The 57,671-nt window shown below is 53.5% G+C and carries 46 protein-coding genes and 1 tRNA gene (2 of these 47 cut by a window edge); 40 read left to right on the plus strand and 7 right to left on the minus strand.

Going from position 1 to position 57,671, the window contains the following annotated elements; translation table 11 throughout:
- From HMPREF1508_RS03180 to pulA, 3 genes are all read left to right on the plus strand, one after another.
- On the plus strand, positions 1–1,334 hold the 3' portion of the coding sequence (locus HMPREF1508_RS03180) for a replication-associated recombination protein A (RefSeq protein WP_044959336.1). The gene continues 10 nt to the left of window position 1, outside the view; the window shows 1,334 of its 1,344 coding nt (coding positions 11–1,344); the start codon falls outside the window, past its left edge; it ends in the stop codon at positions 1,332–1,334.
- A gap of 184 nt (positions 1,335–1,518) precedes the next feature.
- The gene (proC, locus tag HMPREF1508_RS03185) at positions 1,519–2,328 is read left to right on the plus strand and encodes a pyrroline-5-carboxylate reductase (protein ID WP_044959337.1); all 810 of its coding nucleotides are present in this window, start codon (positions 1,519–1,521) and stop codon (positions 2,326–2,328) included.
- A gap of 57 nt (positions 2,329–2,385) precedes the next feature.
- Entirely contained in the window at positions 2,386–4,581 is a 2,196-nt protein-coding gene (gene pulA, locus HMPREF1508_RS03190; protein ID WP_084640223.1) for a type I pullulanase, read from the plus strand.
- A 117-nt stretch (positions 4,582–4,698) separates the two neighbouring features.
- Here the strand turns inward: pulA and HMPREF1508_RS03195 are convergent, their stop codons facing one another.
- The gene (locus tag HMPREF1508_RS03195; RefSeq protein WP_044959338.1) at positions 4,699–5,457 is read right to left on the minus strand and encodes an alpha/beta fold hydrolase; all 759 of its coding nucleotides are present in this window, start codon (positions 5,455–5,457) and stop codon (positions 4,699–4,701) included.
- A gap of 244 nt (positions 5,458–5,701) precedes the next feature.
- On the opposite strand from HMPREF1508_RS03195, the gene glgB reads away from it, so the two are divergent.
- The 13 genes from glgB to nagA all read left to right on the plus strand — a co-directional run bounded on the left by glgB (position 5,702) and on the right by nagA (position 21,218).
- On the plus strand, positions 5,702–7,597 hold the full coding sequence (gene glgB / locus HMPREF1508_RS03200) for a 1,4-alpha-glucan branching protein GlgB (protein WP_044959339.1): 1,896 nt from the start codon (positions 5,702–5,704) through the stop codon (positions 7,595–7,597).
- A gap of 55 nt (positions 7,598–7,652) precedes the next feature.
- Positions 7,653–8,792, plus strand: coding sequence for a glucose-1-phosphate adenylyltransferase (locus tag HMPREF1508_RS03205; protein WP_044959341.1), 1,140 nt, complete (start codon positions 7,653–7,655; stop codon positions 8,790–8,792).
- A complete protein-coding gene (gene glgD / locus HMPREF1508_RS03210) occupies positions 8,782–9,918 on the plus strand; it encodes a glucose-1-phosphate adenylyltransferase subunit GlgD (RefSeq protein ID WP_044959343.1) in 1,137 nt (378 codons plus the stop codon). The genes HMPREF1508_RS03205 and glgD overlap by 11 nt, the downstream gene beginning before the upstream one ends.
- On the plus strand, positions 9,915–11,351 hold the full coding sequence (glgA, locus tag HMPREF1508_RS03215) for a glycogen synthase GlgA (protein ID WP_044959345.1): 1,437 nt from the start codon (positions 9,915–9,917) through the stop codon (positions 11,349–11,351). Before glgD ends, glgA begins: the two co-directional genes overlap by 4 nt.
- Before the next feature lie 537 nt (positions 11,352–11,888).
- Complete coding sequence (locus HMPREF1508_RS03220; RefSeq protein ID WP_006905799.1) at positions 11,889–12,731, plus strand: MurR/RpiR family transcriptional regulator; 843 nt, start codon at positions 11,889–11,891, stop codon at positions 12,729–12,731.
- Between the two features lie 87 nt (positions 12,732–12,818).
- A complete protein-coding gene (gene nagB / locus HMPREF1508_RS03225) occupies positions 12,819–13,565 on the plus strand; it encodes a glucosamine-6-phosphate deaminase (protein ID WP_044959347.1) in 747 nt (248 codons plus the stop codon).
- 131 nt (positions 13,566–13,696) lie between these two features.
- The gene (locus tag HMPREF1508_RS03230) at positions 13,697–14,383 is read left to right on the plus strand and encodes an N-acetylmannosamine-6-phosphate 2-epimerase (protein WP_044959349.1); all 687 of its coding nucleotides are present in this window, start codon (positions 13,697–13,699) and stop codon (positions 14,381–14,383) included.
- Between the two features lie 57 nt (positions 14,384–14,440).
- The gene (locus HMPREF1508_RS03235) at positions 14,441–15,775 is read left to right on the plus strand and encodes an ABC transporter substrate-binding protein (protein ID WP_044959351.1); all 1,335 of its coding nucleotides are present in this window, start codon (positions 14,441–14,443) and stop codon (positions 15,773–15,775) included.
- A 132-nt stretch (positions 15,776–15,907) separates the two neighbouring features.
- The gene (locus HMPREF1508_RS03240) at positions 15,908–16,819 is read left to right on the plus strand and encodes a carbohydrate ABC transporter permease (RefSeq protein ID WP_044959352.1); all 912 of its coding nucleotides are present in this window, start codon (positions 15,908–15,910) and stop codon (positions 16,817–16,819) included.
- 8 nt (positions 16,820–16,827) lie between these two features.
- Positions 16,828–17,751 carry a carbohydrate ABC transporter permease gene (locus HMPREF1508_RS03245; protein WP_044959354.1) on the plus strand — a complete coding sequence of 308 codons (924 nt, stop codon included), beginning with the start codon at positions 16,828–16,830 and terminating at the stop codon, positions 17,749–17,751.
- 67 nt (positions 17,752–17,818) lie between these two features.
- Complete coding sequence (locus HMPREF1508_RS03250; RefSeq protein WP_044959414.1) at positions 17,819–18,739, plus strand: dihydrodipicolinate synthase family protein; 921 nt, start codon at positions 17,819–17,821, stop codon at positions 18,737–18,739.
- A gap of 75 nt (positions 18,740–18,814) precedes the next feature.
- Positions 18,815–19,819, plus strand: a complete 1,005-nt coding sequence (locus HMPREF1508_RS03255; protein WP_156923167.1) for an ROK family protein — start codon at positions 18,815–18,817, stop codon at positions 19,817–19,819.
- 127 nt (positions 19,820–19,946) lie between these two features.
- Complete coding sequence (gene nagA / locus HMPREF1508_RS03260; RefSeq protein WP_044959356.1) at positions 19,947–21,218, plus strand: N-acetylglucosamine-6-phosphate deacetylase; 1,272 nt, start codon at positions 19,947–19,949, stop codon at positions 21,216–21,218.
- A 111-nt stretch (positions 21,219–21,329) separates the two neighbouring features.
- On the opposite strand, the gene HMPREF1508_RS03265 is transcribed toward nagA, so the two are convergent.
- Complete coding sequence (locus tag HMPREF1508_RS03265) at positions 21,330–22,148, minus strand: enoyl-CoA hydratase-related protein (RefSeq protein ID WP_044959358.1); 819 nt, start codon at positions 22,146–22,148, stop codon at positions 21,330–21,332.
- Positions 22,149–22,338: 190 nt separating this feature from the next.
- Between HMPREF1508_RS03265 and HMPREF1508_RS03270 the strand changes: the two genes are divergently transcribed.
- From HMPREF1508_RS03270 to HMPREF1508_RS03320, 10 genes are all read left to right on the plus strand, one after another.
- On the plus strand, positions 22,339–22,848 hold the full coding sequence (locus HMPREF1508_RS03270; protein ID WP_330365246.1) for a transcription repressor NadR: 510 nt from the start codon (positions 22,339–22,341) through the stop codon (positions 22,846–22,848).
- Between the two features lie 230 nt (positions 22,849–23,078).
- Complete coding sequence (locus HMPREF1508_RS03275; protein ID WP_044959360.1) at positions 23,079–24,167, plus strand: PTS transporter subunit IIC; 1,089 nt, start codon at positions 23,079–23,081, stop codon at positions 24,165–24,167.
- 577 nt (positions 24,168–24,744) lie between these two features.
- Positions 24,745–25,869, plus strand: a complete 1,125-nt coding sequence (gene mutY / locus HMPREF1508_RS03280; protein ID WP_044959362.1) for an A/G-specific adenine glycosylase — start codon at positions 24,745–24,747, stop codon at positions 25,867–25,869.
- Between the two features lie 286 nt (positions 25,870–26,155).
- Positions 26,156–27,172: a glycosyltransferase family 2 protein gene (locus tag HMPREF1508_RS03290; RefSeq protein ID WP_044959366.1), complete on the plus strand. Its 1,017-nt coding sequence runs from the start codon at positions 26,156–26,158 to the stop codon at positions 27,170–27,172.
- Between the two features lie 34 nt (positions 27,173–27,206).
- The gene (locus HMPREF1508_RS03295) at positions 27,207–27,713 is read left to right on the plus strand and encodes a DUF308 domain-containing protein (RefSeq protein ID WP_044959367.1); all 507 of its coding nucleotides are present in this window, start codon (positions 27,207–27,209) and stop codon (positions 27,711–27,713) included.
- Between the two features lie 510 nt (positions 27,714–28,223).
- Positions 28,224–31,421, plus strand: coding sequence for an isoleucine--tRNA ligase (gene ileS, locus HMPREF1508_RS03300; protein ID WP_044959368.1), 3,198 nt, complete (start codon positions 28,224–28,226; stop codon positions 31,419–31,421).
- A gap of 213 nt (positions 31,422–31,634) precedes the next feature.
- Positions 31,635–31,880 (plus strand): type II toxin-antitoxin system Phd/YefM family antitoxin, encoded by a 246-nt coding sequence (locus HMPREF1508_RS03305; protein WP_044959369.1) that lies wholly within the window; start codon positions 31,635–31,637, stop codon positions 31,878–31,880.
- A gap of 312 nt (positions 31,881–32,192) precedes the next feature.
- Positions 32,193–33,095: a 4-(cytidine 5'-diphospho)-2-C-methyl-D-erythritol kinase gene (gene ispE, locus HMPREF1508_RS03310; RefSeq protein WP_049906869.1), complete on the plus strand. Its 903-nt coding sequence runs from the start codon at positions 32,193–32,195 to the stop codon at positions 33,093–33,095.
- 70 nt (positions 33,096–33,165) lie between these two features.
- Complete coding sequence (locus tag HMPREF1508_RS03315) at positions 33,166–33,858, plus strand: GntR family transcriptional regulator (protein WP_044959422.1); 693 nt, start codon at positions 33,166–33,168, stop codon at positions 33,856–33,858.
- Entirely contained in the window at positions 33,858–34,286 is a 429-nt protein-coding gene (locus HMPREF1508_RS03320; RefSeq protein ID WP_044959370.1) for a DUF1934 domain-containing protein, read from the plus strand. The genes HMPREF1508_RS03315 and HMPREF1508_RS03320 overlap by 1 nt, the downstream gene beginning before the upstream one ends.
- A gap of 236 nt (positions 34,287–34,522) precedes the next feature.
- Here the strand turns inward: HMPREF1508_RS03320 and HMPREF1508_RS03325 are convergent, their stop codons facing one another.
- Complete coding sequence (locus HMPREF1508_RS03325; protein ID WP_044959424.1) at positions 34,523–35,395, minus strand: LysR family transcriptional regulator; 873 nt, start codon at positions 35,393–35,395, stop codon at positions 34,523–34,525.
- A 411-nt stretch (positions 35,396–35,806) separates the two neighbouring features.
- On the opposite strand from HMPREF1508_RS03325, the gene HMPREF1508_RS03335 reads away from it, so the two are divergent.
- Genes HMPREF1508_RS03335 through sdaAA form a run of 3 tightly spaced genes read left to right on the plus strand, consistent with a single transcriptional unit; the run spans position 35,807 to position 38,627 of the window.
- Entirely contained in the window at positions 35,807–37,036 is a 1,230-nt protein-coding gene (locus HMPREF1508_RS03335; protein ID WP_006905770.1) for a dicarboxylate/amino acid:cation symporter, read from the plus strand.
- A gap of 17 nt (positions 37,037–37,053) precedes the next feature.
- Positions 37,054–37,722 (plus strand): L-serine ammonia-lyase, iron-sulfur-dependent subunit beta, encoded by a 669-nt coding sequence (gene sdaAB / locus HMPREF1508_RS03340; RefSeq protein WP_044959374.1) that lies wholly within the window; start codon positions 37,054–37,056, stop codon positions 37,720–37,722.
- A gap of 11 nt (positions 37,723–37,733) precedes the next feature.
- Positions 37,734–38,627, plus strand: coding sequence for an L-serine ammonia-lyase, iron-sulfur-dependent, subunit alpha (gene sdaAA / locus HMPREF1508_RS03345; RefSeq protein WP_044959376.1), 894 nt, complete (start codon positions 37,734–37,736; stop codon positions 38,625–38,627).
- Between the two features lie 149 nt (positions 38,628–38,776).
- On the opposite strand, the gene HMPREF1508_RS03350 is transcribed toward sdaAA, so the two are convergent.
- Positions 38,777–39,247 (minus strand): hypothetical protein, encoded by a 471-nt coding sequence (locus HMPREF1508_RS03350; RefSeq protein WP_044959378.1) that lies wholly within the window; start codon positions 39,245–39,247, stop codon positions 38,777–38,779.
- 259 nt (positions 39,248–39,506) lie between these two features.
- Here HMPREF1508_RS03350 and HMPREF1508_RS09605 point away from each other — a divergent pair, with 259 nt between their 5' ends.
- The 4 genes from HMPREF1508_RS09605 to HMPREF1508_RS03370 all read left to right on the plus strand — a co-directional run bounded on the left by HMPREF1508_RS09605 (position 39,507) and on the right by HMPREF1508_RS03370 (position 48,187).
- Positions 39,507–43,481 carry a Cna B-type domain-containing protein gene (locus HMPREF1508_RS09605; RefSeq protein ID WP_049906870.1) on the plus strand — a complete coding sequence of 1,325 codons (3,975 nt, stop codon included), beginning with the start codon at positions 39,507–39,509 and terminating at the stop codon, positions 43,479–43,481.
- 251 nt (positions 43,482–43,732) lie between these two features.
- Positions 43,733–43,873 carry a six-cysteine ranthipeptide SCIFF gene (gene scfA, locus HMPREF1508_RS03360; protein WP_044959380.1) on the plus strand — a complete coding sequence of 47 codons (141 nt, stop codon included), beginning with the start codon at positions 43,733–43,735 and terminating at the stop codon, positions 43,871–43,873.
- Between the two features lie 353 nt (positions 43,874–44,226).
- Positions 44,227–45,657 carry a thioether cross-link-forming SCIFF peptide maturase gene (scfB, locus tag HMPREF1508_RS03365; RefSeq protein WP_044959382.1) on the plus strand — a complete coding sequence of 477 codons (1,431 nt, stop codon included), beginning with the start codon at positions 44,227–44,229 and terminating at the stop codon, positions 45,655–45,657.
- Positions 45,658–45,841: 184 nt separating this feature from the next.
- The gene (locus tag HMPREF1508_RS03370) at positions 45,842–48,187 is read left to right on the plus strand and encodes a protein translocase subunit SecDF (protein WP_044959429.1); all 2,346 of its coding nucleotides are present in this window, start codon (positions 45,842–45,844) and stop codon (positions 48,185–48,187) included.
- 149 nt (positions 48,188–48,336) lie between these two features.
- On the opposite strand, the gene HMPREF1508_RS03375 is transcribed toward HMPREF1508_RS03370, so the two are convergent.
- The 3 genes from HMPREF1508_RS03375 to HMPREF1508_RS03385 form a co-directional block, all read right to left on the minus strand.
- On the minus strand, positions 48,337–49,377 hold the full coding sequence (locus HMPREF1508_RS03375; protein ID WP_049906871.1) for a DUF5688 family protein: 1,041 nt from the start codon (positions 49,375–49,377) through the stop codon (positions 48,337–48,339).
- A 426-nt stretch (positions 49,378–49,803) separates the two neighbouring features.
- Complete coding sequence (locus HMPREF1508_RS03380; protein WP_044959384.1) at positions 49,804–50,250, minus strand: Hsp20/alpha crystallin family protein; 447 nt, start codon at positions 50,248–50,250, stop codon at positions 49,804–49,806.
- A gap of 407 nt (positions 50,251–50,657) precedes the next feature.
- Positions 50,658–50,730: transfer RNA gene (locus tag HMPREF1508_RS03385), tRNA-Thr, on the minus strand.
- An 81-nt stretch (positions 50,731–50,811) separates the two neighbouring features.
- Between HMPREF1508_RS03385 and HMPREF1508_RS03390 the strand changes: the two genes are divergently transcribed.
- The 7 genes from HMPREF1508_RS03390 to HMPREF1508_RS03420 all read left to right on the plus strand — a co-directional run.
- Positions 50,812–51,504 carry an epoxyqueuosine reductase QueH gene (locus HMPREF1508_RS03390; protein WP_044959385.1) on the plus strand — a complete coding sequence of 231 codons (693 nt, stop codon included), beginning with the start codon at positions 50,812–50,814 and terminating at the stop codon, positions 51,502–51,504.
- 124 nt (positions 51,505–51,628) lie between these two features.
- The gene (gene argH, locus HMPREF1508_RS03395) at positions 51,629–53,035 is read left to right on the plus strand and encodes an argininosuccinate lyase (RefSeq protein WP_044959386.1); all 1,407 of its coding nucleotides are present in this window, start codon (positions 51,629–51,631) and stop codon (positions 53,033–53,035) included.
- Positions 53,036–53,094: 59 nt separating this feature from the next.
- Positions 53,095–53,256 (plus strand): hypothetical protein, encoded by a 162-nt coding sequence (locus HMPREF1508_RS10350; RefSeq protein WP_198015555.1) that lies wholly within the window; start codon positions 53,095–53,097, stop codon positions 53,254–53,256.
- Between the two features lie 15 nt (positions 53,257–53,271).
- On the plus strand, positions 53,272–54,363 hold the full coding sequence (gene asd, locus HMPREF1508_RS03405) for an aspartate-semialdehyde dehydrogenase (RefSeq protein ID WP_044959388.1): 1,092 nt from the start codon (positions 53,272–53,274) through the stop codon (positions 54,361–54,363).
- Positions 54,364–54,555: 192 nt separating this feature from the next.
- Positions 54,556–55,803 carry a serine hydroxymethyltransferase gene (glyA, locus tag HMPREF1508_RS03410; protein ID WP_044959390.1) on the plus strand — a complete coding sequence of 416 codons (1,248 nt, stop codon included), beginning with the start codon at positions 54,556–54,558 and terminating at the stop codon, positions 55,801–55,803.
- A gap of 245 nt (positions 55,804–56,048) precedes the next feature.
- Positions 56,049–57,353, plus strand: a complete 1,305-nt coding sequence (serS, locus tag HMPREF1508_RS03415; RefSeq protein ID WP_044959392.1) for a serine--tRNA ligase — start codon at positions 56,049–56,051, stop codon at positions 57,351–57,353.
- A 155-nt stretch (positions 57,354–57,508) separates the two neighbouring features.
- Positions 57,509–57,671, plus strand: the 5' portion of a protein-coding gene (locus tag HMPREF1508_RS03420) for a glutaredoxin family protein (RefSeq protein WP_044959394.1). It continues 77 nt past the right edge of the window; the window shows 163 of its 240 coding nt (coding positions 1–163); its start codon is at positions 57,509–57,511; the stop codon falls past the right edge of the window.

The following is a 57,671-nucleotide window of genomic DNA, read 5'->3' on the forward strand; positions in this document are numbered from 1 at the left end:
TTGACTATGCCAGAAATAAAAATCAGGAGCATGAGTCTCCTCTGGCTTCCCGCCTGCGCCCGACCTGTCTGGAAGAGGTCGTTGGCCAGGAGCATATCATAGGCGAGGACAAGCTTCTCTACCGGGCCATCAAGGCGGATAAGCTGTCGTCAGTCATCTTCTATGGCCCGCCGGGGACAGGCAAGACGACTCTGGCCAGGGTGATCGCCAATACGACCTCCGCAGATTTCCGGCAGATCAATGCCACGACAGCGGGTAAAAAGGATATGCAGGAGGCCGTTGAGGCAGCCAAAGATACCCTTGGCATGTATGGGAAAAAGACCATCCTCTTTATTGATGAGATTCATCGCTTCAACAAGGGGCAGCAGGACTATCTCCTTCCCTATGTGGAGGACGGGACAGTCATCCTGATCGGGGCTACGACCGAGAATCCCTATTTTGAAGTCAATGGAGCCCTGCTCTCCCGGTCGGTGATCTTTGAGCTCAAGCCCCTCTCTCAGGAGAACATTCGCAAGCTCCTGCTTCGGGCGATCAGCGACAGGGAAAAGGGGATGGGCAGCTATGGAGCCGTAATCGCGGAGGACGCGCTGGATTTTCTGGCGGATATGGCCAATGGAGACGCCAGAAATGCTCTCACGGCCATAGAACTCGGGATCCTGACGACTCCCCGATCCGAGGACGGCAAGATTCACATTAGTCTGGAGGTGGCCAGCGAGTGCATCCAGAGGCGGGTGGTCAAGTACGACAAGAAGGGAGACGGCCACTACGACACCATCTCCGCCTTCATCAAGTCCATGCGGGGCAGCGACCCCGATGCGGCGATCTATTATCTTGCCCGCATGCTCTATGCGGGAGAGGACGTCAAATTCATCGCGAGGCGGATCTGTATCTGCGCCTCGGAGGATGTGGGGAATGCGGATCCCATGGCCATGGTGGTCGCCAGCAGCGCGGCGCAGGAGGTGGAGAGGATCGGCATGCCGGAGAGCCAGATTATCCTGGCCCAGGCAGCAGCCTATGTGGCCTGCGCTCCCAAATCGAATTCCGCGGTAAACGGAATCATGAAGGCGATGAAGACGGTCAAGACTACAATGACTGAGACCGTGCCGGGCCATCTGCGGGATGCCCATTACGGGGGGAGCGCCAGGCTCGGGCATGGGATCGGCTACAAATACGCCCATGACTGGCCCAACCACTATGTCAGACAGCAGTATCTGCCGGACTCCCTGGTAGGAGAGCGATTCTATGAGCTGTCAGACCAGGGCTATGAGAAGCAGATGAAAGACTGGATGGAGCAGATCCGCAGAGGAGCGGAGGAAGAGACGGAGGAAGTGTGAGGGAAAGAGCAGGAAGAACTGCGAGCCAAGCGACTTCATGATAGAATAGGGCTTATCCCGCTCAAGACGCGGAGATGGAATCAGTGACACAGGCGGGATGAGAATCTGATGTCGGAGTTAAGAGATCATAAGCTTTGCGGGATAGAATCGGCGGCGCAGGCGGGATGAGGAATCGGAGAGAAGTATGGAAGACAAAAGGATCGCTTTTATCGGGGCGGGCAATATGGCCTCCGCCATCATTCGAGGCATTATCAGTCAGGGGCTCTTTCTGGGGGATCAGATCATGGTCTCCGCCCCCAGCCAGTCCAGCCGAGACCGGATGGCGGCAGACTTCGGTGTGAAGACAACAGCGGACAATTGTCAGGCGGCGGCCTTCGGCCGGGTTTTAGTCCTGGCGGTCAAGCCCAAGGTCTTAGATGAGGTCATTTTGCAGATCCGCGACGCGCTTGCAGAAGACACGCTGATCATCAGCATTGTCGCCGGGAAGAGCCTGAAGACCTTAGAGGGCGCTTTTGGACGCCCGGTCCGCCTGGTTCGCGTCATGCCCAATACGCCGGCCATGGTCGGGGAGGCCATGTCGGCGCTGACCCCAAATAGGGAACTGTCAAAAGAAGATATGGCCCTTGCTGTCAGGCTCTTTGAGGCCCTGGGAAGGGCGGAGGTGGTTCCGGAGAACCTGATGGACGCGGTGACCGGCCTGAGCGGATCTTCCCCGGCCTATATCTATATGCTGATTGAGGCTATGGCCGATGCAGGGGTCGCGTCAGGCCTGCCCAGGTCTCAGGCCTACACCTTCGCGGCGCAGGCAGTTCTGGGATCCGCCAAAATGGTCTTGGAGACCGGCCTTGTGCCGGGACAGCTCAAGGACCAGGTGACCTCTCCGGGAGGGACGACGATAGCCGGACTCAAGGCCTTGGAAGAGGGCGGTTTTCGCGGCCTCGTCATGGACGGCATTCTGGCTGCGGTGAAGAAGTCAGAAGAGATGAAGGGCTGAGGAAAGGATCTCTGCCGGGCGGAGTGTTACTGAGAAAATGTTTGAAAGAGAGAGAGAATGGATAACCAACTGATGGTTCATTTCCACAGCAAGGATGGAGATGGGCGTCATTATAGCATGTGGAAATGGCTGGACGGATACTGGGGGCAGGACGCCTCTTTCTCCGGTAGAGACGACTTCGGTCTCTATGGACAGATCAGCTTTCCCGCCAGCCGCTTTATGACCCTGGTGAATCTGCTGGTCAAGACGGACGACTGGTCGAAACAGACGAATGACTATAAGGTCAGGCGCTTTGTCGGGGATGCTCCCAACGAGATCTGGCTGGTGGAAGGAGACGGACAGGTGTATTACTCCAAGCAGGCGGCCCTGACCAGTCCTCATCTGAAGGATCCGGATCAGACGGCCTTTGATATGGCGGTTCACATTCAGGATTTTGATCGCCGCTGGGGCTTTCAGGGCTGGCTGGGATACCGTTACGATCCGTCTGAGACCTGCTTTCGCCTCTGGTCTCCGCTGGCGCACCGGGTTGAACTGGTCTTATATGCCGCCGGAGAAGAGCGGGCCCGCGTCTATGACATGAAGCGTGGGGAGAGGGTTCATTTCACTGATCACAGGAAGAATACGCGAGGAGTCTGGTCTCTGACGATCGAGGAGGATTTAAGGGGAGCATCCTATGTCTACCGGGTCTACCACGAGGACGATTTCTACCAGGAGACGAGAGATCCATACAGCATTGCCCTGACCCTGGGCAATCAGAGGAGCCTGATTGCGGCGCCCCAGGACCTGGTTCCGGAGAATTTCAAGGTGGAGCATGGGGCAAATGCCGTCTGGCGGGTGAAAAATCCCTGCTCTGCGGTAATTGTGGAGCTTCATCTGAGGGATTTCACCAAGTCCGCCAGCTCCGGACTGGAGGCCGGGTTAAGAGGGACTTTTCTGGGAGCCTGTCAGCCGGGTACGCGAAACGCCTGTGGAGACGTGACTGCCTTCGATTATATCAGGCAGATGGGCTATTCCTATGTCCAGCTGCAGCCCGTTTTTGACCACCACAAGACCTACGACGCGGACGGAAATCTCAATTATAACTGGGGGTACGACCCGGAGAACTACAATGTGCCGGACAGGCAGTTCGCCGCGGATCAGAAGGACCCGCTGGCACCGATTCTGGAGATGAAGCGGATGATACAGGCCTATCACGAGGCCGGGATCGGGGTCATCATGGACGTGGTCTACAACCACACCTATTCTTCCTTCCGATCTCCCTTCCAGCTTTCGGTGCCGAATTACTACTACCGCATGAACTATGACGGCTCTTTCCAGGACGGGTCGGGATGCGGCAATGAGACGGCCAGTGAGAAGGAGATGTACCGGAAGTACATGATAGATTCCCTCAGCTATTGGGCCGGGGAATTTGGAGTTGACGGTTTCCGCTTTGACCTGATGGGACTTCACGATATCGATACCATGAATGCCATTCGGTCCGCCATGGATCGGATCGATCCCCGCATCCTCATCTATGGAGAGGGCTGGGATATGGGCCGCGGCCTGCCGGGTCAGTACAAGGCCACCAAGGGCAATGCCCACTTCATGCCCCGGATCGCCTTCTTTAATGACGATGAGCGAGACGCGGTCAAGGGGGCTGAGGTCTATGACCAGATCAAGAAGGGCTTTGTCTCGGGGCAGGCAGAGGAAGACAGGATCGGCAAGGCCCTGCTCGGCAGCCTGGCCTTCGTATCCTATGTCGCTCCCAACCAGGTCTTGAACTACATTGAGGCACATGACAATTACAATCTGAACGATCTTTTGACCCTCCTGCACCCGGGGGAGTCCGAGGAGGAGCTGGAAAAGCGGGTCTACCTGGCCAATGCCCTGAATCTGCTCATGCAGGGCCTCTGTTTCATGCAGCTGGGGCAGGAGTTTCAGCGGACCAAGCTTGTGGCGACGGGTCAGAACGGGGAGTACACGGACAGCGATTACGCCAGGGCCAGGAACAGTTATAATGCTCCGGACGCGGTCAATGCCATTGACTGGAACCGGATTACGCGCAAGGCGGACCTGATCGCGGCGGTCAGGGATCTGATCCGCCTGAAGAAGACAGCGCCGGAGTTCTCCTGCAAGAGCTACGAGGAGATTGGAAATCAGATGCTGATCAAGAGCAGTCAGGGGGGATCCGGACTTGTGGCCCTGGAGAGCCTGGGCGCCAGTAAGAAGCGCTATTGCTTTGACAACCGTAAAAAGACGCTTGAGATTTCCTGATTTACTTCAATTGAAAAGGGTCTGTGAGGAAATGAGCTTTCATTTCTTCACAGACCCTTTCCTGCGCGATCAGAGAATGCCAAAGAGTATCTTATCAGAGAATGCCAAAAGGGTATCTTATTGGAGCAATTTCCGGAACAGGGCCGTCATTTTCTCCGGGTGAAGGGAGGCCATGCTGGCGTGTCCGCAATTCTTCATCCGAACCAACCTGGCCTGGGGGAAGTTTTTCCTGATATATCGGATGTCCCATTTGCGGTCTTTTTGTTCCTTGTCCCCATACCAGTATTCCATATGCCCGGGGATTTCCGGCACAGGATCCGGCATCCGGTAATTGTTGCAGGACTCGAAGGTCCGCCAGATCGTCCGGTAGCTCATAAAGCCAAGCGTCTTCTCGATGTATTTCAAATCCTCCGCGCTGTATTCATCCGTGGAGAAAACCTTTTCCAGCAATTTCAGACCGCCGATTTTCCCCATGGATATCATCAGAAAATCCCTGGCTGCAATGAGACGAGTGATAATCCGAGGGAGCTGATAGGGGGTAATTCCTCCGTCAATGACCGCGTTTTCTATCGCGATGAGAGGGTCCGCCAACATGCGGATGACAATGCTTCCGCCCATGGAACATCCGTATAAGAGATCGACGCGGTCTATGTTTCGTGCGGACAGAAAGCCGGCGATCTGCGACGCGATCTCCTCCACGCTCGTGTAGTCCGTATCCGGGTTTGCCTCATCGTATCCGGGCAGGGCAGGAATCAGCAGATGAAAGTCCCTTTCAAGGAGGGGAACCAGGTAAGAAAAATAGTCCCACATGACCGCGGAGGGATGGATGAGCACGATTACCTTCTCATTCTGTGTTCCGTATTCATGAAATGTCATCTATCTGCATCTCCTCTATTATTTCCGCATTCCCGGCTTATCAAACATCTGCTATGTCAGATTTCCTCGCCGACGCGAGGGGCAGGAAATTGTTTTTAAAAAAATGCTGATTTAACTATTATGACACTTTCTGAAAGTTAATTCAATAATGTAAATACAAATTAATAATTTTCAGATAAACACAAGTAAGTGATATAATAGATTTAACGATTACATGGTCGTATTCGAGAAGTGAGGTGATCGTATGCGTTTGGAAGAGGAAATGTACACATTCGGGCTGGGTGAGAATTTTCACCTGCAGGACTACCTGGGGCTTCATCAGGATGAAAGCCGGGAGGGGGCGTTCGTTTTTCGCGTCTGGGCTCCGCACGCCGAGCAGGTTCAGCTGATCGGAGACTTTACCGGCTGGTTCCAGAATCCGATCGATATGGTCAGGAACCATATCGGAGTCTGGGAGGTTTCTTCCGATCTTCCCAGGGAGGGGCAGATCTATAAGTACCTGGTGAAGAGAAAGGGAGGACAGGTCGTTGAGAAGATGGATCCCTTCGCGAGCTATTTGGAAGCCAGGCCGGGGACGGGCGCGATTGTCCGTCTGAAGAGAGAGAGAAAATGGAGGGATGGTCCCTGGATGGGACGGCGCAAGCGGTTTGGATTTCAGAAGCGCCCGGTCAATATCTATGAGGTACACGCGTCTTCCTGGAAGCTTAGAGAAGACGGGACTCCCTACACGTTTCGGGAGTTGAAGGAGGAACTGATCCCCTATCTGGAGAAGATGCACTACACTCACGTGGAGTTCTTGCCCCTCATGGCACACCCACTGGGAATGAGCTGGGGATATCAGCTCATGGGTTATTTTGCTTTGGAGCATACCTATGGAAGCCCGGAGGATTTTCAGGATTTTGTCGAGGCCTGTCACCAGCATAATATCGGGGTGCTCGTGGACTGGGTGCCAGGACATTTTACGCAGAATGATGACGCCCTGGCTTATTTCGACGGGACGCCGACCTTTGAGTACCAGGATCATCACCGGGCCCACAATTATCGCTGGGGCGCTTTGAATTTCGATCTGGGCAAGAATCAGGTGCAGTCCTTTTTGCTCTCAAGTGCTCTATTCTGGCTGGAGGAATATCATATCGACGGGCTTCGCGTGGACGCGGTCTCTAATATGCTCTACCTGGACTACGACGAGGGACCCTGGACGCCGAATCAGGACGGGGGCAACCGCAATATGGAGGGATACAACTTCCTGCAGCGGCTCAATGGGGTCGTTAAGTTCTATCACCCGGACGTTATGATGATCGCCGAGGAGTCCACGGCAGCTACGCCGATTACAAGGCCCTTTGAAGAGGGAGGTCTGGGCTTTGACTTCAAGTGGAACATGGGATGGATGAACGATATTCTCAAGTTCTATGAGGAGGATCCCATTTACCGCCAGTACGACTTCAACCTGGTGACATTCAGCTTCATGTATGTCTTCAATGAACACTTCGTCCTTCCGTTTTCCCATGATGAGGTGGTTCATGGCAAGAAGAGCATGATGCATAAGATGTGGGGAGACCGCTACAATCAATTCGCAGGACTGCGAAACCTGTACGCCTACCAGATCTGCCATCCAGGGAAGAAGCTCCTCTTTATGGGCTCTGAATTCGGTCAGTTCCTGGAATGGAAATACGATTATCAGCTGGAATGGGGCAATCTGGACGACCGCATGAACCGGCAGATGCAGTATTTCACCAGTCGTCTCAATGCCTTCTACAAAGAGCACAAGGCCCTCTGGCAGATCGATGATTCCTACGATGGTTTGGAGGTGATCGATGCGGACAATCGGGCGGAGAGCGTCCTCTCATTTATCCGCAAGGGGGATAAGGGAGATTTTTTGGTCTGCGTCTTCAATATGACGCCGGTGGAGCGAAAGAATTTCACCATTGGGGTTCCTGTCGCCGGGCTCTATCAGGAGGTCATCAATACAGAGCTTGAGGAATTCGGCGGTGTGTGGAAGGAGCACAATCCTGACACTATGACGCAGGAGGGGAGCTGGAAGGACTATACAAACACGCTCAGCTTCACCCTGCCGGCGCTCGGCGCCAGTGTATGGAGGGTGAAACGCCGCGTGAAGCAGCCGAAGACTCACAGAGAATAAAGACATCAGTACAGAGCAATCATGGTATCCGTGATCAGAAAAGGGGTGGATCTACATGAAAAATGAAATGTTGGCTCTAATTCTTGCCGGCGGGCAGGGGACGCGTCTGGGGAAGCTGACGCAGAACATCGCCAAACCGGCGGTACAGTTTGGGGGACGCTATCGGATCATTGACTTTGCCCTGTCCAATTGCGCCAATTCCGGAATTAAGAATGTCGGTGTGATCACCCAGTACCAGCCCCTGATCTTAAACAGCCATATTGGAAACGGATCTTCCTGGGGCCTGGACGGAATTGATACCGGTGCAACCATCCTCCAGCCCTATTCCGCCAAGGAGGGGAATCGCTGGTTCCTGGGGACCAGCCATGCCATATACCAGAATATGGATTATATTGACAGCATCAACCCCAAATATGTCCTCATTCTCTCAGGCGACCATATTTACAAGATGGACTATGACGACATGCTCAGACAGCACAAGGATAAGCATGCCAGTCTGACTGTGGCGGTCATCGATGTGCCTCTGGAAGAGGCCAGCCGCTTTGGAATCATGAACACGGATGCCAATGATCGGATTGTCGAATTTGAGGAGAAGCCCAAGCATCCCAAGTCAAGGCACGCTTCCATGGGAATCTACATTTTTGACTGGCAGAAATTAAAGACCATGCTTGTCAATGCCGAGAAAAATGAAGTGGACATGTCTGATTTCGGCAAAAATGTCATTCCCGCCTATCTGGAACACGGCGAACCGGTATACACCTATCATTTTCACGGCTACTGGAAAGACGTCGGAACCATCGAGTCTCTCTGGGAAGCCAATATGGAGTACATTGACGTGGACAATGCATTGAACAGCCGCGACCGGTCCTGGAAGATCTACTCGAAGAATGTCATTGCCCCGCCCAACTTCATCAGTGACGAGGCGACGGTCAACGATTCCCTTGTCGTCGACGGCTGCTTCGTCTCCGGCAAGGTCGAACATTCCATCCTGTCAACCAATGTCAAGGTGGAAGAAGGGGCGGTGATCAGGGACAGCTTCGTCATGAGCGGAGCTACCGTTAAGGCCGGGGCCCATGTGACGCGGGCCATTGTCGGCGAGGGCGCTACCATTGGTGAGAATGTTGTGATTGATGGCAGCGAAGAAGTGGCAGTTGTCGGGTATAACGAAGTAGTGGGGGCGCCAGATGAAGATTGATAAGTATACAGCGATTTTAGGAAATGTGGGAGCAGGTTGTCTGGATATGGGAGGTCTGACGAAGGAAAGACCCCTGGCGACGCTTCCCTTTGACGGGAAGTACCGACTGATCGACTTTCAGCTGTCAAGCATCGCCAATTCCGGGATTCGCAGCGTCTATGCGATTTTCAGCGGGAGGAATACCCGCTCGGTCTTCGACCATGTCAGGTCCGGACGGGTCTGGGGGTTAAATACCCTGTTGAGCCATTACTTTCCTTCCTTTCTTGAGGACCAGGAGGACTGCCGGATGGCAGACAGGGATTACTACAGTCAGCTCCTGACGTACCTGAAGACATCGGGGTCTGACCAGACCATCTATATGCCCTTTGATATCCTCTGCAATATCAATCTGGAGCAGGTCATCCATGTCCACAATGGCAGTGGCGGCAAGGTGACTGTGGTCTATAAGAGGCTGCCCAAGACGCAGATCTCCGAGATGAACGAGATCCTGCAAATTGACGATACGGATACGGTAGCGGGCAAGATCAGCCTTTCCGATGCCCCGGAGATTGCCCCCATGAATGCGGATATCTACGTGGTTGATACCCCCTGGCTGATCGAGAAGCTGGAGGAGGAAGCGAAGAAAGAGCAGATGAGAAAGATCTGCTTTGTCCTTCGGGATCTTTTGTCAGAAGCGGGGGCACTAGCCTTCGAACACTCGGGATATCTGGCCAATATCAACTCGGTTCAGGCCTACTACCAGGCCAATATGGACATGCTTGACCCGCAGAAGTTCTACGCTCTTTTCTACGGGAACCAGAAGATCTACACGAAGGTCAAGAATGAGGAAGCGACCTATTTCGACGCGGACTCACGGATCAAGAATTCACAGTTTGCCTCTGGATCCATCATCAGAGGAGCAGTCGAGCACTCTGTCGTGGGACGTAACTGCCTGGTCGACGAGAGCGCGAGCGTCAGATGGTCCGTAGTCTCCCCGAAGGTGCAAATTCATAAGATGGCCACGGTAGAGTACGCGATTATCGATAAGAATGTGCAGATCCCCGAGGGAGTGACGCTTCGCGGCAGCGCTGATAACCTATTGGTCATCGGCAAGGGACAGGAGATCACAGGAGATATTATTCAATGAAAATTATGTTTGCAGCGGCGGAAGGGGCGCCTTTTGCCAAGACGGGTGGCCTGGGGGATGTGATTGGAGCCCTTCCCAAGGCTCTGGCGAAAAAGGGGAATGAGGTCATTGTCGTTCTTCCCTATTATGACCTGGTGGATGCAGGGTTCGGTGATCAGGTCTCCTATGAGGGATACTACTATACCGATGTGGGCTGGCGCCATCAGTATGTTGGGATCAGAAAGCTGATCCGGGAGGGGGTTACCTTCTATTTCCTGGACAATCAGCAGTATTTCTTCCGGGGCAGGGTCTACGGAGAGGGAGATGACGGCGAGCGCTTTGCCTTCTTCCAGCTGGCGGCCATCGAGCTCATGGAGCGGATCGATTTCATACCGGATGTGCTTCATGTCCACGACTATCACACGGCCATGATCCCTTTTCTGCTCAAGGAGAAGTATCACTGGATTCAGGCCTATCAGGGAATTCGGACGGTCTTTACCATTCATAACATCGAATTCCAGGGCCAGTTTGACAGCAGTATGTTAGGGGAGCTCTTCGGCGTGGGCTATCGCCGTTATGCAGACGGAATCCTCCGCTGGAACAACTGCCTGAACTGGATGAAGGCAGGCGTTCTCTATGCCGACCGGGTGACAACGGTGTCCCCCTCCTACGCGCAGGAGATCCAGAGGCCGGAATTTGGCAAGGGGCTTGACCAGATCATGCGGATGGAGTCCGGCAAGCTATCCGGCCTTGTCAACGGGATAGACACAGAACTCTTTAACCCGGAGACGGACCCGCTCATCCCCCATCATTTCTCGGCGAAGGACCTGTCCGGCAAAGCCCTTGACAAGGAGGACCTCCAGAGGCGTGTGGGTCTCCCGGTCCGCTCGGATGTGCCCCTGATCGGGATTGTATCCAGATTGACAGACCAGAAGGGATTCGGTCTGGTGGTCAGTGAATTGAACAACCTCCTGCGACATGACCTGCAGATGGTTGTCCTGGGGACCGGATACCCTGCCTACGAGCATGATTTCTGGTGGTTCGGCCAGACCTTTAGGGATAAGGTATCGGCCCATATCACCTTCAACCTGGAACTTGCCCAACAGATCTACGCGGGCTGTGACCTCTTCCTCATGCCGTCTGCCTTTGAGCCCTGCGGCCTGTCGCAGATGATGTCCATGCGTTACGGGACACTTCCGATCGTCAGCGAGGTAGGGGGACTTAAGGATACGGTTACGCCGTACAATGTCGTGACCCATGAGGGCACAGGCTTCTCCTTCCGGGAATTCTCCGGCTACTGGATGGTCAAGACCATTGAGAGGGCCCTTGATGTCTATCACAATGACAGAGAAGGATGGAGGGATCTTCAGCAGAATGCCATGACCAGGGATTTCTCATGGGATACCGCCAGTCAGGCCTACCTTGATCTCTACCGTCAGCTGATCCCCGCATAGGAGATGACAGGGATTCAATTGCGTTGATTCGCCCGGAGAGAGAGACTGAAATTCAATTGCGTTGATTCGCCCGGAGAAAGAAACTGAAATTCAATTGCGTTGAGTCACTTGGCGAAAGGGGCAGGAATACAATTGCGTTGATTCACTTGGCGAAAGAGGCAGAAATCGAATCTGGGGAGAGACTTCGACAGAGAAGACCGGCTCTTTGATCGACAGATACAGCTGCGAATCAAAGGGCTGGTTTTTTTCTGCCTTTTATCGTCGAAAGAATTTGCCGACAGCCAAAACGATTTATTAGTGACAAGGGGAAATTGCCGGGATGCAGGATCCAGGATATAGCGCTGCAGACGAGCTGCGAAGAGCCTATGATCCGATGCTATTGAAAATTATAGACAGTTTATGCAGTGGAATGAAAATAATGTTGAAAATAAATTTCGGCCAACCTATAATCAGTTGGGACAGGAAGTTAAAATAAAAACAGGAAGTTGAGATAAAGAACAGTAAAAAGGCAATAGGACAAGCGATTAGGAGGATTTTATGGCAATTCCGAATGTGTTGCTGTCTATGCAGCTCTCTTATAACCAATTGACCAGAACCGAGAAGAAAATTGCCGACTATGTGCAGAAAAACGCCCAGAAGGTTCTTTTCATGTCGATTACGGAGCTGGCGGAGGAGTGCCATGTGGCGGACGCCTCGGTGCATCGCTTCTGTCGTACCATCGGGGCAAAGGGCTACCAGGAGTTTAAGATGTGGCTCTCGATCAATATGGGACATGAGAAGGGCGAGGAAGAAAGCGAAGAAGAGGACGGCAAGGAGCCGATCTTCCAGCAGGTATTGAAGAGCCATCTGGAGGCCATTAACGAGACCAACCAGCTTCTGGATAAGGAAAAGGTGGATCAGGCGGTCAGAATGTTGACCGAGGCCAGACAGATCATGTTCTTCGGGGTAGGCGACAGTAAGACGGCGGCCATTGAGGCCAACAACAAGTTCCTGCATGTCACGCCCAAGGTGATGTGCGCAGGGGATACCCACCTGCAGGCCATGGCGGCCTCTATGATGACAGAAGAGGACCTGCTCTTTGTGGTGTCCTATTCCGGATCGACCAAGGATACTGTCGAGGTGGCGCAGATTGCAAAAGAGGCAGGGGCCAAGGTTATTTCCATCACCCGCTTCCTCAAATCCCCTCTGACCGAGTTCTCAGACTGCGTCTTAATCTGCGGCTCCAAGGAAGGGCCTCTGGAAGGGGGATCCATGGGAGCCAAATTAAGCCAGCTGCATATCATTGATATTCTCTATCAGTGCTATTTTAAGGCGAACGGTAAGAAGGCCAGGGAAAATCGTCAAAAGACAGCAAATGCTGTGGTAAATAAGCTCTATTAGACCGGCTGGGCGAGAGGGGGGAATACCCGCGCGTGTTCGGAGATGATGAAACAGGACAAGACCAGAGTTTTAAGAAGAGGGGGAGCTATGGTAAGAATCTATCAGGCAGAAGATGAAGGACAGATGAGCCGGCAGGCGGCCAATCTGATTTCGGCACAGGTGATCTTAAAGCCGGACGCGGTTTTGGGTCTGGCCACGGGATCTTCTCCGATCGGGACCTATCGGCAGCTGGTGGAGTGGTATCGAAAGGGAGATATTGATTTCTCGGAAGTAAAGACAATAAATCTGGATGAATATCTGGGGCTGGACGGCAGCTCCCCCGCCAGCTACCGTTTTTTTATGAACGAGCATCTCTTTGACAAGGTCAATATCGACGTCAATCATACGCACGTGCCCAACGGGATGGCGGAGGATGTAGACAGAGAGTGCAGGGACTACGATCGCCTGGTTCAAGACCTGGGAGGAGTTGACCTGCAGCTTCTCGGGCTGGGCCACAATGGGCATATCGGTTTCAATGAGCCGGGGGATGCCTTTGAGAACGGGACGCACGTGGTTGAGCTGACGGAGAGCACGATCAATGCCAATGCCCGTCTCTTTGCCCGCAGAGAGGATGTGCCCAGGCGGGCAATTACGATGGGGGTCGGAAGCATTTTGCGGGCCAAAAAGATTCTGGTGATTGTCAGCGGAGAGGATAAGGCCCGGGCGGTCAGGGACGCATTCTTCGGCCCGGTGACACCCCGGCTGCCGGCCTCGATTCTCCAGCTGCACAGGGATGTTGTCCTGATTGCGGATCGGGCTGCCCTGCGTCTCTGCCGGATGGAAGGCAGATTGTGATTTTTCCTGCGGCCTGGCGCGGGTCTTTTATAAACAAAAATGAAAGAAAAAATTTCCAAAAAGAAAATATATATTGAAAATACATTTATATAGTGATATGATCTCCCTATCAGAAGGGAAAGGGGAAGCAAATGAGAAATCGAGTGGAAGCACTCAAGGGTAAGCTCATTGTCTCATGTCAGGCTCTGGAGAATGAACCGCTTCATTCCTCTTTCATTATGGGACGCATGGCAGCCGCGGCGCAGGAAGGCGGTGCGGCCGGGATCCGGGCCAATACGGCGGAGGATATCAGAGAGATTCAGTCTACGGTCGATCTGCCTGTGATCGGCATTGTCAAGCGGGATTATCCGGACTGCCAGGTCTACATTACTCCGACCATGAAAGAGGTGGAGGAATTAATGGAAGTGAAGCCTGATATTATCGCTCTGGACGCGACCGGCGCTCTGCGGCCGGACGGCAGGAGCCTGGATGACTTCTTTACTGAGCTAAAACGGGATTATCCGGATCAGCTGTGGATGGCGGACTGCTCCACTGTTGAGGAAGCCATGCATGCCGATGCGCTCGGATTTGACTTTATCGGGACAACCATGGTGGGTTATACGCCCCAGAGCCGGGGAGATAAGATAGAGGCCAATGATTTCGATATCCTGAGGGCGATTATCGACAAAGCCAGGCATCGGGTGATTGCCGAGGGAAATATCAACACGCCGGAGAAGGCGAGAAGAGTGATTGATCTGGGAGCATTTGCCGTTGTGGTAGGCTCCATTATTACAAGACCGCAGCTGATCACCAGGGCATTCGCCCGGGCGCTGGAGTAGGGATCCACAGTAAGGAGAGAAAATCTCCGGGATCGTACATTTTAGGAGGGGTTTTATATGAGATTTAAGAGAGTTCTAGCAACAGGTTTGGCAGCGACAATGCTTGTCGGCGCTCTCGCCGGCTGCGGCCAGGGCAAGAAGAGCGCTTCGACAGACAGCGGCAAGACCGACGGCAAAGAGTCCATTACCCTGTGGACTTATCCCATCGGCAACTGGGGCAAGTCGGAGACGGTTGACAAGCTGATTGCCAGCTTCAACGAGAAGTATCCGGATATCAAGGTGACGGTTCAGTATCTGGACTACAAGACCGGCGACGATCAGGTCAACACCGCGATTGAGGGTAAGAAGGCTCCCGATCTGATTATGGAAGGACCGGAGAGACTGGTTGCCAACTGGGGGGCTAAGGGATTGATGGTTGATCTGGCCGATATGTTCGCCAAGGACGCGGCCAAGGATTTCTATCCCAATATCACGGCTGCCTGCAAGAGCTCCGACGGGAAATACTATGAGTATCCGCTCTGCATGGTTGCCCACTGCATGGCGATCAATAAGGCCAAATTCGAGAAGGCCAACGCGCTTCAGTATCTGGATCTGGAGAATCACACCTGGACAACCGAGAACTACTTAAAGGCAGTCAAGGCTCTGGCAGAATCCGGTCAGGGAGCCGACGTCACAGCGGTCTACTGCTCCGGCCAGGGCGGCGACCAGGGGACCCGCGCGCTGGTGAACAACCTCTACAAAGGCCGTTTTACCAATACGGAGCATACCCAGTATACGGTGAACTCAGAGGCTAACATCAAGGCCTTGCAGGCATTGAAGGATACCAAGGGGGTTAAGTTCGATCCCTCCATCGCCGGCGGAGATGAGATCACGCTCTTCAGGAACGGAACGCTGGCGATTTCCAATTGCTGGAACGCATCGCAGCAGAATGATTCCAAAAACGGCGAGGCGGGCAAGACCAATAATGGAGATGAGATCATCCCCATGCAGTTCCCCTCCAGTGACGGCAAGGCGGAGCTCTGCGGCGGCATCTGGGGCTTTGGAATATTCAACAACGGCTCTCAGTCAAAGATTGAGGCGGCCAAGAAGTTCATTGATTTCATGGCCAATGACCAGACCCAGACCAAGAAGTCCGTTCTCGAGTCCGGTTTCTTCCCCGCACATAAGGACCTTGGGGATGTCTACACGGGACAGGCAAATGAGAAGGTGATGAAGATGTTCACCGATAAGTTCATGCCTTCTATGGGCGACTACTATCAGGTGGTTCCGGGCTGGGCGACTGCCCGCACCGAGTGGTGGAACATGCTGCAGAGAGTCGGCGCCGGCGGAGATATCGCCAATGAGGTCAAGACCTTCGATACCAATGCCAACGCGGCGGCTGCCAAGAAATAATAAGAGGGAATTTCAGGATTATTTACAGGAAGATGGATGAGAGGTGCCCGCCCGGACAGGGCCGGGCGCCTCTTTTTTGAAAGTCAGATGCTAACAAAACGCGCGTCTGATTCTTAGAGAGTGAGGGAAAGTTTGAGTAGAACAACAAATGCTGCGCTGAGGGAGCGGGCACTTGTGATCCGGGAGACCAGGTCGGCCTATCTGTTTTTACTGCCAAGCCTGGTATTTTTTCTCGGCTTCGTTGTCCTTCCCATGGTCTTGTGCGTCTTTACCAGTTTCTTTGATTCCACCATGGGGGCAGATACGCAGGATGTCTTTGTCGGGCTGAAGAATTATCAAAATCTCTTTGCGGATCCCATTTTCCGGAAGGCTCTGGCAAATACCTTCATCATTGTTGTGGTATCTGTGCCCGTCGTCTGCGTCTTCTCCCTCTGGGTATCGTCGCTGATCTATAAGATGAGGGGGCCGGTGCTGTCCTCCTTCCGCGTCATCTTCTACCTGCCGGTCGTCACCGGCTCCGTAGCGGTCACCGTGGTCTGGAAGTGGATGTTCAACAACTACTACGGCATCTTCAATTACCTGGGGAAGAGCACGGGGATTATCCACGAGAATATCAACTGGCTGGGAGATGAGCGCTTCGCGCTGGCCTGCATCATTCTCATCCTTCTGACAACCTCCGTCGGCCAGCCGATCGTCCTATATGTATCTGCCCTGGGCAATGTGGACGATTCGGTCGTCGAGGCCGCCAAGGTGGATGGAGCCACGAATTTTCAGCTCTTCTGGAAGATCAAGTGGCCGGCCATTATGCCGACGACCCTCTATATTCTGGTTATTACCATGATCAACAGCTTTCAGTGCTTCGCCCTGATCCAGCTTCTGACTTCTGGCGGGCCAAATCACAGCACGGACACGGTCATGTATTACATCTACTACACGGCCTTCAAGCTCTATGACTATGGCTATGCCAATGCCATGGGCGTTGTCCTGGCCATTATCATTGCGGTTCTGTCGGCAGTACAGTTCAGGGTCACCAGAGAAAGGTAAGGTGTCATATGATCAAGAAGAAAATCACACCCTATTACCTGATCGGGGTCATCCTGCTGGTCATTCTGGCCATTCTCTTTACCTTCCCTCTCTACTGGATTGTGACCGGGGCATTTAAGACCGCCGCCTCCATCAACGCCCCCTCTCCCGAGTGGTGGCCCAGCAAGTGGGTTTTAGATAATTTCAGAACCCTGATGGGGAGCCAGAAAGCCCCCCTCTGGGAGATTGCCCTCCCCTTCGGCAGCAATTTCACCGAGGACGGCGGCCCTTTGATCTTATCCTCCGGTCCGGTGGTTCCCGCTTCCATTCGCTGGATGTTAAACACGGTCTTCATGTCTGTCATGGCAATGGTGCTGACCTGCATTACGGCGACCATGGCCGGCTATGTCCTGGCCAAGAAGCGCTTTTTCGGACGAGTTCTGCTCTTCTCCCTGATTGTCTGCGCCATGGCCCTGCCCAAGCAGGTGATTCTGATTCCCCTGATTAGGGAAATGTCCACTTTGAATCTCTATGACAGCATCTGGGCTGTGATTTTTCCGACAGTGGGCTGGCCCTTTGGGGTCTTTCTCATGAAGCAGTTCTCCGAGGGGATCCCCGGGGAATTGATTGAGGCGGCCAGAATTGACGGCGCCAGTGAGCTCAAGACCTTCAATTCCATAGTCGTTCCCATGGTCAAGCCGGGAATTGGGGCCCTGGCCATTTTCACCTTCATCAATAACTGGAATGACTACTTTATGCAACTGATTATGCTGAGCTCCACCAAGCATTTGACCATCTCTCTGGGGATCGCCAAGCTGCAGGCGGAGAACTCGACCGATTTCGGCCTGATTATGGCGGGCGCGACACTGGCTGCAGCTCCGATTCTGATGATCTTTTTGGCCTTCCAGAAATATTTCACCCAGGGGATCGCAATGGGAGCCGTGAAGGGATAAGATAAGAGCGTTAAGAGGCAAAAGTCGGGCTTTGCCCGGCTTTTTCTTCCGAGGAAAGAAGGGACAAATGGCTAAGCTGGATAAGTACACAGGAGTGATTCCTGCCTTTTACGCCTGCTATGACGGGGAGGGCAAAATCAACAGGTCCGCCGTCCGTCAGCTGGTGGACTACTACATCGACAGGGGGGTCAATGGACTCTATGTCAACGGTTCGTCCGGAGAGTGCATTTACCTGACGGTAGAGGAGCGCAAGCGGATCATAGAGACGGTTGTAGACCAGGCGGACGGCAGGCTTACGATTATCAATCATGTGGCCTGCAATAACACCGCGGACTCCATGGAGCTCGCCCGTCATGCCGAGAGTCTGGGCGTAGACGCCATTGCGTCGATTCCGCCCATCTACTTCCATCTGCCGGAGGAGGCCATCGCGGACTACTGGAACGATATCAGCTCCGCCGCACCCCACACGGATTTCATCATCTATAATATTCCTCAGCTGGCCGGCGTGGCTCTGTCCAGGGATCTCTATCTGAAAATGCTTGAAAATCCCAGGGTGATCGGGGTGAAGAACTCGTCGATGGCCCCCTATGATATACAGATCTTTAAGACCTGCGGAAAGGGAGACCATGTGGTCTTCAACGGGCCTGACGAGCAGTTTATCGCCGGCCGCGTTATTGGGGCGGATGCCGGAATCGGGGGCACTTATGGAGCTATGCCGGAGCTCTTCATCGCCATGAACGACTGCCTGCGAACCGGCAATCTCTCTTTGGCCGGGGAAATTCAGAATGTGGTCAACGGGATCATTGAAGAGCTCTGCGCCGGCCGAGGCAATATGTACGCCATGATCAAGGAAGTCCTTCGGATTAAGGAGGGGATTGATCTGGGATCCGTCAGAAGACCTCTTGCCCCACTGACCGGGGAGGACAGGGAGCTGGCCAAAAAGACGGCGGCCAGAATCGAGGAGGCGGTAGCCAGGTACGGCCTGTAAGGAGTCTTACGCGCATGGTTTAAACATGCTCCCGGCTGAGGAAGGTGCCTCATTTTTGAAAAATATGCAGCTTGCATGCGGAGGATTATGGGGAAATATATCTGTATTGATATCGGCGGAACAGCGATCAAATATGGGCTGGTCTCTGAGGGAGGAGAAATTCTGGAAGCTCATGAGAGGCCGAGTCAGGCTGATCGAGGGGGACCCCAGCTTGTGACAAATGTCCGGGAGATCCTGGACGCTTACCTGAAGGAGACGGGACAGATTTATAGGACCGCACCCGATCGGGACAAAATAAGTATACCTGATCGGGACGAAAAAGAAGGGGTCTGTGCCGGGATCTGTATCTCTACGGCCGGAATGGTGGACCCGATCAGCGGCTGCGTCTTTCACTCGGGGCCGACGATTCCAGACTACCGGGGGACCTGTTGGAAGCAGATCCTGGGCCAGGCCTATCATCTGCCGGTCGAGGTGGAAAATGATGTCAATTGCGCCTGCCTGGCGGAGGCTTTGGCCGGATCTGGCCGGGGCTGTCGAAGTATCCTGACTCTGACTGTCGGAACCGGGATCGGTGGAGCCCTCTATCTGAGGAATGAGGACTGCGGAGGCATTTACCGTGGCTTCGGCAATGCGGCCTGCGAAGTGGGCTATATGGACCTTGGCGGGCCGGGTCGCTTTGAGGAGATGGCCTCGACTTCGGCTCTGTGCCAAAGAGTCGCTGAGGCCAGGGGAGAGAGGGCGGAGGACTGGGATGGTCTTCGAATCTTTACCGCGGCAAAAGAGGGAGATCAGATCTGTATCAGGGAGATCGACCGGATGGTGGATCTTCTGGGAAGGGGCATGGCCAATCTGGCCTATATCCTTAACCCGGAGTGCCTTGTTCTGGGCGGCGGAATCATGAAGCAGGAGGACTATCTCTACCCCAGACTGCGGGGGGCCTTAGACCATTATCTTGAGCCGGAGATTGCGAAAAAGACCAGGCTTGCCACGGCGACCATGGGAAACCTGGCCGGGATGCTGGGGGCATATTACCACTTCAGATCCATGCGGGAGAATCGGCGCGGGGGAGATCCGGGTTGATTGGTTTTAATGGAGTATTTGCGGAGAGTGCCTTTCATTGTTTATGGCAGAGGAATCCTCGAAGAGGGACATTTTAGTTCTTGTGCAACTTGTGCAATAAGATGGGCGGACAGGAAAAGAGGCGCCGATGGAAATCAGAAACGTGTTGGTCTACGGGAGGGATTTTCTCTTTCATCCGGGCAGTATCAGGGTGGAAGGAGGGACCATCCGCTCTGTCACATTGGCGGAAAGACAGGGTGGGAGCGGGACAAATGAATCAAAACCTGCACATGAAATAAAAAAGGACAGAAATCATGTAAATTATGAGATCATTGACGGAGAGGGAGCCTATCTGATTCCGGGGCTGATTGACCTGCACTTCCACGGAGCGGTCGGGGCGGACGTCTGCGACGCCTCGGAGGAGGCCCTGGCCGCGATTGCGGAGTATGAACTCTCGGTCGGAGTGACTTCCCTCTGTCCGGCGACCATGACCTTGCCGGTCAGCGATCTGAATCACATTCTGGCAAACATTGCGGCATATGCCAAAAAACAGAAAAAAGAGTCTGATCCCTTCAGCCGCCGGGGAGAGAGCGCAGAGAATCCCACTTGCGCCGAGGAGAGATATCGGCCCCAGGCCTCCTATGTGGGGGTCAACATGGAGGGACCATTCATCAGCAGGGCCAAGAAGGGGGCCCAGGATGGAAGTAAGATCATCCCCTTCTCCATGGAGGTCCTGGAGGGCTTTTTGTCTGCTTCTGAGGGACTGGTCAGGTTCATCGGAATCGCGCCGGAGGAGAACCGGGATCAGCTGGATTTCATCAGAGAGGTCAAGAACCGTGTCGCGGTTTCCCTGGCTCATACCAACGCGGATTATGACACGGCCAAGCGGGCGTTTGACCTGGGGGCAAGTCACGCCGTTCACCTCTATAACGCCATGCCGACTTACAGCCATCGGGCTCCCGGCGTCGTGGGGGCGGTTTGTGATTCTCCCTGGGTCGGCGCGGAGCTGATAACCGACGGGGTGCACATTCACCCCTCTGTCGTCAGAGCCACCTTTCGCATGATGGGAGAGGATAGGATGATTCTGATCTCTGATTCCATGCGGGCAACCGGTATGCCGGACGGGACTTATACGCTGGGAGGTCTTGAGGTTGTCAAGGAGGGAAAGTATGCCCGCCTGGCCTCAGACGGGGCCCTGGCCGGGTCTGTCAGCAATCTGGCGGACTGTATGCGCACAGCCGTTGGAGAAATGGGCCTGCCCTTAGAGACGGCGGTTCGGGCCGCGACCTTCAATCCGGCCAGGGAAATGGGGCTCGCAGATCAGATCGGTTCCATTGGCCCGGGGATGCGGGCGGACTTACTGCTTATGGACCGGGACCTGCGTCTGAAGGCTGTCTATAAGGACGGAGTTCACTGCTGACAGCAAAATTAAAGATGCCTGTCATAAAAAAGGGGCTGTGAGGAAACGTCTCGTTTCCTCACAGCCCCTTTATCCGAAAAGCACCAGAGCCTTGTCTGGTCTCTTTAAGGGTCAGAAATCCGTCAGATCAGCGGCTCTCTTCTCTAAGAAGGCGCCCATGCCCTCTCTCTTGTCATGGGTGTCATTGACCACGCCAAAGAGGTTGGCCTCCATTTCGACAGCGTTTCTGATATCCATGTCATAGCCGTTGTTGATGGCAGCCTTGGCGATGGAATTGGCGTAAGAGCCCTTGGAGATGATCTTCTTGGCCATTGCCTGACAGGTGGGATAGAGGTCTTCTTTGGGGACAACCTTGTTGACCAGGCCGATGCGGTAGGCCTCCTGGGCGTCGATGTTATCGCAGGTGAAGATCAGCTCCTTGGCGCGTCCCATGCCGACCAGACGGGCGAGGCGCTGGGTGCCGCCAAAGCCGGGGATGATTCCCAGGCCGGTCTCGGGCTGGCCGAAGAGGGCATTGTCAGAGGCAACGCGGATATCGCAGGCCATGGCGATCTCATTGCCGCCGCCGAAAGCGAATCCGTTGACTGCGGCGATGGTCACCTGGCGCATCTCCATGAGCTTGAAGAAGGGCTTGGAGGCGCGGATGCCGAAGGCTCTGGCCTGGGGGGCGGTGAATCCCGCCATCTCGGAGATATCGGCGCCGGCAACAAAGGACCGATAGGGGTCGTCGCCGCCCAGCTTCTTGTTAAAGCAGGGTCCGCCGGTCAGGATCAGAACCTTGATGTCGTCTCTGGCCTCAATCTCGGTCAGGGCGACGTTCAACTCCTCAAGGGTCTCGGTGTTTAAGGCGTTGAGAGACTTGGGATTGCTGATCTTCAAGGTTGCGATTTCCTCAGCGACATCCAGGGTCAGGTGCTTGAATTCTGTCATATTCACTCTCCTTATCAAGACAATGGCGATGCCCCTTGGCATCTCTTAAGATCATGGTAATTCTTTAACAGATGGAATTCAATTGGAATCGGCTATCTGTGGTAAACTTCATGTGAGGCGGACGATGGATTGGATTCTGTCGGAGAAATCGAGGGCAGGCGGACGGATGAAATTTGCGGGAGGAAGATCAGTGGACAGGAAGAAACGCAAGAGCGGGCTGTTGGAGGAACTGCAGTCGGCGGACAGACCCATCAGCGCTTCGGCGCTCGCGGGGGAATTCGGAGTCAGCAGGCAGATTATTGTCGGAGATATTGCCATTCTTCGGGCGGAGGGACATAAGATCACGGCGACGCCCAGGGGATATATTCTTCCGAAAGAAACCGGACTGCCGGTCTGTCAGATTGCCTGCAAGCACGACGCCTCACAGATCCAGGAGGAGTTGAACGCGATCGTTGACTGCGGCGGCAGTCTCGTGGACGTGATTGTCGAGCATCCCCTCTATGGAGAACTGGTCGGCAATCTGCAGATTTCAAACCGGATGGAGGCCGAGGATTTCGTCAACCGGGTCAGGGACAGTAAGGCCGCTCCCCTGTCTATGCTCACCGACGGGATTCACCTTCACACAATCAGCTGTAAAAACTCGGAGTCATTCGACCGGATCCGGGAGAAGCTTCGGGAGCTTGGTATTCTCCTGTCATAAGGCAGGGAGGGGAATTGTAATATTGCCTGCGGCAGAAGGGAATAAGCTTTTGCCACGGTATTTTTACCATGCAGCCGGAGTCCAAAGAGATATTAAGTGGCAATCATGCGGCCGGAAACAAAAAATACCATGCGGCTGGAAGGGCAGGGTGTAAAAAAGGATTGACTTTTCGGAGGGCTTTCCATAGTGTATATGCAGGTGTCATGACATATATGCGCAAGGAGGCTCTCATGTCCACTTTTCAATCCTTTCTCAAGAGAAAGAATATTGTTATTTCCGGGAAGCGCTACGGGATCGACGCGCTTGGGGCAATGGCCCAGGGCCTGTTCTGTTCGCTTCTGGTCGGAACTATTATTAATACTCTGGGGACGCAGTTTCATATCGCCGCTCTCTCCAGAACCATCGCCACCATCGCGGGAATCGACTATACCGTGGGCGGCATGGCCATGGCCATGAGCGGTCCTGCTATGGCGTGCGCCATCGGCTATGCTCTGTCCGCCCCGCCCCTGGTTCTCTTTTCGCTGATCACCGTCGGCTTCGCCTCCAATGCCCTGGGCGGTGCGGGCGGCCCTCTCGCCGTCCTGTTTGTCGCAATTATTGCTGCAGAATGCGGCAAGGCCGTGTCCAAGGAGACCAAGGTTGATATTCTGGTCACGCCGGCAGTTACCATCGGAATCGGTGTGGCCTTATCCTGGGCCATTGCCCCACTCCTGGGTTCCGCGGCGATGCAGCTGGGAAGCATTATTGTGTGGGCCACAGAGCTGCAGCCCTTTTTCATGGGAATTATCGTCTCGGTTGTCGTCGGGATTGCGCTCACTCTGCCCATCTCCTCGGCGGCTATCTGCGCCGCACTCGGTTTGACCGGACTGGCAGGCGGGGCGGCCCTGGCGGGCTGCTGCGCGCAGATGGTCGGTTTTGCGGTTGCCTCCTACAGGGAAAACGGGGTCGGCGGCCTTGTATCTCAGGGAATCGGCACCTCTATGCTCCAGATGGGCAACATTGTCAAAAATCCCCGGATCTGGATCGCTCCGACTCTCGCCTCCGCAATCACGGGTCCGATTGCCACCTGCATCTTTCAGCTGAAGATGGACGGACCGGCTATTTCCAGCGGGATGGGGGCCTGTGGCCTGGTGGGCCCTCTGGGAGTCTATTCCGGTTGGATCAGTGATATTGACAAGGGGCTTAAGGCGGGGATCTCTGCCGGAGACTGGATTGGTCTGGTCCTTATTTCTCTGGTCTTACCCGCGGTTCTGACCCTGCTGATTCATATGGCTGTCAAGAAGGCCGGCTGGGTTAAGCTCGGGGATCAGAAGCTGTAGAGGCCTGCTTACAGAAAGGAAGCTTAAAGAGATCTGATCAGCCGGAACAAAGGCTGTGGCAGAATGAGGTGACTTCTTTTTGGGAGAGTCACCTTTTTTGTTATGTCCGAGAGATCCTTGTGATTGCAGGATAGATTATCAGTATATTTCACTTATATTTTGTCTTATAACCCTTTATTGTGATCATGTGATAGGTTATTGTGACGATATAACAAGTCTTTGAGACTGTTTGAGGGATCATAGGTGAACCATACAGGGCAGTTTGTGTTTTAAAAGAGGCAAGGCTATATTATGGTATAGCTCAGCAAGATACCAATGCGCAGGGCAATTTATTTTGAAATAAATGCATGAAAGATAATTTTGGGAGGAAGGCTTTTCTCATTGCCCGGTATCGCACAGCGGAACAGATGGTGAGACAAGCTGCAGACGATAAAACAAGCTGCAGACGATAAAACAAGCTGCAGACGATAAAACAAGCTGCAGACGATAAGACAAGCTGCAGATGGTAAGATAAGCTGCAGATGAATTCGGTTCGTGCGAAATAGTGGTACGGAAGTTCTCCGACGTGAGGTAAATAATGCTGGATCAGTTTGATCTGTCGCCCCTGGTCACCCCGGCCATGGACTGGTTTCAAGTAAATAAGAGAGATCTGCCCTGGCGGCGCGACAGAGACCCCTACCATATCTGGGTCTCAGAGATCATGCTGCAGCAGACCCGGGTGGAGGCGGTCAAGCCATATTATCAGGGCTTCCTTGCAGCTCTTCCCTCCATCGCGGATCTGGCGGCCTGTCCGCAGGACCAGCTCAATAAGCTCTGGGAGGGCCTCGGCTATTATTCCAGAGTCCGCAATATGCAAAAGGCGGCCGAGGTCATTATGGAGAAGTTCGGGGGACAGATGCCCTCCGATTATGACGCCATTCTCTCTCTGCCCGGAATCGGCCCCTACACGGCGGGGGCGATTTCTTCCATTGCCTTTGACCTGCCTGCACCAGCGGTGGATGGGAATGTGCTCCGCATTCTGGCCAGGGTCTCGGAGGATGATATCGACATCAAGAGTGATCTGGCCAAAAAACGGGCCCAGGCTGCTTTAGAGGGCGTGATGCCTGCTTCCGGATCAGGGATCTTTAATCAGGCGATGATGGAGATCGGAGCTACCGCCTGTCTGCCGAATGGGGATCCCCTCTGCGGGCAGTGTCCCTGGGAAAAGTATTGCCTGGCGAACAGGCATGGAAGCTGGGACCATCTGCCGGTGCGATCCAAGGGGAAGCCCAGGCGCATTGAGGAGAGGACGGTTTTCATTGTTCGAAACGGGGCAAGGGTAGTCATCGACCGAAGACCGGACAGGGGGCTTCTGGCGGGACTCTATGAGTTTCCCAATGTCAGAGAGCATTTGAGCGAGGAGGCTGCTCTGGCCTATGCCGAGCAGCTGGGCTATGAGCCCCTGCGGATCAGGAGACTGGGGGAGGCCAGGCACATCTTCAGCCACGTCGAGTGGCGTATGATCGGTTATGAGATCCGGGTGTCGGATGCCGAGCTGGCAAAAGAAATGACTGAAAATGTGCCCGCTGACAAGATATCCTGGCCTGTGGACATAGGGGAGATTTCCAGGAAATATGCCATTCCGTCCGCGTTTGCGGCCTATGCGAAAGCCATTCAATTGGAGCGGGGGCCAAAAAGAGAAGATAGAGTAATGGGACTTTGAACCGCTGTAAAAGGCATGTAGGCAAGGACCGTAAAGTTCGCAACCTAAGACGACAGAGATCAAAGACCGCGAAGAGAAAATATCAGGAAAGATTAAGGGTCAGGGTCCTGGCGGACTGCTACAATAGGATCATCGGCAGACGAAAAGGGCAGTTGAAAACCCGGTTCAAATCGACCGGAAGCGTTACAATGGAGATATCCGGGAGAGGAAGGACGCGGCAGGGGTTTTCCCGGAACCAGAGACAGGAATTTCTGTATGCGAAGTCGATTCGCGAGGTGGAGATCGTATGAAGATTATTACATTTGCCATTCCCTCTTATAATTCGCAGGACTACATGGAGAAGTGCATCAACTCCCTCCTGCCAGGCGGAGAGGACGTGGAGATTTTGATTGTGGACGACGGATCGACGGATCGGACCGGAGAGATCGCGGACGACTACGCGGCCCGGTATCCCGGGATTTGCCGGGCCATTCATCAGCCCAACGGCGGCCACGGGGAGGCGGTCAATGCGGGACTCAGAAACGCGCAGGGCATCTACTATAAGGTGGTTGACTCCGACGACTGGGTCGATCCCGAGGCTTATGTGCAGGTGCTGAGTACCTTAAAGCGCCTGGTTCGCCAGGGGACTCCGGTGGATATGCTGCTGACCAACTACGTCTACGAGAAGGTTCATGAGAACACCAGACGCCGCATGGTCTACAGCCTGCTCTTCCCCCAGAACAAGGTGATCGGCTGGAATGAGATGAAGCACAACATCAAGGGATTTACCATCCTGATGCACTCTGTGACCTATCGAACCCAGATGCTTCGCGACTGCGGCCTGGAGCTGCCCAAGCACACCTTCTATGTGGATAATCTCTTCGTCTATGTCCCTCTCCCGCACGTGAAGACCCTCTACTATCTGAACGTGAACTTCTATCGCTACTTTATCGGCAGGGAGGGACAGTCCGTTGCCGAGCAGACCATGATCAGGCGCATTGACCAGCAGCTGCGGGTCAACTATCTCATGATCGACTCCGTGGATCCCTGGAAGGTGACGGAGAAGCACCTGCGCAAGTATATGCTGGGCTATCTGGAGATGATTACAGTGGTCACCACATCTATGGCCTACCTCTCTCATGACAAGGAGAATCTGGAGAAGGTCAGGGCCCTCTGGCGCTACATGAAGCAGAAGGACCGTCGCACCTATATGAAGGTGCGCTACGGCATTATGGGAAGTGCCATGAACCTGCCCGGCCCCACCGGCCGCAGACTCTCGGTCAAGGCCTATCAGCTGACCAGAAAGATTATGAAGTTCAATTGATGGGGAGATTTTCAGGAAGAAGAGGAGGTCTGGGATGGATCAGAACCGGCAATTTGATTCTTACGAATCGGACCAGAAGGAGACAAATCATCCCTGGCAGCAGGGGCCAGAAGATTGGGGAGATGGTCCGCGGGACGGTCAGCAGCAGGGCATGAAGCGCTATCAGATTCCCTATGACCCCAGACCGAGGGATCCCTATGGGAGGATTATTGACCGAACCAATGGAATGAGGGCTCTTTGGATGGGAGTCTTCGCATTGGCTTTTTTTGCGACGGGACTCAATGTCTTAGTGGCTATGGCGGCGATCGCCTTTGGGGTGATTCAGCTGGTTCGCTATTCGAGCAAGGCGGGTCGCTGGCAGGCAATTATGGGAATTGCCATGGCGCTTGCCTCCCTGACCCTTCTGATTGGCTCCTATGTCAGAATTGCGGGCAATCCGAACTTTCTGAAAATGCTGACGAATCAACCCGGGCAGAATATCCTCTTCGAGCAGGGACAGGAGGCGAGCGGCGTTGATGTGAATTTCCTGAAGAAAATCTGAGAGCGGCGCTGAAGGGAACGCAGAGCGGCCCTGAGGGGAAGTGATTGACGCAGAGGGCTTCCCTCTCTATAATAGGAGCGTCTTTTATATTTCAAAGCGATGAGGAAGAGAGTAGTCGAGCAGGCGACGGATGAGCGAGCCGATGTTGGTGAGAGATCGGACCTTAGCAGCTCCATGAAAATCACTTCCTGGCAGCCGACTGAAGGGCGCGGACATTTTCTGATTTGAGAGGATCTTCTCTTCCCTTGAATTTTAATGGGGAGAAGCGGATCAGGAGAAGGGAATTTATCGTGTGCCTGTGTAGGAAGGACGGTATCTCCCCGTTACGGAGAGCGTGTATGCGGGAATCCCGGTATCGTACAGACGCGAGGTCGACCGACGAAAAGGTGTGGTCTGACGGAGCGAGCTGAAGTCGAGCGGGAGGAATCAAGTACTTCGTATGGGTGGTTAGCAAGAGTCTCTTGTCCTGTGCGGACGGGGGATTTTTTTATACCAGAGAAAGGATAGAGCATGTCTACTTACAGGAAAGTGACAAATGACCTCAACTTCGTTCAGAGGGAGAGAGAGACCAGGAAATTCTGGGAGGATCATCATATCTTCGAGAAGTCGATGGATCCCTCCAAAAAGCAGTCAACCTTTACCTTCTATGACGGCCCTCCGACGGCGAACGGGAAGCCCCATATCGGCCATGTCTTAACCCGTGTGATCAAGGATATGATCCCCAGGTATCAGACCATGAAGGGCAATTTCGTTCCTCGCAAGGCCGGCTGGGACACCCACGGACTTCCCGTCGAGATCGGTGTCGAGAAGAAGCTTGGACTGGACGGCAAAGACCAGATCGAGGAGTACGGCATCCAGCCCTTTGTCGAGCAGTGCAAGGAGTCTGTCTGGGAGTACAAGGGCATGTGGGAGGATTTCTCCGGTGCCGCTGGTTTCTGGGCTGATATGGATCACCCTTACATTACCTATGACAACAACTTCATCGAGTCCGAGTGGTGGGGACTCAAGCAGATCTGGGACAAGAAGCTGCTCTACAAGGGATTTAAGGTCGTCCCCTACTGCCCCCGCTGCGGGACTCCCCTGTCCTCGCAGGAGGTGGCGCAGGGCTATAAGACGGTCAGGGAACGGTCGGCAGTCGTTCGCTTTAAGGCCAAGGGAGAAGACGCGTATTTCCTGGCCTGGACTACGACGCCCTGGACTCTGCCCTCCAACATTGCTCTCTGCGTGAATCCCCTTGAGGTCTATGCCAAGGTCAAATGCGTTGACGGATTCACCTACTATATGGCCAAGGCACTCCTGGATAAGGTCCTGGGTCCCCTGGCCAAAGATGGTCAGCCCGCCTATCAGATCATTGAGACCATGCAGGGCGCGGATCTTGAGTACCGTGAGTATGAGCCCCTCTATGACTGCGCGGCGAAGGCGGTTGAAAAGTCACACAAGAAGGCCTTCTTCATTGAGGTCGATGACTATGTCACCATGTCCGATGGTACCGGTATCGTCCACGAGGCTCCCGCCTTTGGTGAGGACGATGCCCGTGTCGGCCGCAAATACGACCTTCCCTTTGTTCAGATGGTGGACGAGAAGGGCTGTATGAAGGCGGAGACCCCCTTTGCCGGGATGCGCTGCAAGCCCACAGAGGAGGAGATGGCAAATGGGGCCAAGTCCGCTGATCCGGCGGTTTTGGCCGATCTGGAGGAGAGAGGCCTCCTCTTTGACGCGCCCAGCTTTGAGCATGACTATCCCCACTGCTGGAGATGTGATACCCCCCTGCTCTACTTCGCGAGAGAGTCCTGGTTTATCAAGATGACCGCTGTCAAGGATGACCTGGTCAAGAACAACAAGTCGGTCAACTGGATTCCACCGTCAATCGGTGAGGGGAGATTCGGCAACTGGCTGGAGAATATCCAGGATTGGGGCATTTCCCGCAACCGCTATTGGGGAACTCCCCTGAATATCTGGGAGTGCGATGATTGCGGTCACCAGGAATGCATCGGGTCTCGCGCCGAGCTGGTCGAGAAGACCAAAGATGCCGCCATGGCGGACATTGAGCTGCATCGGCCCTATATCGACCGGGTGACCTTCCCCTGCCCTCACTGCGGGAAGCCCATGCACCGTGTCCCCGAGGTTGTGGACGTCTGGTTCGACTCCGGCGCCATGCCATATGCCCAGCATCACTATCCCTTCGAGAATCAGGACAAGTTCGAGCAGCAGTTCCCCGCGGACTTCATCTCGGAGGCAGTTGATCAGACCCGCGGCTGGTTCTACTCCCTGATGGCGGAGTCCACCATTCTCTTCGGCAGGGCCCCCTATAAGAACGTCATTGTATTGGGCCATGTCCTGGACGGCAAGGGACAGAAGATGTCCAAGTCCAAGGGCAATGCCGTCGACCCCATGGAGGCCCTGTCCACCTACGGGGCGGACGCCATTCGCTGGTACTTCTACACCAACTCCAACCCCTGGCTGCCCAATAAGTTCCATGGCAAGGCAGTGGAGGAGGGACAGCGCAAATTCCTCAACACCCTCTGGAACACCTATGCCTTCTATGTCCTCTACGCCAACATTGACGCCTTTGATCCCACGAAGTACCGCTTGCAGACGGATCAGCTGTCCGTCATGGATCGCTGGGCACTCAGCCGCCTGAACTCCACGGTCAAGACGGTCGACGAGAATCTGGGAGCCTACCGGATTCCCGAGGCCGGAAGAGCCCTGCAGGATTTCATTGACGACCTGTCTAACTGGTATGTCAGGAGGAGCCGCCAGCGTTACTGGGCGAAGGGATTAGAGCAGGACAAGATCAATGCCTATCTGACTCTCTATACCTGCCTGGTGACCTTTGTTAAGCTCGCCGCTCCCATGATCCCCTTCATGACCGATGAGATCTATCGCAACCTGGTCTGCAGCCTGGACGCGGATGCGCCCGAGTCCGTTCATTTGTGTGACTTCCCTGCCTGTGATGAGAACCTGATTGATGAGAAGCTGGAATCCGACATGAAGGAGCTGCTGAAGATCGTTGTTTTCGGCCGCGCCTGCCGCAATGCCTCCAACATCAAGAATCGCCAGCCCCTGGCCCAGATGTACATCAAGGCGGAGAATCATCTGAATGACTTCTATGCGGCCATCATTGAGGATGAGCTGAATGTGAAGAAGGCCGAGTTTGTGACAGATGTCACCGCCTTTACGACCTATATCTTCAAGCCGCAGTTAAGAACCGTCGGCCCAAAGTACGGCAGGTTCCTGGGCCAGATTCAGAAGGCCCTGTCCGGCCTGGACGGAAATACCGCCTACGCCCAGCTTCAGGAGAAGGGCAAGATCACTCTGCCCGAGGTTGACGCCTCCATCGAGCTGACTGAGGATGACCTCCTGATTACCATGACCCAGAAGGAAGGCTATGTGACGGACGGGGACAACAATGTGACTGTTGTCCTGAATACCAACCTGACCGATGCTCTGCGGGAGGAGGGAATGGTCCGCGAGATCATCTCCAAGCTGCAGACCATGCGCAAGGAGGCGGGTTTCGAGGTCATGGATCATATCGCCATTGCCTACCGCGGCAACGAGAAGATCGGCGCGATCTGCGCGGCACATGGTGAGGAGATCACCGCGGAGACCATGGCGGACTCCATCGCTGAGGGCGCTGTGGACGGCTACTCCAAGGAGTGGGATATCAATGGAGAGAAGGTGACCCTGTCGGTCGCCAGGCTTGGCTGACAACAAGAGATTTTTCCTAAAGAGTATGACGGCATAATCAGGCGCTTCTGATTATGCCGTTTTCCTTTTTGGGGAATTTTGACTGCCTCGATAAGGATCCGGTGAATGATTATGGCCTGCTTCTGGAAGGCTCACTTGTCTATGGCCATACATTCGACGATTGAAAACAAGAACAGGATATTGTACATTAATAAGTACATAAGGAGGTGCGCCATGTTAGCCGTTAATTATACAACCATGAGGAATAAGTTAAAGGACTACTGTGACCTTGTGACGGATCAGGGAGAGACCATTATTGTCACAAGAAAGGCCGACCGCAATGTTGTTGTTCTTAGTCTTGAGCAGTATAACGCGATGGAGAAGGAAATACGTAACGCCCAATATCTGGCGAAACTGGACCGTGGCTTCAGGCAGCTTGAGGCGGGACAGGGGCAAATTCATGAGTTGATTGAGGACTGAGGAATGGACAAGCTGTGGTCGGATGACGCCTGGAACGACTATTTGTATTGGCAGATACAAGATAAGGATCGGCATTTGTTCGGTCTTTTTTTGCTGATTGTATGTATTCTTTTAAGATATCGCATGGGTTTCAGGGGATATATGGGCATGGGCTCTGCCGTTTTGGTTGCATAAAACTAAAAAAAGTGATCTAATAGAAGCGAAGCGGAAGTTATGTATGACTAACAGCTGCAAGATGATTACATTGCGGGAAATCCGGGAAATCCAGTATAATGGTTTTTGTATACAATACAGGAGGCGCTGATCAGAGGGATGGCAATGAAGAGGATTTCACGCAGGGCCTGCGCCAAAATCAATCTGGGGCTTGACGTCCTGGGAAGAAGGGCGGATGGATATCACGAGGTCCGTATGCTGATGCAGCAGGTGGATCTGTACGATGATCTGATTCTGCAAAAAAGAGAAGACGGGCGGATCTCCATGGAGTGCGACCGGGAGGATCTGCCCTGCGACGAGACCAATCTCTGCGTCAGGGCGGCGGAATTGATGCGAAGGCAATATGGCCTGTCAGGCGGCCTACACATTGATCTGACCAAGCGTATTCCCCTGGCGGCCGGTCTTGCGGGCGGCTCTGCGGACGCAGCCGCAGTGATGCTGGGAATGGCGGAGCTCTTTGGACTTGCTCAGGATGACAGGGAGGCTATGCGAAGAGAGCTGATGCGTCTCGCCCTGCAGCTGGGGGCGGATATCCCCTATTGTCTCATGGGGGGGACCGCGCTGGCGGAGGGGATCGGTCAGATCCTGACGCCGGTCAGACCGGTTCTGCGGGAGATCCCGACACTGATTGTCAAGCCCGCAGCCAGTGTCTCTACGGGAGAGGTCTATCGGGCTTTCGACTCCTGCACAGACTGCCGGCACCCCGATATTGACGGACTTCTCGACGCTGTTCGCAGAGAGGCATACACCGATATCTGCCATTTGCTGGGCAATATTTTAGAAGATGTGACGATTCCTCTTCATCCCGAGATCCGGCAGTTAAAGAATGTTCTGCGAAATCATGGCGCTGACGCGGCGATGATGTCCGGCTCCGGGCCTACGGTCTTTGCCTTCTTCTCAGAGGAAGGGAAAATGCGGGATTGTCGGAGGAAGCTGTTGGAACAGTGGGAAGACCTGAGTCTGGAAGGCGTATTTTTAAGTCATACCCGAGGAGGAGTCTGATCCTGTCATGATCTGGGGACTGGCTCGGAAAGCAATCTCATGCAGATCGAATATCAACTGGAGGATTTGGATGGTACAGTCGGAACATATGGATTTAAAGCTGGATATGGATGCCTATCTTCCCCTGCGGGACGTGGTTTTTAATACCCTGCGCAATGCGATTCTGCGGGGGGATTTAAAGCCCGGCGAGCGTCTGATGGAGATGCATCTGGCCAATCGTCTGGGGGTCAGCCGCACCCCGATTCGCGAGGCCATTCGCATGCTGGAGCAGGAGGGGCTGGCGGTGACCATTCCCAGGAAGGGAGCCCAGGTCGCCAAGATGACCGAGAAGGACCTGCAGGATGTGCTTGAAATTCGGGACGCCCTGGATGAACTGGCGGTTACCCGCGCCTGTATGTGCGATGATCCGGACTTCCTCAGGCATTTGGAGACAGCCATGAAGGATTTCGAGCTGGCCACAAGAAGCGGGAATTACCGCAAGATCACGGAGGCGGACGAGGCCTTCCACGCTGTGATCTACCAGGCGGCGGATAATCCCAAGCTTGAGAGCATCGTCACTAACCTGCGTGAACAGATGTACCGCTACCGCTACGAGTATATCAAGGACGCTGGAACCTATTCCCGTCTGATCCAGGAGCATGCCGCCATTTTGGACGGACTGCGCCGCAAGGACAAGGACTATGTCAAGGCCATCATGCATACCCACCTGGCCAATCAGATCGAGGCTGTTCGAGGAGTGATCCGCGATCAGAGCCGGCATTGATGCCCATCGCCAGAGAGGCTCACATCAGGATTCTGACCAAAGAGACGCTGGACGGCCTTGTGAATGAGAGCCAAAGCGATTACAGAGGAAGGCTCCTGGAGAGGGAGAGGAGTATCCTTTTGCGCTATGAGGACGGGCCGGAAGGAGAAGAGGGACCGGCCTCGACAAGCATCCATATCCGTGAGGGACAGGTGGAGATCGTCCGCAGGGGCTCCGTCAGCAATCGTTTGATCTATATCCCGGGAGAGTGGACCAGCTGTCACTATCAGACACCGATGGGGATTTTGGATTTGAGGGTCTTCACCGAGCGGTTTCAGTTCTTAAATCTCTCAGATCGGAAGATGCGTCTTATCCTTTCCTATCAGATGGAGCTGAATGGACAGGAGGCCGGACGTCGGGAGCTCTTGATAGAGATTACTATGAGATAGGAGAATTTTGCGTCAGACCAGTCTCAGGAGAGCTTTCAGGCCGGATTTTTGAAGCTTTCAGGACAGCTTCGAGAATGTGTTCAGATCAGATCCAAGAGTGATTTCAGGCCGGTTGTAAGGGCCCCTTTTTCAGGGACAGATTTGTAAAAATGCCTGCAAAAATCTTTATAGAATATTAGAGCGATTGAGGTGTTTGGAATGAGGATCCGGGGAGCGACAGAAGGCGCCCCGGATTTTTAGTGAATCAGTTTGAGAAATGCCCGCATCTCCTCGGTCACCCACTTGTCCCGGTGGTAGATACACTGACGCTGCATATGCATGTGAAAGTCCTCTACCTGAACGATGGCCAGCTGCCCTGCGGTCACCTGGTCAACGACGCAGAAGTAGGGGAGGAAGGAGACGCCCCCGTGCTCTTTGAGCATGCGGATAATGATGGCGGGGTCCTGAATTTCGAGAAAGCATGAGAGAGCCATGCCGCGGGCGGCCAGATACTGGTCCAGGGCCTTGCGGTAGTTCTCGCCGGCCTCCGTGGAGAAGAAGGGCTGGTGAATTACTTCCTCCATGCTGACATTCTCGCGTCTGGCCAGAGGGGATGCCGCGGAGGTGACGAAGACAATGGATTCTTTCGCCTCCAGAGCCTTGATCCAGTTCTTGTCGTAGATGGGCTGGTCCAGGAGATAGATAATATCCAGTTCATTGTGGGTCATCTCCTGAACCAGCTCCGATGGCGGGGCCGACTTGATGGTGATCTGATAGTTGGGGTGCTGCTCATAGAGGCGGAGCAGGACATCCGACAGATGGTATTCCATGAGAGAATCGATGACCCCCAGGCGGAGCTGATGCTTCTTGAAATTTTCATTGCCCATATCACTGCGCATCTCATAGATCCGGTTTAAGATGTCGTTGGCGAAGGCCAGAAAGCGCTCTCCCTCCGAGGTCAAACGCACGTGCCGGCCAATGCGGTCAAAGAGCTGGGTGTGGTATTCCTCTTCCAGCTGTTTGATCTGGATGGTGACTGTGGACTGGGAGTAGCCCAGCTGTTCGGCCGCTCTGGAAAAGCTCAGACACTCCGCCACGCGCTCAAAGGTTACCAGTTGTCGGATTTCCATAGATTTTCCCTGCCCTTTTTTACTTTCGATCCTTTTGAACACAGAATATTTGCGGAAGCCCTGCCACAGGATGCATAAGACGTTCATACACCCCTTACATTTTAGGAGTGAATCAGGTGCTTCCTGCGCCTTGTACATTCGACAGAGGAATCAGATGCCGCATGTGTTTTGGACATTTGATGAACAAATCAGATACTCCGTGCATCTTGTAGGTTTCGCAAACGAATCAGATACTCTTATTATAAGGATTAAGAGAAAACGATTAAAGATTTTCATAGACTTTATCAAAAAGATTAAATTCACAAATAGTACGTTCAAGTTATACTATATCTGTGGTTAGATTCTGATCATTTCTGATGTTGAGACCATCAGAGTGGTCAGGCAGTTTCGTTTCAAGAAAAGGGGAAAGAAATGAAAGAAAAAAAGAAATTGGGCCTTGTCCCGCGTCTCATCATTGCCATTATCCTTGGTATTCTGATCGGTCAGTTCATGCCGCTCTGGTTCTCAAGAACCGTTGTGACGCTGTCCGGCATTTTCTCCACGGTGCTCAAGTTCGTGATTCCGCTCATGATCCTGGCATATGTCACCATGGGAATTGCGGACCTGACCCAGTCGGCCGGCAAGCTCTTGTTGATTACGGTGGCCATGGCATACGGTTCCACCCTGATCGCAGGTACCCTGTCCTATCTGGTATCTGCGGCCCTCTTCCCGGCTTTTATGTCGCCCGATGCCCTGAGCCAGATTCAGGCGACAGCAGGCAACTCAGTAGACGCCTACTTCTCAATTAAAATCCCGCCCCTTCTGGATACCATTTCCGCAGTGGTTCTGGCCTTTATGCTGGGCCTCTGCCTGTCCTCCATGAGAGGCAAGAAGGAGATCGGAGACACTCTCTACAATGGAATGAAGGACTTCTCCTCCATCATCGATCGTGTTCTTCACGTGGCTATCATCCCTCTTCTGCCCCTCTATATCTGCGGTACCTTCGTTGATATGACCGTGTCCGGAAAGACCTATGTGATCCTTGGAATCCTCTGGAAGGTATTCCTGGTTGTTATCATCATGCACCTGATCTATCTGCTGGCGCAGTTTACTCTGGCGGGAAGCATCTCTCACCAGAATCCATTCCAGCTGATGAAGAATCAGATCCCTGGATATACCACTGCCATTGGAACTCAGTCCTCCGCGGCGACCATTCCGGTCAATCTGCAGTGCGCCGAGAAGGATGGAGTCAGCGAACAGATCAGGAACTTCGTCGTTCCGCTCTGCGCCAACATCCACATGTGCGGATCCATGATTACCATTACTGCCTGCGCGACAGCCGTCTGCCTGATGAACAACCTGCCCATCTCTCTTGGCACGGTTGTTCCCTTCATCATGACTCTCGGCGTGGCCATGGTTGCCTCTCCCGGAGCGCCGGGCGGTTCCATTATGACGGCCCTGCCCTTCCTCTATCTGATCTTCGGCAAGGAGGCCGGCGATCCCAATGGACCGATCTGCGCCATCATGGTTGCCCTCTACCTGACCCAGGATTCCTTCGGAACCGCTTGTAACGTATCCGGAGACAATGCCATTGGCGTGATCGTCAATGCCATCTACAATAAGTTCCTTGCCCAGGGTGGCGAAAAGAGCGCCCAGGCATAAGCCGCGGAGGCATTTTCATGAATGTATTTCACATCATCGGGCCGGTCATGATTGGTCCATCCAGTTCCCATACGGCCGGGGCAGTGCGCCTGGGCAGGGTAGTGAACAAGGTGTCCAATGACCAGCCCCTGGTCTCGGTCAGGATTGAACTGTCGGGATCCTTCGCCAGAACCTATCAGGGGCACGGTACGGATCGGGCCCTTCTGGCGGGGATCATGGGATACCATTCCTATTCTGAGGAGATAAGGGATGCTCTGGAGATCGCCAGCCAGAGGGGGATTTCCTACGAATTCATTCCCAGAGACATCCCCGGAGCCCATCCCAATACCGCCTGCATTCATTACCGGACGGTCAGCGGAGAAGAAGGCTGTGTTCAGGGCGCCAGCATTGGCGGCGGCAATATTCGCGTCGACTTTGTCAACGGGATGGAGGTTAACTTCACCGGCGAGAACAATACGATTCTGGTTCTGCACAGGGATCGGCCGGGTGTTATCGCTGACGTCACCAACCTCATGCGGGTGAAATATTCTGACGTCAATATCGGCAATTTCAAGCTCTCCCGCAAGGAGAAGGGATCGACGGCGCTGATGACCATTGAGATTGACCAGATGCCCCCTCTGGGAATGACAGAGGAGATTGAGAGTCTTGACAATGTGGAAAGAGCCCTTCTGATCCGGGCTGTCTGATGGAGGTCGCCATGTTTAAGTATGAGACAATTCAGGAACTGGTCGATGCTGCGCAGACGTCCGGGAAAAAGATCAGCGACATCTTCATTGAAGATCAGGCGAAAGCTATGGAGACCAGTCCGGAGGAGATCATTGCCAGGATGGATGAGGCCTTTCAGGTCATGATTGACTGTACGGTGCGCGGAGCCGACAAGGATCTGCGCTCTCACTCCGGTCTGACCGGGGGAGAGGGCTACAAGATGCTCAGCTACGCGGCGGATGCCCCGGAGGGCGGATGGATGGGCTCTTACATGACAAAGGCGGTTGGACGGGCCCTGTCGGCCTCTGTCTCGAATGCCGCTATGGGCAAGATTGTCGCGGCCCCGACAGCCGGCTCCTGCGGAATTCTCCCGGGCTGTCTGGTCAGCGCCTATGAGGATCGGGGCATGGACCGGGAGGCCTGTGTCAGAGCTCTCTTTACGGCTGGCGCCTTCGGCCTGGTGGTAGCCAATGTAGCGTCCATTGCGGGAGCGGAGGGCGGTTGCCAGGCTGAGTGCGGTTCCGCCTCCGGTATGGCGGCTGCGGCTCTGGTAGAGCTCAGGGGCGGAAGTCCCCAGCAGGCGGCTACCGCCATGGGAATCGCGATTGTCAATCAGATGGGGCTGGTCTGTGATCCGGTAGCCGGTCTGGTCGAGATCCCCTGCATCAAGCGCAATGCCTCCGGTGTCATGATCGCCTTTACGGCAGCGGACATGGCCCTGTCCGGAATCGACTTAAAGATTCCCGTCGACGAGTGCATCTCGGCCATGAAGGCGGTCGGAGACAGCATGCCGGAAGCGCTCAGGGAGACGGCCGGCGGCGGCCTTGCGGCGACGCCGACCGGGAAAAAGCTGAGAGAGCAGGTCTTCGGAAAGAAGGAAGACTAGGAAGGGACCGGACGACTGCAGAGAAGCGCAAGCAGATCTCAGACGAAAGAGGGTCTCAGATATGATGAAAAGGACTGCACCAAAGCCATCGGGCTTTTGGTGCAGTCCTTCTTTTTTGGTTTCTGAATGTCTTTGCTCTCGATCAAAGTCTAGCGCCTCCGACCGGCTCTCCGCAGGAGCCAGGCCCGAAGGCCCTTCTTCTTCTCGGTATTGCGCTCAATGCGGCCGTGCAGGCCGCGAACACCCGTGATATAGAGGCCGGACACGGTGGCCTTAACCTCTTTCTTGACAGGGATATCGTCGAAGAGTCTCTCATCGGCGATCAGGGTCATGATCCTGGGACCGACCTTGGCCTTTACAATGGGGACCTTAGATCGCTTGGCGTACCAAGGGGTCTGGGATATGACCTGGTCGGGAAGGCCGGACTCCTTGAGCTTGAGTCGTTTCTTGTCAATGATCAGCATACTGATGGATTGCTTTACGGCCTCAAGCCGTTCCTCCTGCTCAGCCTGGCGTTTCTCCATACGTTTTCCGAAGAAGTAGAGAGCTATGGTGAGGCCGATCAGGATAATCAGGATAACAATTAGGATAAGCCAGACAGCGGGAATGGCTGAAAACATAGAAAACTCCTTCTAGATGATGGGTTCGCAATGAGTAGATTTTATCATTTGATCCGGGTCTTTGCAATGAAGAGGTGCGTAAGAAGAAAGATGTATTTTTAACACACTAGACATATTTTTAACACATATGTTATATTGTTTTATGATTTTAGGTTTGCATCCCGTGCAATAAATGCCGGGATCGACATGCTTATCCATGCGCGCATAAAAAGGGGACAAGGTCCTTTGCCTCTATGCGCGGGGAAGAGAAAGGAGTTGCATGAGACGTATTATAGGGAAAAAGCTGGGTGCGGGCATCATGGCCCTGCTTCTGCTTTTTGGCACATTCTTCCAGACGGTGTCACCGGTCCGGGCGGAAGAGACGGGAACAGATATCACAGGTAAGGTGACGATTGATTCCATCAGTTCGCCCAATGCGGAAATCAAGGATTCTACCAATGTCAATGATTTCTCATCATCTGTTGAATCTGGCGGGACCGTAGACTATAAGATTGATCTTACGGTCAATAAGGGGACGCCGATTGAGACAGGCGACTTCATTGAAATCCCGGTCAAGGCAGATCGGGGCGATTTATTTGAAAGCCATGGTCTGTCTGTCTATGATTCGGAGGATGGCAGCCTTCTGGGAAAAGCGACCATCACAAAGGGTAAGATTCGAATCAAATTCACGAAGAAGAACAATGCGAAGACGGCGGCCAAGCTCACGATTACAACGACCCTCAAGGGGGTTAGCAGCGAATTTTCAAAAAGCTTCCCCACGAAGGCAGAGATAGACGCCGCCTATGCCAAGAATCCCACCGGCATTGACAAGGTGAAGATTCTGGATCAGAACGCTAATGTCAATGTCAAGTCTAGCTACTGGCTGTCCAATTCAGCGAAGTTCTTCAAGGATTTTTCAACGCCTGCCATCGGGGATCCGGACAGATTCTTGAAGATCGAACAGGGCAAGTCCGGAGGAACTTCACCGACCAATACGAGTACCGGTTGGGGGATAGGTTGGAACGCAGTGACGTATCACTATAAGGTGAAGTCCCCACTCGACGGCAAGGTAAATGAGGTGATGACGACTTCATCTGCCCTGATGGGATTTCTTTTCAGCTATGATTTGGTCTTTGGATCCTATCCCGCCACAGAGACTTCCTATATGGAGGATACGCTTCCGGCGGACATTTACAAGGATATCGACCTGCGGGGAATCGATTTAAGAGGGGCAGCCCTGTACAAGGATGGGAAGACGCTCCTGCTAAAGCAGGTCTATTCGGAGGGAAAGGCCAGCGGTTACTATCATTTGGATGAGACGGCATACCTTCAGTTTGATGAGGTCTTCACCAAGAAGGAAGCTGCCGTAGGACAGACCTATGAGCAGTTCAAGGCCTCTCTCAAGCCGGGAGAGTACGGGATCTATCGGAATCCGAACGGGGATATGAAGCTCGTGATTAGTTTGGGGAAGATTGGCTCTAAGGATCCCAACCAGATGTACACCTATGGGAAACTTGCGGACAAGATCGGCAAGGATGTGCTCGTCAAACGCCTCTTCTCCACCTATGATATCAATGCGAATCAGGAAGTGACGAGAGTCACACCTTCGCAGGAAGTGATCGACACAGTTTATAATAAGGTCAAGGACTGGCCGATTACCGGAGGCCGCCTGGGCTTTGATGCGAGTCTGGTCAAACCCGTCATGCGAACCGGGGCGACGATTGAGAATACGGCGACTGTTTCGGGACAGACGGTACAAGCCAAGAACAACTTTGTCGTCGGCGACATCAGCCTCTATACCTACAAGGACGGAGCCTCCATCCTGAAGACGGACGCCAAGACCGGCCAGGGCATTGAGGATGTTGAATTCAAGCTCCAGGAAAAGGATCCCGCCGGAAACTGGATCGACACGGACTCCCAGTATGTGAAGGACTATATCGCGATTGTGGGAAGCAACGGCGGCAGCAAGAAGGGTGACCGTCTCTATACGAATGAGAACGGTATCTTAAATATCAGAGGCCTCTTAAACGGCAAGACCTACCGCCTCGTAGAGACCAAGGCCCCGGAGGGCTATGATAACAGTAGCCTTGCAACCTCCAGAGAGTTCGTGATCAGCTTCACGGATAAAAACGGATCGAGCGACAACAAGGACCTGACCCTCACAAACAAGAAGTCTGAGTACAAGGTGACCTACAAGGTCGTAAAGAACCCCAACGGAGAGGCGATCCCCGCAGGAAGCCCCGCAGCTCCCGTGGATTCGGCGACCTATAACCAGAATGCGATTGTCGACGTCAAGCCCGACCTTACGATGCCCGGCTATATTTTCACGGGCTGGCACACGCAGAGTGGGCAGAAGGTGACGGTCAAGGACGATGACGCCTCCTTCAAGATGCCCGGAGCTAATGTAGAGCTTGAGGGATACTGGACCAGGAACACGACTGAGATCTCAGGTGAGAAGATCTGGGATGATGCCAATAATCAGGATGGCAAGCGTCCCAGTGTAATTAAGGTGAACCTTCTTGCCAACGGGAATCCTATTCAGAATAAGGAAGTAAGACCTGATCCGGACGGCAAATGGCTCTACAGCTTTAAGGACCTGCCTAAATATGATAACCGAGGACAGGAGATTTCGTATTCTGTGACGGAAGATCCGGTGGCGGAGTATGCGACAGAGGTTACAGGATTCAATATCAAAAATACCTACGCGCCGAAGAAGACATCTGTAGCAGTGACGAAGATCTGGGATGATGCCAATAATCAGGATGGCAAGCGCCCGAACAGTATCAAGGTGCAGTTATACGCAGGCACGGAAAAGGTCGGCGCAGAAGTAGAACTTACCGGCGCAAACTGGACCTATACCTGGAATAATCTTCCTGAGAAAAAGGCCGGAAATACCATTAAATACACGGTAAAGGAAGTGGGAACGATCAACGGATACACCACATCCTATGACGATCAGAATCCGCAGAAGATCACGATTACCAACAAGCATCTTCCAGAAAAGACCAAAGTTGAGGGACAGAAGACCTGGAGCGACAGGAACAATCAGGACGGGAAGCGCCCGTCTGAAATCACGGTGAATCTTCTTGCCAACGGAGTGCAGAAGCAGAAGTTGAAGGTTACTGCTGCTGGTCAATGGAAGTACAGTTTTACCGATCTCCCAAAATATGAGAACGGACAGGAGATCAGTTACAGCCTGACGGAGGATACGGTAGACGGATACAGCTTCAGCAGAGACGGATTTAATATCAAAAACAGCTATACGCCGGAAGAGAGAAGCGTGACGGTCACCAAGAGCTGGGATGACGCCAACAATCAGGACGGCAAGAGACCAAACAGCGTGAAGGTGCAGCTTTACGCAAACGGACAGAAGCAGGGGTCCGAGATGGAGCTCAATGCCGGCAATGGCTGGTCTTATACCTGGACCAAACTTCCGAAGAAGTCGGCCGGCAATGAGATCAGCTATACCGTCAAGGAGACGACAGAGCTTGCGGCTTACAGGGCGACGGTAGACGACAGTGATATGGGCAATATCAAGATCACCAACAGTCATACGCCGGAGATCATAGAAGTTCAGGGTCAGAAGACCTGGGATGACGCCAACAATCAGGACGGCAAGAGACCGGAAGAGATTACGGTCAACCTGCTGAAAAATGGAGCCAAATTCAAGGAAATGACTGTCAGGGCTGACGGCGACGGGAACTGGAAGTATGCCTTCACAGGTCTTGCCAGGTATGAGAATGGGCAGGAGATTTCATACAGCGTAACAGAGAACACGGTAGAGGGCTACAGCACGGAGCTGGACGGCTACAATATTAAAAACAGCTATACTCCTGCCAAGACATCTGTGACTGTGACCAAGCAGTGGAATGACAGCAATGACAAGGACAAGATCAGACCGGCAGGCATCAAGGTACAGCTCTATGCCAATGGACAGAAGAAGGGCGAGCCGGTCGAGCTGAAAGCGGCAGACCAGTGGACCTATAGCTGGAAGGATCTTCCCCAGAAGGAAAACGGGAAGGATGTCGCCTATACGGTCAAGGAGCTTGACCAGGTTCCCGGCTACACAACGAGTGTAGATGATAAGGATCATGGGAATATCATTATCACCAACAGTCATACGCCCAAGATCTCTACCGTCGGAAGACCCAGGACGGGAGATACAAACCAGCTGATGATCTATCTGGCTGTTTTGGCTATTGCACTGACGGCGATCGTTGGACTGGTTGTTGTCAGAAGGCGCAGAAGACAGTAAGAGATATACAGTGAAGGCTGATGCGTCTGCCTGCGAACCCGCTTTTTTGAGGGAGGGCGTGGACTCGGGAGCTGATGCGATGGCTTATTGACAAGACAGCTCATTGACGGGATGAGCGAAAGGATCCTAGAAGGGAAAGTCATACTTTCCCTTCTAGGATCACTGTGTTATACTTTTCTCGATTTCGATGAGGACATTCAACGAGGACAGGATCGGGTGATTTTTCTGCAGCCCGGTCAAGGAGGAGTACAATGACGCATATTAAGACCCTTAAGACCAGAAGATTACAGAATACCCTGAAGAAGGGCGGATGCGGCGAGTGCCAGACTTCTTGTCAGTCTGCCTGCAAGACCTCATGTACAGTAGGGAATCAGAGCTGCGAGAACCAGTAAGGCTGTATCGCTGCGGTTGAGGCCCGGCGAGTGCGGCGGCGACAGGCTGGTTTCGTAAATGTGTACTTGTTGCGAATAAGAGAAGACCGCGGGGACAAATCGGAGTCTCTGCGGTCTTTCTTTTACGCTTCGTGCGCCGGGCAGGCTATGGGTCGCCCTGCAAGGGATACAGATGAATATCTGTGAGCTCCCTTCTTATGCGCCACGGCGGGGTACAGTTTGCCCGGTAAGAGGACGCCAAGGCGCATCCGAGATGTTCCCGATCACGACCCGGACGCAAAGGCGCATCCGTGATGTTCCACCCCGGGCGAGCCATGATTAGTCCTTAAATATCCCTGGAATGGAGAAAAGACTTGATTCATCAGTTTAAAAATAATGGTTACAATATTGTCTTAGACGTTAATTCCGGAGCTATCCATGTGGTGGATGACCTGACCTATGACATCATCGGTATGTATGAAGAGGAGGATCAGGACCGGATCCGGGAGCGGATGGCGGAGAAATATCCCAAAGTCAGCGAAGCAGACATCGAGGAGGTCTTCGCCGAGATCAAGACCCTCATTGACGATCAGTCTCTCTTTACCCCGGATCACTATGAGACCTATATGGATGATGTCTTAAAACGACGTCCCACGGTAGTAAAGGCGCTCTGTCTCAATGTGGCTCACGACTGCAACCTGGCCTGCAAATACTGCTTCGCGGATGAGGGCACCTACTGCGGAGGCCCCAGAGAGCTCATGAGCTTCGAGACCGGGAAGAATGCCTTCGACTTTCTCATCGCCAATTCCGGGAATCGAAGGAATCTGGAGGTGGACTTCTTTGGCGGAGAACCCCTGATGAACTGGGAGGTGGTCAAGAAGCTGGTGGCTTACGGAAGACAGGAGGAGAAGCTCCACGACAAGAAATTCCGCTTCACACTGACGACCAACGGCGTTCTTTTAAATGATGAGATTCAGGACTTTCTCAACCGGGAGATGAGCAATGTCGTTCTCTCGATTGACGGCAGGAAGAAAATCCACAATCAGATGCGCCCCTTCCGCGGCGGACAGGATTCCTACGACAGGATTGTCCCCAAATTCCAGAGGCTGGCGGAGTCCAGAGGGCAGGAGAGATATTACGCAAGGGGAACCTTTACCAGAAATAACCTGGATTTCTCCCAGGACGTTCTGCACATTGCGGACCTGGGTTTCAAGCAGATATCGGTGGAGCCCGTCGTGGCTCAGCCCACGGATGATTACGCGCTCCGTGAAGAAGACCTGCCCAAGCTCTTCGCCGAATACGACCGGCTGGCCGCGGAGATGGTCCGCCGGATGGGAAAGGATGAGGATTTTAATTTCTTTCACTTTATGATCGACCTGGAGGGAGGTCCCTGTGTGGCCAAGCGCCTGGCTGGCTGCGGCTCAGGCACCGAGTACGTCTGCATCACGCCGAACGGAGACATCTATCCCTGCCATCAGTTTGCCGGAAATAGGGACTTTGTTATGGGCAACGTCAATGACGGATCCGGTCTGGTCCGGACGGATATCCGCGATGAATTCAAGCTCTGTAATGTCTACGCCAAGGACAAGTGCAGGGACTGCTTCGCCAAATTCTACTGCTCCGGCGGCTGCGCAGCCAATGCCTATAATTTCAAGGGAAAGATCAACGAGACTTATGATCTGGGATGTGCCCTGCAGCAGAAGCGGATTGAGTGCTCCATCATGATCAAGGCGGCTCAGGCCGATATGGAGGAGAATTACGAGGAATCTGTCCGCCTGCCCGATGCTCCCAGGGCGGTCTGTTGAGAAAAGTCCTAGGGTGGTCTGCTGGGAAGAGCTTTTTGCCTGCGAACCTGTGGATGTGCTAAAATAGTTCAGATGTTTGCCTTCCTGCAGCCGGGGCTGCAGGAAGTTGAGACAATAGAAGGAACACACCGCGAGTATTCTATTGTCACGCGTAGGGAATGAAGGAGAGTTAAGTATGAATCGTATGAAAAAGAGGACGGCGGTTCTGTGGCTTGTCATCCTGATCCTGGTGCTGGGATCCCTGGGAGTGATGAGCTTCAATGTCATCCGGCAGACCAGGGCCACGGACAGCAAGGGCCTGAAGCTGGGCCTTGATCTGGCGGGAGGGGTGTCTATTACCTATCAGGCCAAGGGGAATACCCCTTCCTCCCAGCAGATGAAGGACACCATTGCCAAGCTCCAGTCCCGTATTGAGAATGACCTGGGAGAGGGGCAGACCACCACGGAGGCCAATGTCTACCAGGTGGGGGATAACCGCATTACCGTCGAAATTCCCGGCGTCAAGGACGCTAACGCGATGCTGGCCCAGCTGGGGACTCCGGGAAAGCTCTATTTCATCAAGCAGACCGGATCCGACGGCTCCGCCAATTATCAGGTCAGTCAGCAAACGGGCCAGTATGAACTGACCAAATCGATCGAACAGCTGCAGTCGGATGGATCGATCGTCCTGACCGGATCTGACGTCACATCCTCAAAGGCCGGATACGAGACGCAGCAGACCGGTGCTCAGAAGCCGGTCGTTCAGATCTCTCTGAATGAGAACGGAACCAGGGCCTTTGCCGACGCAACAACCCAGGCCAAGGAGAAGGGGCAGTCCATCGGTATCTATTATGATGGGAAGTTTGTCTCTGTTCCCAGGGTAGACGCGGCAATCACGGATGGCAGCGCTGTCATCAACGGAATGAGCAGCTACGAAGAGGCAGACAAACTGGCCACCTATATCCGCATTGGGGGTCTGGACATCGAGCTGGAGGAATTGCAGTCTGAGGTTGTCGGCGCTCAGCTGGGAAGCAATGCCGTATCCACAGCCCTTCTGGCGGCCGGAGTCGGCCTTGCCATCGTCATGGTCTTCATGATCGCTCTCTATCTGCTCCCGGGTCTTGCAGCTGCGATTGCTCTGGCTCTTTACACGGTGATGACGGTAGCCATCCTCTATGCCTTCAATGTAACCCTGACCCTGCCCGGTGTGGCTGGTGTCATTCTGTCTCTGGGTATGGCGGTTGATGCCAACGCTATTATCTTTGCCCGTATCCGAGAGGAGATTTCCACAGGGGCAAATGTCCGCAATGCTGTTGCGGCCGGTTTCCACAAGGCCCTCGGAGCCATTATTGACGGAAACGTAACCACCCTGATCGCGGCCGCGGTTCTGGGCCTTCTGGGCTCCGGAACAGTCAAGGGATTTGCCATCACCCTGGCAATCGGCGTCGTACTGTCTATGTTTACGGCCCTCTTGATTACCAGACTGATTATTAGCATCTTCATGGCCCTGGGGGCTCGCGATCCAAAGGCTTATGGCAAGTCCAGAGAGTGGCCGAAGATTAACTTTATCGGGAGAAGATGGCTCTTTATCGGTATTTCTCTGGCTGTTATCTGCGCGGGTGTGATCGGACTTGGCTTTCATCAGCTGTCTGCAGGCAAAGCCCTCAATTACAGCCTGGAGTTCTCTGGCGGCACATCCACGACCGTAAGCTTCGACCAGGCTTATAACCTGCAGGAGGCGCAGAGCCAGATTGTACCTGTCTTCGAATCTGTCACCGGTGACCATGATGTTCAGGTGCAGACAGTGCAGAATTCCAAGCAGATTATTTTCAAGACCAGGACTTTGAATCTGGAGGAGCGCAAGAGTCTGAATGAGGCCCTGAACCAGAAGTTCGGAGTGGCCGAGTCTGAGATCAGCTCAGAGAACATCTCATCTACCATTGGCGGCGAGATGCGAAGGGCAGCCCTGATCGCAGTGATTGTGGCAGTCTTTTTCATGCTGATCTATATCTGGCTGCGATTTAGAGATTTCCGCTTTGCCTCATCCGCAATTATTGCCCTGGTACATGATGTTCTGATCGTTCTGACCATGTACGCGATTTTCCGTATGTCTGTCGGATCCGCTTTTATCGCATGTATTCTGACAGTAGTCGGATATTCCGTGAACGACACCATTGTTATCTTTGACCGTCACAGGGATAATCTGAAGACCCTGACTGATACGAGCAATGAGGCCCTGGCGGAGATGGCCAATGAAGGCGTTCGTCAGACTCTGGGCCGGTCTTTGTCCACTTCCTTTACGACGGCAGTGATGGTGCTGATGCTTCTGATTCTCGGGACATCTACCATGAGAGAATTTGCTTTCCCGCTCCTGGTCGGCGTCATTTCGGGAACATATTCCTCGATCTTTATCGCGACCCCCCTCTGGTATATGATGCGATCTCACAGCAAGATCAAGTCTGCGGACGGCCCTGCTGCCCGGATTACGGCAAATGAGGAAAAGGCCGTCAGAAAGAAGAAAAAGGCGCAGATGGCCAAGACGCGCAGATAGTGTCGGCGTAAGAAAAAGTATTGATTCTGCAGAAAATGAAGGCCGACCGCCGGGCATCGCTCCTGCTTTGCATGAGCGATGCCCGGTGGTCGGCTTTTTATTGTGCGTCAAATGTCAGGAGGATTCCTCCGGATTTTCTTTTGAGAGCTTCACGCAGACACAATTGTCATCCTTTTCTCCTCCTGCCGGAGGGCCTCACTGTCCTCCCGGTTCCCGTCGGGAAAGGTCAGGCAGAGATGCCCCTGCTCGCGGCTGAAGAAATAGACATGGTCGGAGAGGATGTCCTCCCTGGGAACCTGCGCTGTATTAACCTGAATGACCATGTCATCCAGGCTCTTCTGACACATCAGGGATGTGTAGGGTGTGATCAGGACTTCGTGGATGGATGAGGGAATGACAATCAGGTCACAGGACAGCTTACCCGAGATATCGGACAGAAGCTCGGGGTAGAGGATTGTGGCGGCTCCGTACAGCCTGGCCTGGTTGCCGAGGACAAAGAGGGGAGGACTCGCAAGCTGATCGCTGTCTGGACAGGAAGGCGCGAGAGGGTCATCAGGACAAGAAGACGCAAGCGGATCTGCCGATCCCTTCTCTTCCGGGGCAGGCGCCTGATCCAGAAGCTCTGCCATGGGCTCAAAGGTATAGGGGAGAAGGCGCGGCGTATTGAATTTTGCGATCGCAAGAAGGTCTTGCATAGTGGGATTGCCCCAGGCCTTCAGGTGACTCTTGTGAATCAGAACGCTGGCATGATGCCCTTCCTGGTCTTCTAAGAGAATGGCGAAGACAATCGCCAGATCCAGAAAATCAATATGCGGGATGTCGAGCAGGAGATTTTGATTATCCGACTGCTTCAGAAGACGAAATACCAAATGATGCCGAATATAAGCAAAGTCCGCAAAGCGCTCGACATCGAAGGGAGGGTCTGTCCTGCGCTTTTGGTAGCAGTCCAGGATTTCCTTGAAGATGGCATCAAAAGGAAGCCCCTTCTCATAGCGCTCGTAATAATAATTCAGATAGATATTGGGGGTGAGATTGCAGCCCGGCGCGTAAATCATCAGAGAATCCAGAGTGACTGCGTTGGTCTTTAAAATACTGCTGATACGAATATCATAATCCGGGGAAAATTCCCGGCGGATCTGCGTCAAGAGTTCATTTTTGAAGTCCGGATAGGACATGTGATTTGCTGTCATGAATCTTCCTCATAGACATGACAGGATAAGAAAGCGGCGGGAGACCACAAATCCATTATAGCATGGGAGGAAGAGGTCTCCTATCGGGCGAAAGCGACAAAGTTCGCGCCTGTAATTCAGGCAAGTTGCCCGAAGATCTCTGAGGTGATTGCATCGGAATAAGAAACCGCAGGTGGTTGACTGCGCAAAATCCCCAACTTCGTGAAGCCAGGGAAAGAGGGAGCGAGATCGTATGCGCGGGTACAGAAGAACCCATAGTCTGGTGAAGTTGGGGGAGCGAGATTGTATGTGCGGATATTGCATGAAAAAGCCCCGGTCTCGCGAAGATGGCCGCGAGGCCGGGGACAAGGAGAAAAATCAGAAATAAGAAGCTGGTCGGAGAACTGCTCCACAGGCATGTTCTCCATCACAGCAATGCGTCAGGGATTAGCCTTCAATCAGAACCTGAGAGGGCTTCTCTTCAATTTGCTTGGTCTCTTCCTTGGGAACATTGAGCGTGAGAACGCCGTCCTTGAAGGATGCCTTGATATCGGAAGCATCCAGGTGATCGCCGACGTAGAAGCTTCTCTGGAAGGATCCGGAATAACGCTCACGGCGGATATAATGTCCCTCATCATCCTTCTGGTCATTGTTCTGTTCTCTCTTGGCGGAGATGACCAGATAGCCCTGTTTGAGATCAACATTGACATCGTCCTTGCTGAAGCCCGGCAGATCCATCGTCAACTCATATGCGCCCTCGAGATCCTTGATATCAGCTCTCAAGTTAGCGACGCTGTTCTGATGAGAAGCCATCTTGGCAGTCGGCCAGAAGAAATCATCATCGAAAAAGTGATCGAATACATTATCGGATAAAATACTAGGTGTCATAAACATATAAAACTCCTTTCTATGGAAAACAAAGTTTGGCGGTTTGTGATTTGGATTTGCAATCCGCGCTTCAGGGGATACAGGGAAGAACTTCCTTTGGCCTTCCGATGCCCCTCTGATTTCCTTACGACTATGTTATACACCGGACTGTTAGCACTGTCAAGAGATGAGTGCTAATTTTTTTAAAAACATTTTTTAGATCTGATGGATGAGACAATGATATTGGTATCGAGCATTTCTCCCCATTTTTTATGATGTCCCTACAGGCAATCGACTAGTCCAGCCAACGGGACAGAATCGGACAATGGAATACGCGCTTTGCGGAGTGCATGGTCATAAAAAGAGGACTCTATGGTCACTAAAAAAGAGCCGTGAAGAAAGGAATGTCTCTTTCTCACAGCTCCTGATCGAAAAGCTTCTAATCGGACTCGAACCGATGACCCCTTCATTACGAGTGAAGTGCACTACCAACTGTGCTATAGAAGCGTATGAAGCGATTATACGGGAGTGAGAGGCATTTTGCAAGAAAAGCTTACTGATTGGAACAAGCGGAGTCTCCCTGCTATAATGGCAGACATGAATAAGGTGAATTATCAAAAAGTACTGGATCAGACGCTTGCGCAGTTACAGGAGGAGGGGAGAGTCCCCCGCCTGCTCATTCACTCCTGCTGCGCTCCCTGCTCTTCCTATGTTCTGGAATATCTGTCCCGGTACTTCGATATTACAGACTATTTCTATAATCCCAATATCTATCCGGCTGAGGAGCACGAGCACAGGATTCGGGAGTTGAATCACTTCATTGAGCAAATGCCGTCCGAGCATCCTATTTCCTTTTTGGCCGGCGACTACGAGGATGAGAAATACTACGAGGCTGTCCGAGGCCTGGAATATGAGCCCGAGAGGGGCAAGCGCTGCGAGGTCTGCTTTCGCCTGCGCCTGGAGGAGGCGGCGAGAAAGGCCGGGGAACTCAGGATGGATTACTTCACAACCACTCTTTCGATTTCGCCTATGAAGGATGAGCAGCTTTTAAACGAGATCGGAGCTGAGATGGGAGAGAAATATGGGGTCAGCTATCTCTACTCGGATTTCAAGAAGAAGGGCGGTTACCTGCGTTCGACCCAGCTGTCCAGAGAATACGGGCTCTATCGACAGGACTATTGCGGCTGTGTCTTCTCTATGCGGGAGCGTGAGGAGCTGCGACCTCAAAAGCAGACTTCAGAGGAATCCCTGCCGGAGGAATCGCGTCTTTCCCGTGTGTGAGAAAAAGAGATCAGATGACAGAAAAGAGCAGATCGACCTGAGTTGATCCCCGTGAAAAAATCAGGAAAAAGAAACGAAGAGAAACAGACGAAGAAAAGGGACAGAGAAAAGACAGGAGGTAACGATGGCGCAATTATGGGGTGGACGTTTCACCAAGGAGACAGACAAGCTGGTATACGCATTCAATGCCTCCATTTCCTTTGATCAGAAATTTCTGGCGGAAGATTTGCAGGGGTCCCGGGCCCATGTCAGGATGCTGGCAAGGCAGGGCATCCTGACCCGGGAGGAGAGGGATCAGATCTTAGAGGGCCTGGACGGCATTGAGCACGACGTGGCGTCCGGAGTCCTGGAAATCACGGATCGCTATGAGGACATCCATTCCTTCGTCGAGGCGAATCTGATCGACCGCATCGGCGATGCAGGCAAGAAGCTGCACACCGGAAGAAGCCGTAATGACCAGGTGGCTCTGGATATGCGCCTTTTTACCCGCAAAAATGTCTGCGAACTGGATGGGGAGCTGCATGAGCTCCTGGAGGTGATTCTTCATATCATGGAGGAGAACACCCAGACCATCATGCCCGGTTTTACCCACCTGCAGAAGGCCCAGCCCATCAGTCTGGCCCATCATATGGGGGCCTACTTCGAGATGTTTCAGAGGGATCGTCTGCGGCTTGTAGATATTTACGGGCGCATGAACTACTGTCCTCTGGGCAGCGGGGCTCTGGCAGGAACTACCTATCCCCTGGACCGGGAGTACACAGCAGAACTTCTGGGATTTGACGGCCCCACAGAGAACTCCATGGATGGGGTCTCTGACCGGGATTATCTGATCGAGTTTCTCTCCGCCATGTCTACCGTTATGATGCACCTGTCCCGCTTCTCTGAGGAGATCATCATCTGGAATTCCAACGAGTACCGCTTTGTCGAGATTGATGACGCCTATTCCACAGGATCTTCTATTATGCCGCAGAAGAAGAACCCTGATATCGCCGAGCTGGTGCGCGGTAAGACCGGCCGTGTCTATGGGGCTCTGATGCAGATTCTGACCACGATGAAGGGAATCCCGCTGGCCTACAACAAGGACATGCAGGAGGATAAGGAGATGGCCTTTGACGCCATGGATACCACGAAGGCCTGTGTCCGTCTCTTCGCGGGTATGTTGAAGACAATGCGCTTTAACAGAGAGGTCATGCTCACCTCAGCCCGGCATGGCTTCACCAATGCCACCGACGCCGCCGACTATCTGGTTCGAAAGGGGGTTCCCTTCCGCGATGCCCACGGGATTATCGGCCGTGTGGTTTTATATTGCCTGGACAGGGGAATTGCCATTGATGATATGAAGTTAGAGGAGCTGCGCCAGTTCTCGCCGGCATTTGACGGGGATATCTATCAGGCGATTTCCATGCAGACCTGCGTTGCCAAGAGGCTGACCATCGGAGCGCCGGGGCCTGAGGCAATGGCAAGAGAGATCGCCCTTGCAAAGAGCTGTCTGGAAAAGCATCCGGCTATGAGTGATCCCAGCAGAGTTTGAAGCATTTGCTCCATACCGAGAAATATAAAAAGTCTGCGAGGGCCGGAAGAATGCCCAACTTGATTTGGAACGTTGAAAAAATCGCCAAGAAGTCCCATTCGAATTTGCGCATATTCGTCAAAACGTGGGAAATAGGGATCTTCCTTGCATTTGCAGAGCCCCTCTTCTATGATGATAACCATGCAAAAACAAATGTCCGTCTGGTAAAGACAAGGAGCTGAATAAAGGAGCTGAATATGAGTGAAAAATTAAGAGTTGGTATCTTAGGCGCAACCGGAATGGTGGGACAGCGGTTTATTGCTCTGCTGGAGAATCATCCCTGGTTTCATGTTGCCCTTGTGGCGGCTTCTCCCCGGTCTGCAGGCAAGACTTATGAGCAGGCAGTTGAGGGCCGCTGGAAGATGGATACACCCATTCCCGCGGATGTTGCCAAGCTGGTCTTGAAAAATGTCAATGAAGTGGAGGCGGTTGCTTCTGAGGTGGATTTCGTCTTCTCCGCTGTCGATATGTCCAAGGATCAGATTCGGGAGATTGAGGAGGCCTATGCCAGAACCGAGACGCCGGTTGTCTCCAATAACTCGGCGCACCGCTGGACGCCCGACGTTCCCATGGTTGTGCCTGAGATCAATCCGGACCACTTTGCAGTGATCAAATACCAGAAGGAGCGTCTGGGAACCAGGCGGGGATTTATCGCTGTCAAGCCCAACTGTTCCATTCAGTCCTACGCTCCGGTTCTGTCCGCCTGGAAGAAGTTCGAGCCGACAGAAGCGGTGGTATCCACCTATCAGGCCATCTCCGGCGCCGGCAAGAACTTTAAGGACTGGCCGGAAATGGTGGGTAATATCATTCCCTTTATCTCCGGGGAGGAGGAGAAGTCCGAGAAGGAACCCCTGCGCATCTGGGGGTATGTTGATGATGCGAAGAAGTGCATTGTCCCCTCAGAGGACATGAAGATTACCTCCCAGTGCATCCGTGTTCCCGTCCTGTATGGACATACGGCGACTGTTTTTGTCAATTTCAGACAGAAGCCGACCAAAGAGCAGCTGATTGAAGCGATGGAATCTTTCAGGGGTCTGCCCCAGGAACTTGCGCTTCCCTCTGCGCCGAAGCAGTTCATTCAGTACCTGACGGAGGACAACCGTCCTCAGGTTGCCCTGGATGTGAACTATGAGAGAGGCTTTGGCGTCTCCGTCGGTCGCCTTCGCGAGGATTCGATCTTTGACTGGAAGTTCGTCGGCCTGTCGCATAACACCGTCCGCGGCGCCGCGGGCGGAGCTGTACTCTGCGCAGAGCTTTTGACTGCGCAGAAATACATCACAGCCAAGTAATTGCGGAGATTCTGCCGTATTTGCCATGTCCGCCCAAGGAAAGAAGCTGTGAGGCGGACAAAGCCGCAGGAGACAGGGATTTATGACAGTGGAATGCTTGCGGAGGTTCTTGTGAAAGAGCAAAGTGAGCAGGCCGAGTGAAAGATCAGACGGAAGCTCAACTGCGGTGAGAATAGAAAAGAGGAGAAAAATATGTATACATGGGAGGACATTTACAGGGAAGATCCACAGGTAGCGGATGCGATTCGGGCGGAGTATGACAGACAGTCCGATCACATTGAACTGATTGCTTCAGAGAACTGGGTATCCCCCGCCGTTATGTCAGCCATGGGATCTGTTTTGACCAACAAGTATGCCGAGGGCTATCCGGGACACCGTTACTACGGAGGCTGTCAGAATGTCGATGTGGTCGAGCAGCTGGCGATTGACCGCGCCAGAGAGCTCTTTGGGGCAGAGTATGTCAATGTCCAGCCTCACTCGGGGGCCCAGGCCAATATGGCGGTTGAAATGGCGGTCTTAAAGCCGGGCGATACCCTGATGGGGATGGCTTTAGATCAGGGCGGACATTTGACCCACGGATCCGCCGTCAACTTCTCCGGACTCTACTTTCACGTCGTGCCCTATGGGGTCAATGAGGACGGCCTGATTGACTACGGGGAGGTCCTTCGCATCGCCAAAGAGTGCAGGCCAAAGATGATCATTGCCGGCGCTTCCGCCTATTCCAGAGCGATTGATTTTCAGAAGTTCAGAGAGATCGCGGACCAGGTCGGAGCCATCCTCATGGTGGATATGGCCCATATAGCAGGCCTGGTGGCGGCAGGCCTGCACCAGAACCCGGTTCCCTATGCCCATGTCGTGACCTCGACGACCCATAAGACCCTGCGCGGTCCCCGCGGCGGACTGATTCTTTCCACCGAGGATTTTGCCAGGGAGTACAAGCTCAACCGCTATGTCTTCCCCGGTGTCCAGGGAGGCCCTCTCATGCATGTCATTGCGGCCAAGGCGGTCTGCTTCAGGGAGGCACTGGATCCGTCCTTCAAGGTCTATATGAAGCAGGTTGCAAAAAATGCCAGGGCTCTGGCCGAAGGCTTGAAAAAGAGGGGATTAAGCATTGTTTCCGGTGGTACGGACAACCACCTGATGCTGCTGGATCTGACTCCCTTCCAGGAGACGGGCAAGAATGTGGAGCAGTGGCTGGATCAGGCTCATATCACAGCCAACAAGAACACCATCCCCAATGATCCCCAGTCCCCCTTTACCACCTCCGGCGTCCGCCTGGGGACTCCCGCGGCGACCAGCCGCGGCTTAAGAGAAGAGGATTTCGACCAGCTGGCAGAGGCCATTGCCATCATTGTCAGGGACAAGGAGGCCGGGATCCCGAGAGCCAGAGCGATTGTGGACAGTCTGACGAAGAAATATCCCCTGTCTGCGGCCTTTTGAGAGGGCTGCAGGAGTGTGAAACATGGCAAAAACGCAGGTTGTTTTCGAATGAACTCTGCCATTTCGCTGTGCATCGGGCCGGAAGGAAAGTAGAGTATATACGGTCAGGTAAAGACATAGCGCATTTTCTTTGGCAGATGGCAGGGAGGCCGTGCAATTGCTTTTTTAAGTGCCGATTACTATAATTGACGTATGTTGTCAGCGCTTATCGGATACGGTGGGCCGGGAGAAAAGAGGAGTGATCCATGATCGATATTAAGCTCTTAAGAGAGAATCCGGAACTTGTAAAGGAGAACATCAGGAAGAAGTTCCAGGAGCATAAGCTTGCCCTGGTCGACGAGGTGATCGAATTAGATGAGAAGGTTCGGACTCTGAAGGGCGAGGGGGACGACCTTCGCGCCAGGAGGAACGAACTGTCCAGGCAGATCGGATCTCTGATGAAGGAGGGGAAACGCCAGGAAGCGGAAGAAGTCAAGGCCCAGGTAACTGCCAACGCTGACCGTCTTAAGGTCATTGAGGAAGAGGAGAGAGAGCTCTCTGAGAAGCTGACGAAGGACATGATGGTCATTCCCAATATCATCGACGATTCTGTCCCCATTGGTCCCGATGACAGCTGCAATGTGGAGATCGAGAAGTTCGGCGAGCCCCTTGTGCCCGACTATCCGATTCCCTACCACACGGATATCATGGAGGCCTTTGACGGCATCGATATGGACGCGGCCGGCAGGGTTGCGGGCAACGGCTTCTATTATCTGATGGGAGATATCGCACGGCTGCATTCCGCCTGCCTGTCCTATGCCCGTGACTTTATGATCAACAAGGGCTTTACCTACGTCATTCCCCCCTACATGATTCATGGCAATGTGGTGTCCGGCGTCATGTCCTTCGATGAGATGGACTCCATGATGTATAAGATTGAGGGAGAAGACCTCTATCTGATCGGTACGTCCGAGCACTCCATGATCGGCAAGTTCATCGATACCCTAAATGATGAGGAGAAGCTTCCTTATACCTATACATCCTATTCTCCCTGCTTCCGCAAGGAGAAGGGAGCCCACGGCATTGAGGAGAGAGGGGTCTATCGGATCCACCAGTTTGAGAAGCAGGAGATGATCGTCGTCTGCAAACCCGAGGAGGCCTGGGACTGGTACAATAAGCTCTGGTCCAATACGGTAGAACTCTTTCGATCCATGGATATCCCCGTGCGGACTTTGGAGTGCTGCTCCGGCGATCTGGCTGACCTCAAGGTCAAATCCTGTGACGTCGAGGCCTGGTCCCCCCGACAGAAGAAGTATTTCGAAGTCGGTTCCTGCTCCAACCTGGGTGATGCCCAGGCAAGACGCCTGAAGATCCGCGTTAAGGATAAGGATGGCAATAAGTACTTCGCCACTACCTTGAATAACACCTGCGTGGCACCACCCCGTATGCTGATCGCCTTTTTGGAGAATAACCTGCAGGCGGACGGCTCGGTCAGGATCCCGGAGGTTTTGCAGCCCTATATGGGAGGTACGAAGGTACTTCTTCCCAAGCATCCGATGAAGGAGAGCTGATCTGTTTTCCGGACACTGACGGAAGGAGAGCGGATGTCATTTTTCAGGACGTCGCAAAAAAGCGGTCACAGGTATGCACGGTGTGTTCTGTGACGAGGAGAGGGCGTGTACTTTATGCGCTGGCATGAAGTATTGTCCGCCAGAAAGGAGTCCCCATGAAATTAGAATTATTTGGTTTTGAGACCTGTCCCTTCTGCAAGGTTGTCCGCGCAGAGATTGCCGCCCAGGGACGCACCGATGTCAGGGAGTATGATATCTATAAGGATGACGAGGCCTACAAGCGTCTGATTACTGTTGGCGGTAAGGAACAGTGCCCCT

This window comes from Shuttleworthella sp. MSX8B, from assembly GCF_000524295.1.
In the GTDB taxonomy this organism is placed as follows: Bacteria; Bacillota; Clostridia; order Lachnospirales; family Lachnospiraceae; genus Shuttleworthia; species Shuttleworthia satelles.

Coding starts and splice junctions, on each gene's coding strand:
- proC (WP_044959337.1), top strand. CDS start 1,519: ATGGAAGACAAAAGGATCGCTTTTATCGGGGCGGGCAATATGGCCTCC.
- pulA (WP_084640223.1), top strand. CDS start 2,386: ATGGATAACCAACTGATGGTTCATTTCCACAGCAAGGATGGAGATGGG.
- HMPREF1508_RS03195 (WP_044959338.1), bottom strand. CDS start 5,457: ATGACATTTCATGAATACGGAACACAGAATGAGAAGGTAATCGTGCTC.
- glgB (WP_044959339.1), top strand. CDS start 5,702: ATGCGTTTGGAAGAGGAAATGTACACATTCGGGCTGGGTGAGAATTTT.
- HMPREF1508_RS03205 (WP_044959341.1), top strand. CDS start 7,653: ATGAAAAATGAAATGTTGGCTCTAATTCTTGCCGGCGGGCAGGGGACG.
- glgD (WP_044959343.1), top strand. CDS start 8,782: ATGAAGATTGATAAGTATACAGCGATTTTAGGAAATGTGGGAGCAGGT.
- glgA (WP_044959345.1), top strand. CDS start 9,915: ATGAAAATTATGTTTGCAGCGGCGGAAGGGGCGCCTTTTGCCAAGACG.
- HMPREF1508_RS03220 (WP_006905799.1), top strand. CDS start 11,889: ATGGCAATTCCGAATGTGTTGCTGTCTATGCAGCTCTCTTATAACCAA.
- nagB (WP_044959347.1), top strand. CDS start 12,819: ATGGTAAGAATCTATCAGGCAGAAGATGAAGGACAGATGAGCCGGCAG.
- HMPREF1508_RS03230 (WP_044959349.1), top strand. CDS start 13,697: ATGAGAAATCGAGTGGAAGCACTCAAGGGTAAGCTCATTGTCTCATGT.
- HMPREF1508_RS03235 (WP_044959351.1), top strand. CDS start 14,441: ATGAGATTTAAGAGAGTTCTAGCAACAGGTTTGGCAGCGACAATGCTT.
- HMPREF1508_RS03245 (WP_044959354.1), top strand. CDS start 16,828: ATGATCAAGAAGAAAATCACACCCTATTACCTGATCGGGGTCATCCTG.
- HMPREF1508_RS03250 (WP_044959414.1), top strand. CDS start 17,819: ATGGCTAAGCTGGATAAGTACACAGGAGTGATTCCTGCCTTTTACGCC.
- HMPREF1508_RS03255 (WP_156923167.1), top strand. CDS start 18,815: ATGCGGAGGATTATGGGGAAATATATCTGTATTGATATCGGCGGAACA.
- nagA (WP_044959356.1), top strand. CDS start 19,947: ATGGAAATCAGAAACGTGTTGGTCTACGGGAGGGATTTTCTCTTTCAT.
- HMPREF1508_RS03265 (WP_044959358.1), bottom strand. CDS start 22,148: ATGACAGAATTCAAGCACCTGACCCTGGATGTCGCTGAGGAAATCGCA.
- HMPREF1508_RS03275 (WP_044959360.1), top strand. CDS start 23,079: ATGTCCACTTTTCAATCCTTTCTCAAGAGAAAGAATATTGTTATTTCC.
- mutY (WP_044959362.1), top strand. CDS start 24,745: ATGCTGGATCAGTTTGATCTGTCGCCCCTGGTCACCCCGGCCATGGAC.
- HMPREF1508_RS03290 (WP_044959366.1), top strand. CDS start 26,156: ATGAAGATTATTACATTTGCCATTCCCTCTTATAATTCGCAGGACTAC.
- HMPREF1508_RS03295 (WP_044959367.1), top strand. CDS start 27,207: ATGGATCAGAACCGGCAATTTGATTCTTACGAATCGGACCAGAAGGAG.
- ileS (WP_044959368.1), top strand. CDS start 28,224: ATGTCTACTTACAGGAAAGTGACAAATGACCTCAACTTCGTTCAGAGG.
- HMPREF1508_RS03305 (WP_044959369.1), top strand. CDS start 31,635: ATGTTAGCCGTTAATTATACAACCATGAGGAATAAGTTAAAGGACTAC.
- ispE (WP_049906869.1), top strand. CDS start 32,193: ATGGCAATGAAGAGGATTTCACGCAGGGCCTGCGCCAAAATCAATCTG.
- HMPREF1508_RS03315 (WP_044959422.1), top strand. CDS start 33,166: ATGGTACAGTCGGAACATATGGATTTAAAGCTGGATATGGATGCCTAT.
- HMPREF1508_RS03320 (WP_044959370.1), top strand. CDS start 33,858: ATGCCCATCGCCAGAGAGGCTCACATCAGGATTCTGACCAAAGAGACG.
- HMPREF1508_RS03325 (WP_044959424.1), bottom strand. CDS start 35,395: ATGGAAATCCGACAACTGGTAACCTTTGAGCGCGTGGCGGAGTGTCTG.
- HMPREF1508_RS03335 (WP_006905770.1), top strand. CDS start 35,807: ATGAAAGAAAAAAAGAAATTGGGCCTTGTCCCGCGTCTCATCATTGCC.
- sdaAB (WP_044959374.1), top strand. CDS start 37,054: ATGAATGTATTTCACATCATCGGGCCGGTCATGATTGGTCCATCCAGT.
- sdaAA (WP_044959376.1), top strand. CDS start 37,734: ATGTTTAAGTATGAGACAATTCAGGAACTGGTCGATGCTGCGCAGACG.
- HMPREF1508_RS03350 (WP_044959378.1), bottom strand. CDS start 39,247: ATGTTTTCAGCCATTCCCGCTGTCTGGCTTATCCTAATTGTTATCCTG.
- HMPREF1508_RS09605 (WP_049906870.1), top strand. CDS start 39,507: ATGAGACGTATTATAGGGAAAAAGCTGGGTGCGGGCATCATGGCCCTG.
- scfA (WP_044959380.1), top strand. CDS start 43,733: ATGACGCATATTAAGACCCTTAAGACCAGAAGATTACAGAATACCCTG.
- HMPREF1508_RS03370 (WP_044959429.1), top strand. CDS start 45,842: ATGAAAAAGAGGACGGCGGTTCTGTGGCTTGTCATCCTGATCCTGGTG.
- HMPREF1508_RS03375 (WP_049906871.1), bottom strand. CDS start 49,377: ATGACAGCAAATCACATGTCCTATCCGGACTTCAAAAATGAACTCTTG.
- HMPREF1508_RS03380 (WP_044959384.1), bottom strand. CDS start 50,250: ATGTTTATGACACCTAGTATTTTATCCGATAATGTATTCGATCACTTT.
- HMPREF1508_RS03390 (WP_044959385.1), top strand. CDS start 50,812: ATGGCAGACATGAATAAGGTGAATTATCAAAAAGTACTGGATCAGACG.
- argH (WP_044959386.1), top strand. CDS start 51,629: ATGGCGCAATTATGGGGTGGACGTTTCACCAAGGAGACAGACAAGCTG.
- asd (WP_044959388.1), top strand. CDS start 53,272: ATGAGTGAAAAATTAAGAGTTGGTATCTTAGGCGCAACCGGAATGGTG.
- glyA (WP_044959390.1), top strand. CDS start 54,556: ATGTATACATGGGAGGACATTTACAGGGAAGATCCACAGGTAGCGGAT.
- serS (WP_044959392.1), top strand. CDS start 56,049: ATGATCGATATTAAGCTCTTAAGAGAGAATCCGGAACTTGTAAAGGAG.